At 39.5% G+C, this 57,671-nt stretch carries 50 protein-coding genes and 1 pseudogene (1 of these 51 running past the window's edge); 29 read left to right on the top strand and 22 right to left on the bottom strand.

The window, feature by feature from the left end; all coding sequences use genetic code 11:
- Positions 1–741: the 3' end of a pyridoxal-dependent aspartate 1-decarboxylase PanP gene (gene panP / locus GQR45_RS16605; RefSeq protein WP_024594075.1), read on the top strand. It extends 885 nt beyond the left edge of the window; only the last 741 of its 1,626 coding nucleotides appear in the window; its start codon lies off the left edge, out of view; it ends in the stop codon at positions 739–741.
- Positions 742–794: 53 nt separating this feature from the next.
- Here the strand turns inward: panP and serA are convergent, their stop codons facing one another.
- From serA to metK, 5 genes are all read right to left on the bottom strand, one after another.
- Positions 795–2,024: a phosphoglycerate dehydrogenase gene (serA, locus tag GQR45_RS16600; RefSeq protein WP_024594074.1), complete on the bottom strand. Its 1,230-nt coding sequence runs from the start codon at positions 2,022–2,024 to the stop codon at positions 795–797.
- Positions 2,025–2,033: 9 nt separating this feature from the next.
- The gene (gene rpiA, locus GQR45_RS16595; RefSeq protein ID WP_024591469.1) at positions 2,034–2,687 is read right to left on the bottom strand and encodes a ribose-5-phosphate isomerase RpiA; all 654 of its coding nucleotides are present in this window, start codon (positions 2,685–2,687) and stop codon (positions 2,034–2,036) included.
- Positions 2,688–2,740: 53 nt separating this feature from the next.
- Positions 2,741–3,337 (bottom strand): 5-formyltetrahydrofolate cyclo-ligase, encoded by a 597-nt coding sequence (locus GQR45_RS16590; protein WP_165726528.1) that lies wholly within the window; start codon positions 3,335–3,337, stop codon positions 2,741–2,743.
- A gap of 18 nt (positions 3,338–3,355) precedes the next feature.
- Positions 3,356–3,904, bottom strand: coding sequence for a hypothetical protein (locus GQR45_RS16585; protein WP_165726527.1), 549 nt, complete (start codon positions 3,902–3,904; stop codon positions 3,356–3,358).
- 175 nt (positions 3,905–4,079) lie between these two features.
- On the bottom strand, positions 4,080–5,231 hold the full coding sequence (metK, locus tag GQR45_RS16580) for a methionine adenosyltransferase (protein ID WP_101164183.1): 1,152 nt from the start codon (positions 5,229–5,231) through the stop codon (positions 4,080–4,082).
- A gap of 304 nt (positions 5,232–5,535) precedes the next feature.
- Between metK and tkt the strand changes: the two genes are divergently transcribed.
- From tkt to GQR45_RS16545, 7 genes are all read left to right on the top strand, one after another.
- Entirely contained in the window at positions 5,536–7,527 is a 1,992-nt protein-coding gene (tkt, locus tag GQR45_RS16575; RefSeq protein ID WP_165726526.1) for a transketolase, read from the top strand.
- A 184-nt stretch (positions 7,528–7,711) separates the two neighbouring features.
- Entirely contained in the window at positions 7,712–8,026 is a 315-nt protein-coding gene (locus tag GQR45_RS16570; protein ID WP_002958974.1) for a pyrimidine/purine nucleoside phosphorylase, read from the top strand.
- 177 nt (positions 8,027–8,203) lie between these two features.
- Positions 8,204–8,560: a ribosome-associated translation inhibitor RaiA gene (gene raiA, locus GQR45_RS16565; RefSeq protein WP_007584763.1), complete on the top strand. Its 357-nt coding sequence runs from the start codon at positions 8,204–8,206 to the stop codon at positions 8,558–8,560.
- Between the two features lie 468 nt (positions 8,561–9,028).
- The gene (locus tag GQR45_RS16560; protein WP_121954520.1) at positions 9,029–10,204 is read left to right on the top strand and encodes a divalent metal cation transporter; all 1,176 of its coding nucleotides are present in this window, start codon (positions 9,029–9,031) and stop codon (positions 10,202–10,204) included.
- Between the two features lie 71 nt (positions 10,205–10,275).
- Positions 10,276–10,731: a GNAT family N-acetyltransferase gene (locus GQR45_RS16555; protein WP_165726525.1), complete on the top strand. Its 456-nt coding sequence runs from the start codon at positions 10,276–10,278 to the stop codon at positions 10,729–10,731.
- A gap of 78 nt (positions 10,732–10,809) precedes the next feature.
- A complete protein-coding gene (locus GQR45_RS16550) occupies positions 10,810–11,142 on the top strand; it encodes a type II toxin-antitoxin system RelE/ParE family toxin (protein ID WP_039486712.1) in 333 nt (110 codons plus the stop codon).
- Positions 11,129–11,443, top strand: a complete 315-nt coding sequence (locus GQR45_RS16545) for a type II toxin-antitoxin system MqsA family antitoxin (RefSeq protein ID WP_165726524.1) — start codon at positions 11,129–11,131, stop codon at positions 11,441–11,443. Before GQR45_RS16550 ends, GQR45_RS16545 begins: the two co-directional genes overlap by 14 nt.
- A gap of 30 nt (positions 11,444–11,473) precedes the next feature.
- Here the strand turns inward: GQR45_RS16545 and GQR45_RS16540 are convergent, their stop codons facing one another.
- The 4 genes from GQR45_RS16540 to GQR45_RS16525 all read right to left on the bottom strand — a co-directional run bounded on the left by GQR45_RS16540 (position 11,474) and on the right by GQR45_RS16525 (position 14,839).
- Positions 11,474–12,235 (bottom strand): hypothetical protein, encoded by a 762-nt coding sequence (locus GQR45_RS16540; RefSeq protein ID WP_165726523.1) that lies wholly within the window; start codon positions 12,233–12,235, stop codon positions 11,474–11,476.
- Between the two features lie 9 nt (positions 12,236–12,244).
- Positions 12,245–13,432, bottom strand: coding sequence for a VWA domain-containing protein (locus GQR45_RS16535; RefSeq protein ID WP_165726522.1), 1,188 nt, complete (start codon positions 13,430–13,432; stop codon positions 12,245–12,247).
- 266 nt (positions 13,433–13,698) lie between these two features.
- On the bottom strand, positions 13,699–14,547 hold the full coding sequence (locus GQR45_RS16530) for a MoxR family ATPase (RefSeq protein WP_010554437.1): 849 nt from the start codon (positions 14,545–14,547) through the stop codon (positions 13,699–13,701).
- 52 nt (positions 14,548–14,599) lie between these two features.
- A complete protein-coding gene (locus GQR45_RS16525) occupies positions 14,600–14,839 on the bottom strand; it encodes a DUF1653 domain-containing protein (protein ID WP_024594065.1) in 240 nt (79 codons plus the stop codon).
- A gap of 60 nt (positions 14,840–14,899) precedes the next feature.
- Here GQR45_RS16525 and GQR45_RS16520 point away from each other — a divergent pair, with 60 nt between their 5' ends.
- The 11 genes from GQR45_RS16520 to rpoS all read left to right on the top strand — a co-directional run bounded on the left by GQR45_RS16520 (position 14,900) and on the right by rpoS (position 22,485).
- The gene (locus GQR45_RS16520; protein WP_010554439.1) at positions 14,900–15,379 is read left to right on the top strand and encodes a DUF2947 domain-containing protein; all 480 of its coding nucleotides are present in this window, start codon (positions 14,900–14,902) and stop codon (positions 15,377–15,379) included.
- Between the two features lie 74 nt (positions 15,380–15,453).
- A complete protein-coding gene (locus GQR45_RS16515) occupies positions 15,454–16,089 on the top strand; it encodes a hypothetical protein (protein WP_002958964.1) in 636 nt (211 codons plus the stop codon).
- A 37-nt stretch (positions 16,090–16,126) separates the two neighbouring features.
- The gene (gene ftsB / locus GQR45_RS16510; protein WP_007584772.1) at positions 16,127–16,414 is read left to right on the top strand and encodes a cell division protein FtsB; all 288 of its coding nucleotides are present in this window, start codon (positions 16,127–16,129) and stop codon (positions 16,412–16,414) included.
- Positions 16,404–17,105 carry a 2-C-methyl-D-erythritol 4-phosphate cytidylyltransferase gene (gene ispD, locus GQR45_RS16505; RefSeq protein ID WP_165726521.1) on the top strand — a complete coding sequence of 234 codons (702 nt, stop codon included), beginning with the start codon at positions 16,404–16,406 and terminating at the stop codon, positions 17,103–17,105. Before ftsB ends, ispD begins: the two co-directional genes overlap by 11 nt.
- Complete coding sequence (gene ispF / locus GQR45_RS16500) at positions 17,102–17,599, top strand: 2-C-methyl-D-erythritol 2,4-cyclodiphosphate synthase (protein WP_165726520.1); 498 nt, start codon at positions 17,102–17,104, stop codon at positions 17,597–17,599. Before ispD ends, ispF begins: the two co-directional genes overlap by 4 nt.
- A complete protein-coding gene (locus tag GQR45_RS16495; RefSeq protein WP_165726519.1) occupies positions 17,596–18,648 on the top strand; it encodes a tRNA pseudouridine(13) synthase TruD in 1,053 nt (350 codons plus the stop codon). Before ispF ends, GQR45_RS16495 begins: the two co-directional genes overlap by 4 nt.
- The gene (gene surE, locus GQR45_RS16490) at positions 18,629–19,393 is read left to right on the top strand and encodes a 5'/3'-nucleotidase SurE (protein ID WP_165726518.1); all 765 of its coding nucleotides are present in this window, start codon (positions 18,629–18,631) and stop codon (positions 19,391–19,393) included. Before GQR45_RS16495 ends, surE begins: the two co-directional genes overlap by 20 nt.
- Complete coding sequence (locus GQR45_RS16485) at positions 19,383–20,021, top strand: protein-L-isoaspartate(D-aspartate) O-methyltransferase (RefSeq protein WP_007584780.1); 639 nt, start codon at positions 19,383–19,385, stop codon at positions 20,019–20,021. Before surE ends, GQR45_RS16485 begins: the two co-directional genes overlap by 11 nt.
- 9 nt (positions 20,022–20,030) lie before the next feature.
- Positions 20,031–20,609, top strand: coding sequence for a YqaA family protein (locus tag GQR45_RS16480; protein ID WP_165726517.1), 579 nt, complete (start codon positions 20,031–20,033; stop codon positions 20,607–20,609).
- Positions 20,610–20,650: 41 nt separating this feature from the next.
- Complete coding sequence (locus GQR45_RS16475) at positions 20,651–21,475, top strand: peptidoglycan DD-metalloendopeptidase family protein (protein ID WP_165726516.1); 825 nt, start codon at positions 20,651–20,653, stop codon at positions 21,473–21,475.
- Positions 21,476–21,510: 35 nt separating this feature from the next.
- A complete protein-coding gene (gene rpoS, locus GQR45_RS16470; RefSeq protein WP_007584786.1) occupies positions 21,511–22,485 on the top strand; it encodes an RNA polymerase sigma factor RpoS in 975 nt (324 codons plus the stop codon).
- 90 nt (positions 22,486–22,575) lie between these two features.
- Here the strand turns inward: rpoS and mutS are convergent, their stop codons facing one another.
- The gene (mutS, locus tag GQR45_RS16465; protein ID WP_165726515.1) at positions 22,576–25,161 is read right to left on the bottom strand and encodes a DNA mismatch repair protein MutS; all 2,586 of its coding nucleotides are present in this window, start codon (positions 25,159–25,161) and stop codon (positions 22,576–22,578) included.
- A 21-nt stretch (positions 25,162–25,182) separates the two neighbouring features.
- Between mutS and GQR45_RS16460 the strand changes: the two genes are divergently transcribed.
- Together GQR45_RS16460 and recA are read left to right on the top strand one after the other, a co-directional pair.
- Entirely contained in the window at positions 25,183–25,671 is a 489-nt protein-coding gene (locus GQR45_RS16460; RefSeq protein WP_010554445.1) for a nicotinamide-nucleotide amidohydrolase family protein, read from the top strand.
- Positions 25,672–25,739: 68 nt separating this feature from the next.
- The gene (gene recA, locus GQR45_RS16455; protein WP_007584792.1) at positions 25,740–26,783 is read left to right on the top strand and encodes a recombinase RecA; all 1,044 of its coding nucleotides are present in this window, start codon (positions 25,740–25,742) and stop codon (positions 26,781–26,783) included.
- Positions 26,784–27,070: 287 nt separating this feature from the next.
- Here recA and GQR45_RS16450 read toward each other — a convergent pair whose 3' ends face one another.
- Together GQR45_RS16450 and GQR45_RS16445 are read right to left on the bottom strand one after the other, a co-directional pair.
- Positions 27,071–29,179 carry a TonB-dependent siderophore receptor gene (locus GQR45_RS16450; protein WP_165726514.1) on the bottom strand — a complete coding sequence of 703 codons (2,109 nt, stop codon included), beginning with the start codon at positions 29,177–29,179 and terminating at the stop codon, positions 27,071–27,073.
- Positions 29,180–29,448: 269 nt separating this feature from the next.
- Positions 29,449–30,615, bottom strand: coding sequence for a DcaP family trimeric outer membrane transporter (locus GQR45_RS16445; RefSeq protein ID WP_165726513.1), 1,167 nt, complete (start codon positions 30,613–30,615; stop codon positions 29,449–29,451).
- A 440-nt stretch (positions 30,616–31,055) separates the two neighbouring features.
- Here GQR45_RS16445 and acs point away from each other — a divergent pair, with 440 nt between their 5' ends.
- Both acs and GQR45_RS16435 read left to right on the top strand, forming a co-directional pair.
- Positions 31,056–32,996, top strand: coding sequence for an acetate--CoA ligase (acs, locus tag GQR45_RS16440; protein ID WP_010554448.1), 1,941 nt, complete (start codon positions 31,056–31,058; stop codon positions 32,994–32,996).
- Positions 32,997–33,100: 104 nt separating this feature from the next.
- Positions 33,101–33,751: a response regulator transcription factor gene (locus tag GQR45_RS16435; protein WP_007584799.1), complete on the top strand. Its 651-nt coding sequence runs from the start codon at positions 33,101–33,103 to the stop codon at positions 33,749–33,751.
- 181 nt (positions 33,752–33,932) lie between these two features.
- On the opposite strand, the gene purU is transcribed toward GQR45_RS16435, so the two are convergent.
- The gene (gene purU / locus GQR45_RS16430; RefSeq protein ID WP_165726512.1) at positions 33,933–34,763 is read right to left on the bottom strand and encodes a formyltetrahydrofolate deformylase; all 831 of its coding nucleotides are present in this window, start codon (positions 34,761–34,763) and stop codon (positions 33,933–33,935) included.
- A gap of 213 nt (positions 34,764–34,976) precedes the next feature.
- Complete coding sequence (locus GQR45_RS16425; RefSeq protein ID WP_165726511.1) at positions 34,977–36,863, bottom strand: hypothetical protein; 1,887 nt, start codon at positions 36,861–36,863, stop codon at positions 34,977–34,979.
- A 217-nt stretch (positions 36,864–37,080) separates the two neighbouring features.
- Between GQR45_RS16425 and GQR45_RS16420 the strand changes: the two are divergent.
- Positions 37,081–38,054: pseudogene (locus GQR45_RS16420) on the top strand (DNA topoisomerase IB).
- Positions 38,055–38,102: 48 nt separating this feature from the next.
- Here GQR45_RS16420 and pelG read toward each other — a convergent pair.
- From pelG to GQR45_RS16385, 7 genes are read right to left on the bottom strand one after another with little or no spacing between them, the layout of a single operon-like run.
- Complete coding sequence (gene pelG, locus GQR45_RS16415) at positions 38,103–39,467, bottom strand: exopolysaccharide Pel transporter PelG (RefSeq protein WP_165726510.1); 1,365 nt, start codon at positions 39,465–39,467, stop codon at positions 38,103–38,105.
- Positions 39,455–40,972 (bottom strand): GT4 family glycosyltransferase PelF, encoded by a 1,518-nt coding sequence (gene pelF, locus GQR45_RS16410; RefSeq protein WP_165722858.1) that lies wholly within the window; start codon positions 40,970–40,972, stop codon positions 39,455–39,457. Before pelF ends, pelG begins: the two co-directional genes overlap by 13 nt.
- Positions 40,965–41,948 (bottom strand): HEAT repeat domain-containing protein, encoded by a 984-nt coding sequence (locus tag GQR45_RS16405; protein ID WP_165726509.1) that lies wholly within the window; start codon positions 41,946–41,948, stop codon positions 40,965–40,967. Before GQR45_RS16405 ends, pelF begins: the two co-directional genes overlap by 8 nt.
- Complete coding sequence (locus tag GQR45_RS21585; RefSeq protein WP_007584806.1) at positions 41,945–43,243, bottom strand: PelD GGDEF domain-containing protein; 1,299 nt, start codon at positions 43,241–43,243, stop codon at positions 41,945–41,947. Before GQR45_RS21585 ends, GQR45_RS16405 begins: the two co-directional genes overlap by 4 nt.
- Positions 43,240–43,755: a protein PelC gene (locus tag GQR45_RS16395; RefSeq protein WP_165726508.1), complete on the bottom strand. Its 516-nt coding sequence runs from the start codon at positions 43,753–43,755 to the stop codon at positions 43,240–43,242. The genes GQR45_RS21585 and GQR45_RS16395 overlap by 4 nt, the downstream gene beginning before the upstream one ends.
- 14 nt (positions 43,756–43,769) lie before the next feature.
- A complete protein-coding gene (locus tag GQR45_RS16390; RefSeq protein WP_165726507.1) occupies positions 43,770–47,054 on the bottom strand; it encodes a tetratricopeptide repeat protein in 3,285 nt (1,094 codons plus the stop codon).
- Positions 47,054–49,774, bottom strand: coding sequence for an endo alpha-1,4 polygalactosaminidase (locus GQR45_RS16385; RefSeq protein ID WP_165726506.1), 2,721 nt, complete (start codon positions 49,772–49,774; stop codon positions 47,054–47,056). The genes GQR45_RS16390 and GQR45_RS16385 overlap by 1 nt, the downstream gene beginning before the upstream one ends.
- A gap of 487 nt (positions 49,775–50,261) precedes the next feature.
- Here GQR45_RS16385 and GQR45_RS16380 point away from each other — a divergent pair, with 487 nt between their 5' ends.
- From GQR45_RS16380 to GQR45_RS16360, 5 genes are all read left to right on the top strand, one after another.
- Complete coding sequence (locus tag GQR45_RS16380) at positions 50,262–51,929, top strand: methyl-accepting chemotaxis protein (RefSeq protein ID WP_010554456.1); 1,668 nt, start codon at positions 50,262–50,264, stop codon at positions 51,927–51,929.
- 120 nt (positions 51,930–52,049) lie between these two features.
- Complete coding sequence (locus GQR45_RS16375) at positions 52,050–52,568, top strand: MarR family transcriptional regulator (protein WP_231616919.1); 519 nt, start codon at positions 52,050–52,052, stop codon at positions 52,566–52,568.
- A gap of 133 nt (positions 52,569–52,701) precedes the next feature.
- On the top strand, positions 52,702–53,451 hold the full coding sequence (locus GQR45_RS16370; protein ID WP_007584826.1) for a hypothetical protein: 750 nt from the start codon (positions 52,702–52,704) through the stop codon (positions 53,449–53,451).
- 314 nt (positions 53,452–53,765) lie between these two features.
- Positions 53,766–55,118, top strand: coding sequence for a magnesium transporter (locus GQR45_RS16365; RefSeq protein ID WP_007584828.1), 1,353 nt, complete (start codon positions 53,766–53,768; stop codon positions 55,116–55,118).
- 55 nt (positions 55,119–55,173) lie between these two features.
- On the top strand, positions 55,174–56,235 hold the full coding sequence (locus GQR45_RS16360) for a CNNM domain-containing protein (RefSeq protein ID WP_165722853.1): 1,062 nt from the start codon (positions 55,174–55,176) through the stop codon (positions 56,233–56,235).
- Between the two features lie 16 nt (positions 56,236–56,251).
- Here the strand turns inward: GQR45_RS16360 and GQR45_RS16355 are convergent, their stop codons facing one another.
- A complete protein-coding gene (locus GQR45_RS16355; protein WP_165725782.1) occupies positions 56,252–57,577 on the bottom strand; it encodes an IS4 family transposase in 1,326 nt (441 codons plus the stop codon).
- Between the last annotated feature and the right edge of the window lie 94 nt (positions 57,578–57,671).

Genomic DNA, 57,671 nt, shown 5'->3' with positions numbered 1-57,671 from the left:
CAAGACATTAACTGCCATTTTCATGTAGATGCTGCATGGGGAGGAGCAACCCTTTTATCGAACACGCATCGCCCTTTACTAAAAGGGATTGAGCGAGCAGATTCAATTACCATCGATGCACATAAACAAATGTATGTACCAATGGGAGCGGGCTTAGTTTTATTTAAAGATCCCGCTGCAACTGATGCAATAGAGCATCACGCTGAGTACATATTACGTAAAGGTTCAAAGGACTTAGGTAGCCACACGCTAGAAGGCAGCCGACCTGGTATGGCAATGTTAGTACATGCTTGCTTACGTGTTATTGGTCGTAAAGGTTATGAAATGCTGATTGATCGAAGCATCAAAAAAGCACATTACTTTGCTGATTTAATTAAAGCTGATGAAGACTTTGAGCTTATTTCAGAACCTGAATTGTGCTTATTAACGTATCGTTATGTACCTAAGCAAATTAAACAAGCAATAGCCGATGCAGATGCTGCAACTCGGTTAGATATTTTTGCCTCTCTGAATCGTTTTACTGCCAGTATGCAAAAACGTCAGCGAGAGTCTGGTCGCTCATTTGTATCACGTACTCGTTTAACGCCTTCTAAATACGACAATCAACCTACAGTTGTATTTAGAGTGGTACTTGCAAACCCGCTTACTTCAGGTGCTATTTTAAAAGAGATATTAGCTGAGCAAAAAGAGTTGGCAGCAACAGATCCGGTATTCAAAAAATACTTAAGAAAGTATATGTAATCTAAATACAAAAAAGGGTCCATAAGGACCCTTCTTAATATCAAAAGTACTTATTAATGTAAAATACGTGCTCTAATTGTACCCTCAACAGCGCTTAGTTCTTTAAGTGCTACTTCAGATTGATCTGTATCTACATCAATAACTACATAACCAATAGATGCGTCTGTTTGTAGGTATTGCGCAGCAATGTTAATACCGTGCTGTGCAAACGCTTGGTTAATTTGCGTTAGTACACCAGGGCGGTTGTGGTGCACGTGTAATAAACGGCTGCGATTAGCAAGTTCAGGCAGCGATACTTCAGGGAAGTTAACGGCAGTAATAGTTGAGCCATTATCTGAGTATTTAGCCAGTTTGCCCGCTACTTCAATACCAATGTTTTCTTGTGCTTCTTGTGTAGAACCACCAATGTGCGGCGTTAAAATAACATTGTCGAATTGGCGCAGTGGCGATACAAATTCTTCATCGTTAGATTTTGGCTCAGTAGGGAACACATCGATTGCTGCACCACTTAGTTTTTTCTCTGTTAGTGCTTCTGCAAGTGCATCAATATCAACAACAGTTCCGCGTGAAGCGTTGATCAAAATAGATCCCTGCTTCATAACAGCAAGTTCTGCACTACCAATAAGGTTTTTAGTTTGCGGTGTTTCTGGTACGTGTAAACTAATAATATCAGAGCGTTGTAATAGCTGAGTTAGGTTGTGAACTTGCTTTGCATTACCCAGTGATAACTTATCTTCGATATCGTAATATTCAACGTTCATACCGATATTTTCAGCCATAATACCTAGCTGAGTACCAATGTGACCGTAGCCAATAATACCTAATGTTTTACCACGTGCTTCAAACGAACCATTTGCTGTTTTTAACCAGCCACCACGATGAGCCGCTGCATTACGCTCTGGAATACCGCGTAATAAAAGTAGGATTTCACCAAGTACAAGTTCAGCAACTGAACGAGTATTAGAAAATGGTGCGTTAAATACAGCAATACCGCGTTCGCGTGCTGCATCTAAATCAACTTGGTTTGTACCAATACAAAAACACCCAACAGCAACTAGCTTGTCAGCTGAGTCTAATACGGCTTGGTTAATATGAGTACGAGAACGAAGTCCTACAAAGTGAACATCTTTAATGCGCTCTTTTAATTCGTCCTCAGGTAAGGATGTTTTAACGTAGTCGATATTGCTGTAACCGTTACGTTTTAGCGTTTCAACAGCGCTTTGGTGAACACCTTCAAGCAAGAGAATTTTAATTTTGTCTTTTGCTAACGATACCTTACTCATAACCTCATCCTATTTAATTTGTGGCCCATTTTTAGTACCGATAATCACTTTATCAGCACCACGCATTGCAAATAGGCCGTTGGTAACTACGCCAACAATTGAATTTATTTGTGCTTCAAGTTGTTTAGCATTGGTAATTTTTAAGTTAAATACATCTAATATAACGTTACCGTTATCGGTAACTACGCCTTGGCGATAAACAGGGTCACCACCAAGCTTTAATAATTCTCGTGCAACGTAGCTGCGAGCCATTGGAATAACTTCTACCGGAAGCGGGAAGTCGCCTAATGTTTTTACTAATTTGGTGTCATCTACAATGCACACAAATTGTTTAGCTACAGCGGCTACTATTTTTTCGCGAGTAAGGGCTGCACCGCCACCTTTAATCATTTCGTTTTGATCGTTTATTTCGTCAGCGCCGTCAACGTATACATCTAAAGCAGCAACGTTATTAAGCTCAAATACTTCAATACCTAACGCTTGTAAGCGCGCGGTTGAGGCTTCTGAGCTTGATACAGCGCCTACAATAGTGTCCTTTACTGAACCAAGGGCATCAATAAAGTGATTAACAGTAGAGCCTGTACCCACACCTACAATAGTGTTTTCTTTTACAAACTCGAGTGCTGCCCAAGCAGCTGCTTTTTTTAATTCGTCTTGTGTCATTGCTTTGTGCTCATGTATGTCAGAAATATGCGGTTAGTAATCAAATTTAATTGTTACCAACAGTATGTTTTATCTGGGGTGATAATGGTTTTAAGTGGTACATCCCACGACTCGATTGGTAGAGCCTCAACTTTTTGGCATTCATGTGCAAGGCCAATTAGTTGTGGTTTTTGCCAATTTTGTTCGTGTAAACGTGCCAATGTCCGGTCGTAAAACCCACCTCCCATTCCTAGGCGATTACCTTGTTTATCAAATGCAACTAATGGCATAAGGAGGTAATCAAGCACTGGTAATGGGCATATTTGAGAGCAGTTCAGCTTAGGCTCCAAGATACCATAGCGATTTGCTCTCATGGGTGAGTTTTTCTCATGGCGCTGAAATAGTAAATTAGCGCCATTGAATGGGTGTATTATAGGTAGGTAAACGGTATGGTTTAAACTCCATAATTCTTTAATTAACAATGAAGTGTCTAGCTCTCCATCGTTACTTAAGTAAATGGCAATATGCTTTGAATTCGTTGTTTTTTCGCTTTTTAAATGTTGAATAAAATTCATTTTTAGCGATTGCGCAGCAATTATTTGCTGATTATTTGACAAGTTTTTACGGGTGTTACGAATTTTCGCTCTTATTTTTGCGCGTTTATTGCTCATTAAATTAATTAACCATTCTTAAAAAGAGAATAAATCGGGAAAAATTAAAAAAACAGCCAGTACGACTAGTAAAATGGTGGCAGTTGCAATCAATGAATATAAAAGTAAGTTACTGCGTTTTTTAGGAGGCGCTAAATCATCACCTAGCATTAGATCGTCACCTTGCCATTCGTCAATACTTTCGTCTGGTGCTTTTAATTGAGCTTCAGGAAGGCGTTGCTCTAACTCGTCTAACTTTTCTTCAAGGCGAATTAAGCTGCTAGTGATGTAATCGAGTGCATCAAAAATACGTTCGTCACGTTGGTTGTTATTTGCAGCAGGGGTTGAGCCATTTTGAATGATGTTTGAAACAGCTTGAAGCTTACTTTTAATGCCTAAGCCTGCTAGTAACTTAGCCTGTTTTAACGCTTTGTCTTTATCGCTTGGTGCAAACAGCGGCTTACCTTTAAAAAAAAGAGCTACTTTTTCATCTGACGTTTTTAATTTTGCAGCTAAATTTGTACATGCTGTTTTTATGTCAACGTTATCGGCAAGTCCTGCAAATATAACGCGAAAGTTATCGGCCATTTAACTGTCCCTAAAGCTTTTATAATGAAATGAGTATATACCTAAAGTACAAAAGAATTCGAGGTCGATTTAATAGTTATTTTGTAGACGCGCTACAAACAATATAGCGAATAAGTTTTAGATGCAAAAACGGCCCTTAAAAGGGCCGTTTTTAATTTACTACAACAATTTTGGCTTAAAGGCCGGCAGCTGCGCGAAGTGCGTCTGCTTTATCTGTACGTTCCCAAGGGAATTCGTCACGACCAAAGTGGCCGTAAGCCGCTGTAGGAAGGTAGATAGGGCGCTCTAAATCAAGCATTTGAATTAAGCCGTAAGGGCGCAGGTCAAAATGTTCACGAATAAGCTCGATTAAACGGCTTTCTTCTAGCTTGCTTGTACCAAACGTTTCAACGCTGATAGAAGTAGGCTCTGCAACACCAATTGCGTAAGAGACTTGTAGCTCACACTTGTCAGCAAGACCAGCAGCAACAATGTTTTTAGCAACGTAACGTGCAGCGTATGCTGCTGAACGGTCAACTTTTGATGGATCTTTACCAGAGAATGCACCACCACCGTGACGAGCCATACCACCGTATGTATCTACAATGATTTTACGACCAGTTAAACCACAGTCACCCATTGGTCCGCCAATTACAAAGCGACCTGTTGGGTTAATGAAAAACTTAGTTGCACTTGTGATAAGTTCTGCAGGAAGTACCGGCTTAATGATTGTTTCCATCACAGCTTCTACTAAATCTTTTTGCGAAATGTCTTCGCTGTGCTGAGTAGAAAGCACTACAGCATCAATACCTACAGGTTTGCCATTTTCGTATGCAAAAGTAACTTGAGATTTTGCATCTGGACGTAACCAGTTAAGCTCGCCGCTTTTACGAACCTCAGCTTGGCGCTGTACTAAACGGTGTGAGTAAGTAATTGGAGCAGGCATTAGTACTTCTGTTTCGTTACATGCGTAACCAAACATTAAGCCTTGGTCGCCAGCGCCTTGCTCTTCTGGGCTAGTACGGTCAACACCTTGGTTAATGTCAGGAGACTGTTTACCAATAGTGTTTAAAATTGCACATGAATCGGCATCAAAGCCCATGTCTGAATTTGTGTAGCCAATGTCACGAATTGTTTTACGTGTAATTTCTTCGATATCAACCCATGCGCTAGTAGTGATTTCACCACCAACCATAACCATACCGGTTTTTACGTAAGTTTCGCATGCAACACGGGCATGAGAGTCTTGCTCTAGGATAGCATCAAGTACCGCATCAGAGATTTGATCGGCGATTTTATCCGGATGACCTTCAGAAACTGATTCAGAAGTAAATAAATGTTTTGCCATTGTAATTCTGCTCACAAATATTGCGCTTCACAAACGTCGGTATTAGCGCTAAAAAATTAAGGGGCGTATTTTATCGAAAACAAAACACCTTGCATAGTGTTTTTACGCCTAGACGTCTAAATAAAATTACTAATAACTTTTTGGTCTTAAAAAATATTCATAATGCCTCACTTTTATAGGGTTTTTAATTGCACACAGCCCCCACAATAAGTAAGAATGGTCGGTATAAACGAACCCAAGTTACTTGGGTGCATAAACAAACACATAAATACCCGCGCAAATACACATAAAGGTAGGAGAATTCATGCCATCTCGCAAAGAACTTGCAAATGCTATTCGCGTCTTGTCAATGGACGCAGTACAAAAGGCCAAATCTGGTCACCCTGGAGCCCCTATGGGCATGGCTGATATCGCAGAAGTATTATGGCGCGATTATCTAAAACATAACCCAACGAATCCAGAGTGGGCTGACCGTGACAGATTTATTCTTTCAAACGGCCACGGTTCAATGCTTATCTATTCTCTATTGCACCTAAGTGGTTACGACTTACCACTGGACGAAATTAAAAACTTCCGTCAAATGCATTCTAAAACACCAGGTCACCCTGAATATGGCTATGCACCAGGAATCGAGACTACTACGGGTCCATTAGGTCAAGGGATCACAAATGCCGTAGGTATGGCAATTGCTGAAAAAGCGCTAGCTGCACAGTTTAACCGTGAAGGTCACGATATTGTTGATCACTTTACCTATGCATTTATGGGCGATGGCTGCCTTATGGAAGGTATTTCTCATGAAGCAGGTTCACTTGCAGGCACATTAGGTCTGGGTAAACTTGTTGCATTTTGGGATGACAACGGCATCTCAATCGATGGCGAAGTAGAAGGTTGGTTTACAGATGATACACCGGCTCGCTTTAAAGCATACGGTTGGCATGTAATTAGTGGTGTTGATGGCCACGACAGCGATGCTGTAAGTGCTGCAATCGCAGAAGCAAAAAGCGTTACCGATAAACCTTCACTAATTTGTTGTAAAACAATTATTGGTTACGGCTCACCTAATAAATCAGGCAGCCATGATTGTCACGGTGCACCACTGGGTGATGACGAAATTAAAGCATCTCGCGAATTTTTAGGTTGGACTGGCGATGCTTTCGAAATTCCTGATGATATTTACGCACAGTGGGATGGCAAAGAAAAAGGCAAGCAGCTTGAATCAAGCTGGGACGAAAAATTTGCAGCATACGCAAAAGCATACCCAGAGCTTGCAACTGAATACAAACGTCGTATTAATAACGAACTGCCTGGCGATTGGGCTGCAAAATCTCAAGCGTACATTGAGCAATTACAAGCAAACCCTGCAAACCCAGCGTCTCGTAAAGCATCTCAAAATGCATTAAACGCATTTGGTCCGTTATTACCAGAATTTATGGGTGGCTCAGCCGATTTAGCTGGCTCAAACTTAACAATTTGGGATGGCTCTAAAGGTTTAACACGCGATGATGCAAGCGGTAACTACATTTATTACGGTGTGCGTGAGTTTGGTATGTCGGCAATTATGAATGGTATTGCCCTTCATAAAGGCTTTATTCCTTACGGTGCTACGTTCTTAATGTTTGTTGAATATGCAAAAAATGCTGTACGTATGGCTGCATTAATGAAGCAACCAAGCATTTTTGTATACACGCACGATTCAATCGGCCTAGGTGAAGATGGCCCAACTCACCAACCAGTAGAGCAAATTGCAAGCATGCGTTTAACGCCTAACTTATACAACTGGCGTCCATGTGACCAAGTTGAGTCGGCAATTGCATGGCAACAAGCTATTGAGCGTAAAGACGGCCCTACATCGCTTATCTTTACTCGCCAAGGTCTTGAGCAACAAGCACGTGACGCACAGCAATTAAGTGACGTTAAAAAGGGTGGTTACATCCTTAGCTGTGACGGCAATCCAGAGATTATCTTTATTGCGACGGGTTCTGAAGTACAACTAGCACAAGATTCAGCTAAAGAGCTACGCAGCCAAGGTAAAAAGGTACGTGTTGTATCTATGCCATGTACTGATGCCTTTGAAGATCAAAGCGCAGCATACAAAGAAAGCGTATTACCGGCATCTGTTTCACGCCGCGTAGCAGTAGAAGCAGGTATTGCTGACTACTGGTACAAGTACGTAGGCCTAAACGGCGCAGTAGTAGGTATGACTACCTTTGGTGAGTCAGCACCTGCAGGCGAGCTGTTTGAGCACTTTGGTTTTACAGTGGCAAACATTGTAAGCAAAGCAAACGAGCTTTTTTAATCGCTTTGATTAAATAAAGTAAGTAATTGAAAAACCCGCACATGTTGCGGGTTTTTTTATGCCCTTACATGAAGCAACTTCACCTTGATCAATGCAGCTTTCCTTGCAAGAAAGTAAGCTATCAGGCAAGGTAGTGCGATAAAATTTATAAATAAAAATCTTAAATTAATAGCAGGAGCTAAAAATGCCAAAGTTCGATAACGTGAGTGTAGTAAAAAAAGCCAATGTATATTTTGACGGAAAAGTGTCAAGTCGTACCGTTATTTTAGGTGATGGCGAAGCGAAAACGTTAGGCTTTATGCAACCAGGTGAGTTTGTTTTTGATACAAACCAAAAAGAGTGCATGGAGCTTTTAGCTGGCCAATGGGATATTTTATTACCAGGCGCAAGTGAGTGGAAAACATTTAACGCGGGTGAATCGTTTAATGTTGATGCAAATGTAAGCTTTAAAGTAAAAGTATCTGATTTTGCTGACTACTGTTGTTCGTACACAGATTAATCAGTACAGCTAGACGTCTGAAAGCCCATGCACTATGGGCTTTGCATAAACTTTGCGCAACGCATGATTTAAATCACCAAAAACCGCAAATAAACCTCAAATATCTCTCTTTTTTCCTTGTGTTAATCTAAATAGCCCCCAATACTATTTATGAGGTAACAAATAAAAGGATACCCTATGAAAATTAATCTTTCTGGTCACCATGTTGAAGTTACTGACTCTATTAGAGAGCACATCAACGAAAAATTTTCAAAAATCGAGAGCCATTTCCCATCGCTTATTGCACTCGAAATTATTTTGTCTAAAGAACATCATAAAATCCAAGCTGAAATTAGCACTAATTATGAAGGCACGCGCATATCGGTAAAAGGGGAAAACGAAGTTATGTACCCTGCCATTGCAAGTGCGGCTAAAAAACTCGATGCAGCACTAAAACATCGAAAAGGGCAGATAAAAGCAAACTTACACGAAAAGCCTGTTAGCACTACACCTGAAATCGCACACGAGATCATCCAAGAGATGGATCTTAAATAAAATTTAGTCACAAAGTATTGTAAAAAAGAGCCGTATGGCTCTTTTTTATTGCCTGTAATTTAGGTAAGTTATGCGTTCTTGCAGTTTATTAATTATAAAGGTTAGGGTCTGTTTATCTTTCGAGGTTGAATTTACAGCTGTATGTTGGGCTTTAAGGCAAGGCAGAGCCTATGTAGTGTGGTTCTTCCCCATAAATAGGCGATAACGCAGCATAAAAGCCCAACATACGCTGCCCAAAGGGTTCTGCCTAGGGACGATTAACTCTTTATTGCTCGATTTTTACTTAGCCCACTAGGTTACAAACCTCGCGCTGCGATTAAATCGCCCCTAGGTTGAATAAATTTCAATCCTGAAAGGTCAACAGACCCTGATAAAAAGAACACACAACACACATATTTTGAGAAATTAATGCACACAATAAAAGCAGTATGGAAGTCTCGACTAGGTGCGCTTGGGCCTGGAATACTCATGGCAACAGCCGCTATTGGCGGATCTCACCTAGTTGCCTCTACGCAAGCTGGGGCAATATTTGGCTGGCAATTATTTTGGCTTATCCTCGTTGTTAATGTTTTAAAGTACCCATTTTTTCGCTTTGGTATGGAATACACACTCGCCACTAAAAATAGCCTAGTGGAGGGCTATAAAAGCAAAGGTCCGTTTTACTTCTACAGTTTTATTGGCTTAAACATTGTTGCCGCTGTTGTTAATACCGCCGGCGTATTACTGCTTACCGCAAGCTTACTGCATTACGCCTTACCCGTGGTTATTGAAGTAACCTTGCTTTGCTGGATGCTGCTGGGTGTATGTTTAGTTATATTGCTACTTGGACACTTTAAAGCGCTAGATAACGTTGCCAAAGGTATTATGGGGCTGCTTACGCTCGCTACTTTGATTGCCCTTGCCATTGCATTTAGTAACGGCCCAATGGCACCTGCTGATTATGTGGGACCTTCACCGTATGAACTTGCCATGCTTAGCTTTATGGTGGCTTTAATGGGCTGGATGCCAGCCCCTATCGAAATATCTGCATTAAGTTCTTTATGGCTAAAAGAAAAACAAGCGCAGCAAACAGTTTCTAAAAGCCAAGGCTTGTTCGATTTTAACGTAGGTTACTGGCTTACAGCTGGCTTAGCCTTGGTATTTTTTAGCTTAGGTGTATTAGTGCAGTACGGGCAAACCAGTAGTATAGAACTCGGCGGTGTCGCGTTTGCCAAGCAGCTTATTGATATGTACGCATTAACAATAGGCGAGTGGGCAAGGCCGCTTGTATCAGCAATCGCCTTTTTATGTATGTTTGGCACTACACTCACCGTGCTAGATGGCTACGCCCGCACGCTTAACGAATCTCATAAACTACTTGGCTTTAAGCAATCAAAACACAGCTTAAATATTTGGTTAATACTACAAGCACTTGCCGGTATGGCCGTTATTTTATTTTTTAAATCAGCCCTTGGCCCCATGCTTACGTTTGCTATGACACTTTCATTTGTTACAACGCCTGTATTTGCATGGCTCAACTTTAGCCTTGTGCGATCAGAGCCTGCTATTAAGCATAGCGTTTTACTACGTAGTTTAACGTGGTTAGGTTTGGTGTACTTAGTTGGGTTTGCTGTCGCTTTTGTAGTGTGGAAACTAGCATTCTAAATACAGCCACTTACTTTAGGGTTTTAATTAAAGCCCTCAAGCATTAAATTCTAGGATTAAACGAGGTATAAATGGATATTAGAATAGGTGAGCTTTCAAACCCACACGTTATAAAGTTACTACAAGCGCATCATAACGATATGTTAAAACACTCACCCGTTGAGAGCGTACATGCACTAGATGTGAGTAAACTCACTCAGCCCGATATAACTTTTTATAGCTTATGGATTGATAATAATTTAGCGGGTGTTGGCGCTTTAAAAGCACTAAATACAACGCATGGCGAAATTAAATCAATGCGCACATCAAGCAGCTATTTACGCCAAGGCATAGCCGCTAAGTTACTCACGCATCTTGTTGAGCAAGCGACCTTGCGAGGTTATAAAAAGTTAAGCTTAGAAACCGGCACTGCAAAGACATTTTTGCCCGCACAAAAGCTTTACGCTCAATTTGGTTTTAAAGAGTGCGAACCCTTTGGTGATTATGAGTTAGATCCTTACAGCTTGTTTATGAGTAAAGCGCTTTAGCTAAAGCAAGAGATACCTGCCGCTACTCGTTTAAAATCTTCAATTGAATTTATACGCTAACTGCGTATACTTTAATGTATGAAAAGCCTATTTGTTGAATCAAACATATTCGAAAAGTACCGAGAGTTGTACTTGAGTGATGACGAGTATCGTTTATTTCAAGCAGATCTAATGGTTAACCCAAAACAGGGCGATGTTATTCAAGGAACAGGCGGCTTACGTAAAATACGAGTTGCGAGCAAAGGAAAGGGTAAGCGTGGTGGTTCAAGAGTTATATATTATTACTTGGACGACAAAAGACGTTTTTATCTACTCACTATTTACAGTAAAAACGAAGTAACCGATTTAACAGCAGATCAGAAAAAGCAATTAAAAGAATTCTTAGAGGTGTGGCGCAATGAGCAAACGTGATTTATTTTCAGAATTAACTACAGCACTTGTGGACGCTAAAGCGCATTCACAAGGAAAGCTTACGTTACGTTCTCATGCAGTAAAGGATATCAACGATCTTGCTATCTCACCCAATGAAATAGTAAATATTCGAGAAACATTTAATATGTCGCGTGGGGTATTTGCAAACATTCTACATACATCAGCAAGAACGCTCGAAAACTGGGAACAAGGACGCAGCGCACCGAATGGGCAAGCGATAACTTTGCTAAAGCTTGTACAGCGTCATCCTGAGACGCTAAATCATATAGCTGAGTTATAGAGTTTTAATAAGGTAGTACGGGCTGAATGCTTACTCGTCACAATAAACGTCGCTGAATTTATATTTACCTTCGTATTTTTTAAAAAGTTTCGATTCATCTAGTTTAGGTAAGTCTAAAATATCTTCATCATTTTCAGCCACTGTTTTTGATAGAAGCTTATACCTGGGTGAAATAGTTTCGTAAAACTCTGCGGTATTTATCTCTATGCTTTTTATAAGCCCTAAAGCTTCGCTGCCCCAGTTAACTAAAGATGAGTTGACTAATGCTGTGTTTTTATATTTTAGTTGCTCTTTTTTTAAGGTGTCATGAGCGCGATATTTATCTTCATAATCCCGAACACTCGCCTCCTTAGTTGCCTTTATTCTAGAAAGCTCAGCTTGCAAAAATGCATCTGATAAACCTTTTTCATCAGCAATTTTAAAAGCTTCAGCATCATCATACTCTGAAAGTCTCAAATGTTCATATAGATCGAAAATTTGAACTTGAGATTCTCTAAGCTCGAAAGAGATACAGTAAAAATGTGATATATCATTTAGCAAAACAATACTTAAATTGTACTTTTTTTCATTAACCCAAGTGTTTCTTACTTTCCAAGCTATACAGGCTAAAGCGATAGTTGCTAACATTATTACAAAGGTACTGGTAGAAGTTATCCAGTTAGCAAGGCTATCTTGTTTAAATTTGCTTAGTAGTATATCCATAATTGAATTCGTAGAAATACCTACGATGAATCCAATTAATATGAGGAGAGTACAAATAAGCCATTCATTTGAATAAATACTTTTTTTCATGTTATTCCTTTAACTCAGCTCTTTTATCGCTCTACTTATCCCATCTAAACTCAGCGCATACATGCGGTTGTTCATTAACTCTTTTATAAAGCCAATTGATTGATAGTACGGCCAGTGTTCAACGGGTTGTGGGTTGAGCCAGGCGACTTTATCAAAGTGGTTTGTTATACGTTGTAACCATGCACTGCCGGGCTCTTCATTGTAGTGTTCTACAGAGCCGCCAGCATAAGCTATTTCGTATGGGCCCATAGTAGCATCGCCAACAAATATTACTTTATAGTCGCTGGTAAATTTATTAATCAGCGTCATGGTGTCTATTACGTTTGAATGGCGGCGCGCGTTATCTTGCCATACATGCTCGTATAAACAGTTGTGAAAGTAGTAAAATTCTAGGTGTTTAAATTCGCTGTGGGCGGCGCTAAATAATTCTTCGCAGGTGTGAATGTAGTCATCCATTGAGCCGCCAATATCAAACAGCATGAGTACTTTTACTGCATTGTGGCGCTCGGGCGCCATTTTTACATCAAGCATGCCGCCTTGTTTTGCAGTAGCGCGAATAGTCTCGTTTAAATCAAACGTGTCGCTTGCGCCAGTGCGGGCAAACTTTCGTAACTTTTTAAGGGCGAGTTTAACTGTGCGCGAACTAATTTCTCTGTCGGTGTCGAGGTTTTTGTATTCTCGTTTATCCCACACTTTTACCGCTTGGCGGTTACGATTGCCGTCTTGACCTATGCGCACGCCTTCTGGGTTATAGCCGTATGCACCAAAAGGTGATGTGCCGCCAGTGCCTACCCATTTATTGCCACCTGCGTGGCGTTTTTGTTGCTCTTCTAAACGCTCTTTTAGGGTTTTCATAAGCTCATCGAGCCCGCCCATGGCTTTAAGTTGGGCTTTTTCTTCATCGCTTAGGTTTTTTTCGAATTCTTTACGTAGCCAGTCTTCAGGTAAGTTGTGCTGTTGCTTTAAGCTCTCGAGCAAATCGAGGTCAGCAATACCACTAAAATAGTCGCTAAAGGCTTTGTCAAATCGGTCAAAGTGCGTTTCGTCTTTTACCATTATAGTGCGTGCTAAATGGTAAAAGGCGTCTACGTCGGCAAATATAACGCCTTTTTTTAAGGCGTTAATTAAGTCGAGTAACTCGCGCAGGCTCACCGGTAAACGGTATTTACGTAGCGTGAAAAAAAACTGTACTAACATATTAGGGCCTGTTTATCTTTCGAGGTTAAATTTGCAGCAGTGTGTTTGGTATTTAGGCAAGGCAGAGCCTATGTAGTGTGGTTATTCCCCATAAATAGGCGATAACACAGCATAAATACCAAACACGCGCTGCCTGAAGGTTCGTCCTAGGGACGATTAACTCTTTGTTGCTCGGCTTTTACTTAGCCCACTAGGTTACAAACCTCGCGCCACGATTAAATCGTCCCTAGTTAGAACAAATTTTAATCCTAAAAGGTCAACAGGCCCTAGCGACGGCTCATAAAGGCGAGTTTTTCGATTAGGCTTATATCTTGCTCATTTTTAAGTAATGCGCCAAACATGGGCATTAATCCGCCTTTTTTAGCTTTGTCGTGCAGTGTTTTAGCGTCTATGTCTTCTGCCATAAGCAGTTTAAGCCAGTCGAGTAATTCGCTAGTGGATGGCTTCTTTTTAAGGCCGTTAGCTTCGCGCAGGTTAAAAAACACCTCGAGTGCTTGGCGTACTAAATCCTGTTTAACGTTAGGGTAGTGCACGTCAATAATTTGCTGCATTTCGTCGCTGCTCGGAAAATCAATATAGTGAAAAAAGCAGCGGCGTAAAAATGCGTCCGGTAATTCTTTTTCATTATTGGAAGTGATGATCACAATAGGGCGCTCTTTTGCGACAATACGCTCGTTAGTTTCATAAACATGAAACTCCATTTTATCAAGCTCAAGTAGTAAGTCGTTTGGGAACTCTATGTCGGCTTTGTCTATTTCATCAATTAATAGTACTGGGCGTTTGCCGTTAAGCTCTGCATACGTAAATGCCTGCCAAAGCTTACCTTTAACGATGTAGTTGCCAATATTGTGTACACGCTCGTCACCTAATTGGCTGTCGCGCAGGCGCGAAACCGCGTCGTACTCGTATAAACCCTGCTGCGCTTTAGTGGTCGATTTTATATGCCACTGAATAAGCGTGGTATCTAAGCTTTTAGCCAACTCCTCAGCCAGCATGGTTTTACCTGTGCCTGGTTCGCCTTTAATTAAAAGTGGTTTTTCAAGCATAATGGCAGCATTTACAGCTTGTTTAAGCGCGCTACTCGCTATGTAATTATCAGTTGAATTAAATTGCACGGTGTACCCTTGTCTGGTCTGAGGAGTAAGTTATTTTGTTATAATGCCATAGTTAAACGGCAGGTCCAAGGTAGGCAAAACGCTGTATGACCTCACCTTCTTTTTCAACAGTTTCTAAAAACATACTAAGTGGGCGCGCCCACATACCAAATTCACCATATAGCGCTTGATAAATCACAAGCTGCTCCTCGGTTTCGCTATGGGTGGCAACATGAACAACTTTGTATTGCGGCCCTTTGTAGTGTTGGTATATGCCTGGTTTGAGTGAAAGTGGTTTTATTGCTGTAGTCATGTTTTGATCTCTTGTATAATTTGGCTTTGCACTTTTAATGTTAACTAATTTGCCAATACTATGAACTATATTTCGCTAGATGATTACAAAAAAGCATGGGTTTTTCGTCATAAAGACTTACCTGTATCAGATGAAGACGCAGTAAAAATAAAGCCTATGGGCGATGAGCGCGCAGCCGTACTTTGGACAACCATGGTAAGCCGTGAGTTTGATCACCCAGATTTTTTTGAAGACACCGATTGGTGTGGCCAAGAAAAAAGCTTTAGCCAAGAAGTAGATTGGCAAGATGCGTGGGAAAATGGTGATGCGCAACCACCAGAAGCAATCTTAACGTTTTTAGATTGGGAAGCTAACACCACTGTTTATTTTTGTATGGCACGCGATAATATTATCGAAACAACATTTGATGTATTTAAACGCAATTGGCAAAACTTTATGTTTTTAGCTGATGGCAGTTTGCTGATTGGTAAAAAGCGTAATACGGTTGTGCAATTTTTAGAATCAGGTAAAGCAAAATTAGGTGAAAAGCCAAGCGCTTAATTAGTGCGCTGCGCTTAAAAAACATTCAATACTGTGTTATAAAACATTTACCTGAATATTTTTGAGTACAGCTTTTGGTCGCTAAAAATCAGTCACTTGGTGCTCAGCAGCAAGTTGAAATTTGGCAAACTGATGCACAAAAAGTGTTGTATGCACAATTGTGCAATGCGTTTTATCAGCGTGAGGTTCAGCGATTAGTTGCAGAGCCTAATGCCGATAAACTGCGCCGTCAGTTAAAAAGCCTACCTTATTATATTGAGCGAGCTGCAACGTTAGTTGCCAATGGTGACACGCCTTTTACGCTTGATGCACAAAATGGTACGTGGCTTGAAAAGCAAAAACCGACCCCACCCGATGTGAATGTTCAAGCTAATGAACTTTTTTATCAAACGTATGCCAAAGTGGGGCTTATAGTGCCCGTTATATTACATGGCTACGATCAGGTGCGTCTTAGAATAGACAGTATCGATCAGTTAGGCGAAAATAAGCTGCATTGTAACGAGCTTGGTTGGTTTGATTTTTTAGGAAATGGGCTAGAGCAGCAAAATGCTCAGTTAATAAAGCCAAGTAAAGTGAGTTTAACCGCGGCATGTTGCGGGCATCAGTGGCAATTTTCGAAGCGTTGTATGCCACGGGTTTTATCACTACGCGAAATGCTTTTAGCGGGTAGTATTAATTGGCGCAATTTAAAGCGCCCCTTAGCGTATTAAAGTTAAGGTATTTGGAATTTAAAATAAGGAGTGTTAAATGCGTATTTTTCAAGTTGGCTTACTGTGCTTAGCACTGTTTGTACAATACAGATTATGGTTTGGTCATAATGGTTTACAAGACTACACACGGCTAAAAGGTGCTGTAGCGTCGCATCAAGAAACCAACGAAAAGCTCATTAAACGTAATAAAGTACTTAAAGCAGATATTGAAGACTTAAAGCTTGGCCAAGAAGGCATTGAAGAGCGTGCACGCAACGAATTGGGAATGATTAAACCGGACGAAACATTTATTCGTGTTTTACCGGGCAAACAATATGACAAATAAACAGACTATTGCAGCAATTGTACCTGCTGCGGGCGTTGGCAGTAGAATGCAGCACAATGCGCCTAAGCAATATATACAATTAGCCGGTAAAACCATTTTAGAACACACCTTAGCTAAACTTTCTCAATTATCTCAATTACGTACTATTGTTGTTGCCCTTAGCGACAGCGACCCCTATTTTGACGAACTCCCAATACTTGATAAGCGCATTGTTCGCGCCAGTGGCGGAAAAGAGCGTGCAGATTCAGTACTCAATAGCTTACTTTTTTTAGCGCCTAACCCCCCAACATGGGTGTTGGTGCACGACGCTGCCCGTCCGCTAGTTAATATCAGTGATATAGAACGTTTAATTAGTGAGTGTATAAGCGCTGATGAAGGGGGTATTTTAGCTACCAAAGTAAAAGACACTATAAAACGTGGCCACACTCATGCATTGCAAACTGTGCCGCGAGATGATTTATGGCAAGCACTTACCCCCCAACTTTTTAAATATGACGAGCTTAAAAATGCACTTCAAAACGCATTAGCAAGTGGGGCAACTATTACCGATGAAGCAAGCGCAATTGAATGGGCGGGTAAACCGGTAAAGCTTGTTGCAGGTCGCAGCGATAATATTAAAATAACCACGCCAGAGGATTTAGATTTGGCTGGATTTTTACTACACAAACAACAAAACGAGAGTGCATTATGATACGAATTGGCCATGGTTTTGACGTACATAAATTTGGCGGCGAAGGCCCGTTAACTATTTGTGGTGAAAAAATTGATTACCCACAGGGCTTTTTAGCGCACTCAGATGGTGATGTTGCTATTCATGCATTATGCGATGCTATTTTAGGCTCGCTTGCAATGGGTGATATTGGTAAGCACTTCCCAGATACGGCAAGCGAGTATGAAAATATCGATAGCCGTATTTTACTTCGCCATGTGGTGAGCTTAGTTAAAGAGCAAGGTTATGTAATTGGCAATGGCGATGTGACTATTGTTGCACAGGCGCCAAAAATGCTGCCACACATTCAAGCTATGCGTGCTAATTTAGCCAGCGATTTAAATTGTGACCTTAGCCAAATTAACGTTAAAGCCACTACTACCGAAAAGCTAGGCTTTGAAGGACGCAGGGAAGGTATTTCGAGCCATGCAGTGGTTATTATGAGTAAAGAGTCTATGAGTACAAAAAACGCATGAGCGATCTAAATTATTTATACGGTGCGCCGCTTTCTAAAGCTGATTTTAAAACCACTGCTGAAGACTTTATGGTTGATGAAGACTTAGGTATAGAGTTTACCGGTAGTGGCGAACACGTGTGTTTGCAGGTGGTTAAAAAAGGCGAAAATACGCAATATGTTGCCAAGCTAATTGCGCAGCGTGCGGGTGTTTCACCGCGAGACGTAAGTTACGCCGGCATGAAAGATCGCCACGGTGTGTGCTCACAGTGGTTTAGTGTAAAAGTACCGATTAAAAAGCCTATCGATTTTAGCGATTTAAATAACGAGAGTATTTTTATTGTGTCGCAACAGCGCCACGACCGTAAATTACGCACGGGCTGCCACAAAGGTAATAAATTTACTATTACGCTTCGTAACGTAACCAAGCCCCTTGATATTTTATGCCGCATTAACGCAGTACGCGCAGGTGTGCCTAATTACTTTGGCGAACAACGATTTGGGCATGGCGGTCATAACTTAGTTATGGCTGAAAAAATGTTTGCCGGTGAGCGCATTCGCGATAAAAAACTGCGCGGTATTATTATTTCAGCAGCGCGCTCTCATGTGTTTAATCAAATAGTAAATTTACGTGTTAAAGAGCATGGTTTAGCTAAAACAATGCACCGTGAAGTATTTATGCTCAGCGGCAGTAATGCATTTTTTGAAGATGCAATTAACGACGAAAACATAGAGCGATTAGCTACTGGCGATATTATGATGTCGGCACCTATGGTGGGGAAAAGCGAAAAAGGTTTAACTGAACAAGAAAAAATATGGCTTGAACCTTTCCAAACATGGTGTGATGGCTTGGGTGAGTTAGGCCTTAAAAATGAGCGCAGAATGCTGCGTTTAATTCCGCAAAACTTAACGGTTGAGACCATAGATGAAACCAGTTTAAAGCTGAGTTTTGGTTTGCCAAAAGGGTGTTTTGCAACCGCATTATTACGCGAGCTGGTGGATTACACAGATGCAAGCCCACGAGAGCGCAAAGAAAAGGATAATGACATAAATGAAGATACTGTTAAGTAACGATGATGGTGTAAATGCTAAAGGTATTGCGGTTTTATATCAGGCGCTTATACAAATTGCAGACGTAACCCTTGTTGCACCAGATCGCAACTGTAGTGGCGCAAGTAATTCTTTAACATTAATGAACCCGCTACGAGCGACTACACTCGAAAATGGTTTTATGTCGGTAAATGGCACACCTACTGATTGTGTGCATTTAGGTGTCAATCAGTTAGCTAATGAAAAACCAGACCTTGTTGTTGCTGGCATTAACCATGGTGCCAATTTAGGCGACGATACGCTTTATTCTGGCACCGTTGCAGCTGCAACTGAAGGTCGCCATTTGGGCTTACCTGCAATTGCAGTATCGCTTTGCTCACATAAGGGCGAGCATTTTGAAACAGCCGCTGCTGTTACCGTTAATATTATTAAAGGTTTGGCTTCGCATCCGCTTCCTAAAGATCAAATCATAAATATAAATGTGCCAGATATTCCATTAAGTGAATTAAAAGGGGTGCAAGTAACACGTTTAGGCGCTCGTCATAAAGCAGAAACCATGACCAAACAAACCGATCCTTGGGGTCGAGATATTTATTGGTATGGATCGCTGGGCATAGAAAGTGATGCAGGTGAGGGTACCGACTTTTACGCAATCAATAACGGTTATGCCTCAGTTACGCCATTAAGTGTTGATATGACAGCCAAAGACAGCCTAAAAGCAGTAGGAGACTGGTTAGCCGATTTGGAGATTAATCGTGCTCGCTAATTATACCCGCAGTGCAAAAGCGCTATCTGACTTACTAAAGCGCGAAGGCGTTGAAGATACACAAGTACTGAGTGCTATAGCTGATATTCCGCGACATATATTCGTAGACGATGTGCTAAAACACAAAGCTTATGAAAATACGGCGCTACCTATTGGGCAAGGGCAAACTATTTCCCAGCCTTATATAGTAGCGCGCATGACAGAGCTACTTCGCTTAGCTGGTGTACGCAATAAAGTGCTGGAAATTGGTACTGGCTCTGGATATCAAACTGCAATATTAGCCAAAACGTTTACAAAAGTTTATTCGGTAGAGCGTATTAAAACGCTTCAGTGGCAGGCAAAGCGTCGATTGCAACAACTCGATTTATATAATGTAACCATGAAGCATGGTGATGGTTGGCAAGGCTGGCAATCACAAGCACCTTTTGATGGTATTATAGTGACTGCTGCGGCCTCTAAAGTTCCGCAAGACTTACTTGCTCAGTTAGCCGATGGAGGCGTGTTATTAGCGCCCATTGGTGAGAGCGATCAAAAATTAGTAATGGTTATTCGCGAAGGCGATAATTATAAAGAGCATGTTATTGCTCCCGTTAGATTTGTGCCGTTAGTACCTGGCGATATTGAATAGGAATTCATTTTGAAGTTGTTTACCAAGTTATACGATATGGCCCTAGTGTGGGCAAAGCACCGCCATGCGGAATGTTATTTAGCTGCAATGAGCTTTGCAGAGTCAGTTTTTTTTCCAATACCGCCCGATGTAATGCTTGCACCTATGTCGCTTGCGCAACCCAAAAAAGCATGGCGTTTTGCAAGTTTTGCCACAATAGCATCGGTTGTTGGTGGAGTAGTTGGTTACTTGCTTGGGTTTTGGCTATTTGAACCCGTTGTTGAGCCATTGATTGCACAAATGCACTGGCAAGAAAAGTTTGATATCGCATTAAATTGGTTTAAAGATTACGGTGTTTGGGTTGTGTTTTTAGCTGGTTTTTCGCCTATACCATATAAAGTATTTACCATTGGCGCAGGTGTTTTACAAATGGCATTTTTGCCATTTTTACTCGCATCGGCGATTGGACGTGGTGCGCGATTCTTTTTAGTTTCAGCCTTAATGAAGTGGGGCGGGGCTAAAATGGAAGCAAAATTACGTCAATATATTGAAATACTTGGTTGGGGATTAGTGGTATTAATTGCGCTAGCGTACTTTTTATTGCGTTAAGCGTTAAAAATATCAATTGTCTAATTTGGGAGAAAAATACAATGAATAAACAGTTTTTACTGTATGTGACTATATTTATTGGTGTTTTTCTTTCTGGTTGCTCTTCTCGCCATGTTCCTGCGCCTGTTAGCAGTCTAAATAATAATGTTAACGATTTAGGTCATACTATTAACATTAATGGAAGCAACTATAAAGTACAAAGAGGAGATACCCTTTACTCTATCGCCTTTAGTGCTGGGCAAGATGTTAGATTACTTGCAAAAAACAATTCAATTCCATCACCTTACACTATTTTTCCTGGACAAAATATCTCCTTAATCCCTAAGCCTAAAAAAATAAAAAGGGACGAAAAATATACGAATTCGAGTAAAAAGTCTACAAAAAAAACACAAAAAAATAACATAATATTAAAGAAAGAGCTTGATCCCCCAAAACAACGAGAGTATGTTCAGAAACAAGCCAGTAACAAAGTTAGTAATACTAAACGTTTGTCGAGCAGTAAAGTTAAGTGGTTTTGGCCTGCAAAGGGCAAAATTACCAAACGCTTTTCTAATAAGGAAAACGGTTATAAAGGTTTACAGATTACTAATCGCAAAGGGGCTTCAGTCTTAGCTGCGGCACAAGGAACAGTGGTATACGCGGGTAACGCTCTACGAGGTTACGGTAGTTTAATCATATTGAAACATAACGATGATTACCTAAGTGCTTATGCACATAACTCGAAATTACTTGTTAAAGAAAAGCAGAAGGTTAAGGCAGGACAAAAAATAGCAGAAATTGGTAATTCAGAATCTCCGGTCACCGCGCTTCGTTTTGAAATTCGCTACCGAGGGCAAGCTGTCAATCCTGCTAAATACCTACCCTAATTTTCAGGTATTGATAATTGCTCGGGAGAAGGCTTATGGCTAGCGCAGCAAAACTTGACAAACACACTACGACTGACGAAAAATTCGATGACATCGCTGCTGATGAAAGCACAACTTTACTAGATAAAGTAGAAGACGATGAAATCTTTGCAAAAGAAGAAGTAACTAAAAATCTTGATGCAACCCAACTTTATTTAGGCGAAATTGGTTTTTCTCCTTTGCTTAGCGCAGAAGAAGAAGTGTTTTTTTCTCGCAAATCACTTCGAGGTTGTGAAGCCTCACGCAAACGTATGATTGAAAGTAACTTACGTTTAGTTGTTAAAATAGCACGCCGTTACAATAACCGTGGCCTTGCTCTACTCGATTTAATTGAAGAAGGTAACTTAGGCTTAATTCGCGCTGTTGAAAAATTTGACCCTGAACGTGGCTTTAGATTTTCTACTTACGCTACATGGTGGATACGTCAAACAATTGAACGTGCCATTATGAATCAAACTCGCACCATCCGCCTACCAATACATGTTGTTAAAGAGCTTAATGTTTACTTACGTACAGCGCGTGAATTAACTCAAAAACTTGACCATGAACCAACAGCTGACGAAATTGCAGCTTGCCTAGACAGACCCGTTGAAGACGTAACTAAAATGCTACGTTTAAACGAGAGAATAGCATCGGTTGATATGCCGATTGGTGGTGAAAACGACAGTGTACTGCTTGATATCATCCCAGATGAAAAAAGTGCAGGCCCTGAAGGCGAAGTACAAAATAATGATATTAATAAACACATTGTAGATTGGTTAGGTGAATTGAACCCTAAACAACGCGAAGTGTTAGCACGTCGATTTGGATTACTTGGCTACGAGCCATCTACACTTGAAGATGTAGGTCGTGAAATAGGCTTAACACGTGAGCGTGTAAGACAAATCCAGGTAGAAGCATTACGTCGCTTAAAAGACATTTTGCAACAAGAAGGTTTAAGTACAGATAGCTTGTTTAATCAGTTTTCGTAACTAGTTAAATAGTATAAGAGACTATGTGTGTTAAAAAGCCGAAGAATTTATTCTTCGGCTTTTTTATGCTTGTAAATTAGATGATATAAATTACAACAATGCTTTTAGTTTATATAACAAATCGTGCGCTTGGCGTGGCGATAAATTATCAGGGTCAATTGCGCTTAACTGCTCTTCCACTTCAGAAGGTGTACTTTGTGCAATTTCGTTATTAAAAGTAAATGCTTGTTGCTCAGTATTTGGTGCAGTAACGCTTTGATGATTTTCAAGTAACTTAAGTTTTTGCTTTGCTTGTGCAATAACAGCTTTTGGCACACCCGCAAGAGCAGCTACCTGTAAACCAAAGCTTTTGCTTGCTGCGCCATCAAGTACTGTATGCATAAAGGCGATTGTATCGTTATGCTCTATTGCATCAAGATGCACATTTACAAGGCCCGTGGTTTGCTCAGCAAGTTCTGTTAATTCAAAGTAGTGCGTAGCAAACAATGTTTTAGCAGATATTTTTGATGCTAAATGATCGGCTGTTGCATACGCAAGCGAGAGACCATCATAGGTACTTGTACCGCGACCAATTTCATCCATTAATACTAAAGACTGCGCTGTCGCGTTATTTAAAATAGTGGCTGTTTCGGTCATTTCTACCATGAAGGTCGAGCGACCTGATGCTAAATCATCGCTTGCACCAATACGTGTAAATATGCGATCGATATTGCCAATTTTAGCGCTGTCTGCAGGTACGTAACTGCCAATGTGAGCCATTAATACAATAAGTGCTGTTTGGCGCATATAGGTTGATTTACCGCCCATGTTTGGACCTGTAATAATCAACATTTTACGTTGGCTGTTTAATTCAACAGGGTTGGCAATAAATGGTTCTTTCATCACTTGTTCAACAACAGGGTGACGACCTTGCTTAATGCTTATATTGTCGTTATCACACAGTTCTGGTTTTGCATAATTGAGTGAAAGTGCACGTTCGGCCAAGTTATTTAATACGTCTAAATCGGCCAGTGCTGCTGCCATCATTTGCAGCTGTTCAATATGTGGAGCGATAAATCTGAACAGCTCTTCGTATAGTTGCTTTTCAAGCGCTAAGGCTTTTGATTGGCTACCAAGTACTTTATCTTCGTGCTCTTTAAGCTCAGGAATAATATAGCGTTCGTTATTTTTGAGCGTTTGGCGACGAATGTAGTCGGCTGGCACTAAGTGGGCATTGGCGCGGCTTACTTCAATAAAAAAGCCATGTACGCGGTTATAGCCAATTTTAAGCGTACTAATACCCGTGCGTTCGCGTTCACGTAACTCTAGTTGATCAAGTACGTCGGTTGCACCTTTACTTAAGTTACGCCACTCATCTAGTTCGCTGTTGTAACCTGGGGCAATAACGCCACCGTCACGAATAAGTACCGGTGGGTTTTCTATCACTGCACGTTCTAATAACTCTTGTAAATCAGGGAGCTCAGGCGAGTGCTTGATAATACCCGCTATACGAGGATCGTTAGCATCACCTAGCAAAGTGTGTAGTGGCGCAAGTGCTTGTAATGCGCTGCGAAGACGAGTTAAATCGCGCGGGCGAGCTGTGCATAAAGCTAGGCGTGCAATAACACGCTCTACATCACCAATCTCTTTTAATGATTCGTGTAATTCACCGCACAGTTGTACATCTAAAATAGCGCTAATTGCATTTAAGCGTGAATTTAGCTCGTCTTTATTACGTACAGGTGTATGAATACGGCGCTTAAGTAAACGAGAGCCCATAGGTGTTGCTGTTTTATCAAGTACCTGGGCAAGTGTATTTTCAAACCCACCTGATAAATTAACGGTAAGTTCTAAGTTTTTACGAGTAGCGGCATCTAAAATAACAGCGTGTTCGTTGTGCTCAAGTGTAATTGCACGAATATGTGGCAGTGCAATACGTTGTGTATCTTTTACGTATTGCATTAAACAACCGGCAGCAACAAGCGCGCTGTGGGCTTTATCAACACCAAAACCAACTAAATCTTTAGTACCAAACTGATCGCATAATAAGTGCTCGGCCGTATCTAAGTCGAACTCCCACTCTGGGCGGCGGCGGGCACCTTTTATATGCTCAATTAAATGAAAGTTTTCAAAGCTTTCGCTATACAGAAGTTCTGCCGGAGCTAAGCGCTGAATAGTTGAGCTAAAGGCTTCGTCGGTGTTAACCTCTACAACGTTAAAGCGACCAGAGTTAATATCAAGGTACGCGATACCGTACAGACCTTTTTTACTTTGCCAAACGCTAGTAAGGAGGTTGTCTTGTCGTTCTTGTAAAAGCGCTTCATCAGAAATTGTACCAGGTGTAACTATACGAACAACTTTACGATCGACAGGGCCTTTACTGGTTGCAGGGTCACCCACTTGTTCACAAATAGCGACTGATTCACCCATTTGTACTAGGCGTGCTAGGTAGTTTTCTACTGCATGATAAGGTACGCCCGCCATAGGGATAGGATCGCCACCGGCTTTACCGCGATGAGTTTGCGAAATATCGAGTAATTGAGCGGCGCGTTTAGCGTCATCAAAAAAGAGTTCGTAAAAATCGCCCATACGATAAAACAATAAAATATCGCGATGCTCTGATTTTATTTTTAGATACTGCTGCATCATAGGGGTTTGTTGTTTTATAGTGTGTGGTGCATAAAGATCAAACGACATGTATTTACCCAAAGGCTGAATATGGAATTACATCAAGAGATTAAAACACTTGCTGCGCAATTAGGCGCTATTTTAACGGATAAATGCTTATGGATCACTAGTGCTGAGTCATGTACTGGTGGCGGAGTGAGTTATGCCCTTACAGATACGCCCGGAAGCTCTGCTTATATTGACCGCGCATTTGTGACTTATAGCAACCAAGCAAAGCAAGACTTACTAAATGTAAGTGCCAGTACATTAGCGCAATTTGGTGCTGTGAGCGAGCAGACAGTACGTGAAATGGCACTAGGTGCAATAAAGGCAACAAATGCAAATATATCTATAGCTGTATCGGGTATTGCAGGACCTGGCGGGGCAACAGAAGGTAAACCCGTGGGACTTGTGTGGTTTGGCATACAAATTAATGACAAAGTACTGACCTTTAAACAAGTATTCTCTGGCGATAGGGCTCAAGTTAGACTGCAAGCTATTGTATTTGCATTGAAAAGTGTAATAGATGAGATAAAATAAAAAAATTAGCTTGATACTGTGATTTCATACAGTATACTTGATTCCATTAGCTGGATTTGGAGAATAAAATGAACGATAACAAACAAAAAGCGTTGGACGCTGCACTATCACAAATTGAACGTCAATTTGGTAAAGGCTCAATTATGAAATTGGGTGATAACAAAGCGTTAAACATTGAATCTGTATCTACAGGCTCATTAGGTATTGATATTGCTTTAGGCATAGGTGGTTTACCTATGGGACGTATTGTTGAAGTATACGGACCTGAGTCATCTGGTAAAACAACGCTTACTTTACAAGTTATCGCTGAAGCGCAAAAAGAAGGCAAAACATGTGCCTTTATTGATGCTGAGCATGCTCTAGATCCAGTTTATGCACAAAAGCTTGGTGTTAACATTGATGAGCTTTTTGTATCGCAACCAGATACCGGTGAGCAAGCATTAGAAATTTGTGACATGTTAGTGCGCTCAAGCGCGGTAGACGTTGTTATTATTGACTCGGTTGCTGCACTTACACCAAAAGCTGAAATTGAAGGCGACATGGGCGACTCGCACATGGGCTTACAAGCACGTTTAATGTCACAAGCATTACGTAAGCTTACTGGTAACATTAAACGCTCTAACACGTTATGTATTTTCATTAACCAAATCCGTATGAAAATTGGTGTTATGTTTGGTAACCCAGAAACAACAACAGGTGGTAATGCACTTAAGTTTTATGCATCTGTTCGTATTGATATTCGTCGTATTGGTTCTGTTAAAGAAGGCGATGAAGTTGTTGGTAACGAAACACGCGTTAAAATTGTTAAAAATAAAGTTGCGCCGCCGTTTAAACAAGCTGAATTTATCATCATGTATGGTGAAGGTATTTCTAAGCAAGGCGAGTTAATTGACTTAGGTGTTAAGCACAAAATTGTTGAAAAAGCAGGTGCTTGGTATAGCTACTGTGGCAACAAAGTTGGCCAAGGTAAATCTAACTCAATTAAGTTTTTGAAAGAAAACCCAGAAATTGCAGATGAGATTGAAGGCAAGTTACGCGAAATGCTTTTACTAAAAGCAACTATTGAACCAGAAGATGGTGAAGATAAGTTAGGCGATGACGCTGACCTTTAACAGCCTAAAATGAGTTTTTAAGCTTGATTTGACCCGAGCATTAAAAAGCGCTAATCAGTAATGATTAGCGCTTTTTTGTTGTTAAAAACTTAAAGTAGATAAAATAAAAACGACACATTAAAAATGTGTCGTTTTTTAATTTAATCTATAAAAAACATGCGGTTACATCGCGCATGAGTAGGCACTGCACTAGTAATTACTATACTAAATGAAGAGCAGAACGATCATACGCTATACATTTTAATCAGGAGAAGAGTTAAAGAATGCGACCTAATTAAAATAGAATTTTAAAAGCGATAAGTTAAGCTAACTTTTCCGCTAATAGGAGAGCCATAAAAACCAACATTGGCTAAGCTAGTAATATGTTTTTCATCTGTGATGTTATCAATGTTAGCTTGAATTGATAAGTCTTCGCTAGCATCCCATCGAGCAAATACGTTCATAAGTAAATAAGAATCCTGCTTAACATTACTGGCTATATTTTCTGTTTTTGATTGCCATTTACCGGCTAAACCAAATTTAAATTCAGGTAGTTGAGGCAGCGTATAATCTAATGAAAAATTAACAACATTTTCAGGTTCCCATTCATGAGAACTATCGCCTGCGTCATCATTTATATCTAAGTATGTATATGCAAATACAGCATTTAGATCATCAGTTATATTTCCGGTTAATTCTAATTCAAAGCCTTGGGTATCTTGATCAGCTCCTTTATAGTAATTAAATCCAGCTGCGTTTAGCCCTGCATAAGTTGCAATATTGTCTTGTTTTGCACTAAATACGGCAAAGGTTGCAAGTAGTTGATCATCAAACCATTGAGTTTTCACTCCAACTTCGTAATTAACACCTTTACTTGGATCTAAGAAGTTACCATCGTAATCGTATTGCTCTTGTGGCTGATAAATATCGGAATAGCTTACATATACATTAACATCATCATTAATTGCATACGTTGTTGCAAGGTAAGGGCTTACCTCACTTTCATCATTATCTATATCAACGCCTTGGCTAAAGCCTGTGCGCTCATAATCGATAGCGTTAAAGCCCGCAATAACAAATAAGTCACTTGTTAGGTTTAATTTAGTAGAACCAAAAAAACGCTTTAAAGTAACATCAATATCAGCATACTTAGTTCGTTCACCCCAAATAGGTTCAGCAATCGCATCTAATGCGTATGGAAAAGCAGGCGCTAAACCATAAGCTTCAGTTGTTGCTGCATCGTAAGAGTTAGTAAAAGAGTAAGATGTACTTTGTGAAATACTACCACCAAGCATTAACTCATGCTCTTGACCAAACAAGCTGTACTCACCTTTAGCTGTTATATCAAATAAATCAGCTGAGAATTCTGTATCATATCGTCCAGGAATACTGACTAAACCTAAATTAGTTTCACTATCAAACATTCCATAAGCGTCATAAAGGTAAAGTAATTTACTTTGATCTTCTGAGTCTTGGTAATTATAAGTTGTTTTAATTTCCCAGTTATTATCGAATACATAAGTATATTCAATAAAAGCTGTGGTATTAAGAGTATCCCATTTAGTCCACTCTTGGGTTGTGCTTGTACTTACATCCCACTGCGCTTGTGTGCCATCGGCATATGAAAGTGGTAATCCTCCCCACATGGTTCCATCTGTATTCGCATCTTGATGTGAAGCACCAAATGAAAGTGTTGAATTACCAGTAAGTTGTCCATCAACTACAGCAGAGAAGTAAGTACGATCGTTTTCTAAACCATCAAGGTATGAATCAGAGCTTTCTGCAGCCCCAACAACACGTGCAGCCCAGCTACCAGAATCTGTTAATAAAAATGAATAATCAGCTTGTAAGCGCTTTAAACCATAAGTACCTACAGAAATACCTACTTCACCTTCATTCTCATTTGTTGGGCGTTTTCGAACATAATTAATAGTACCAGCTGCATTACCAACGCCTGTTAATTGCCCATTAGCACCACGAATAACTTCTATTTTTTCATAACCGTAGCTTTCCATAGCGCCAGTAACAAGGCCCCAGTTATTAGGTAGACCAACACCATCAACTTGAGTGCTTTTAATATCAAAACCACGAGACGTGTATCGTGTGCGGTTAGTTTCACCTTGTTCTACAGTAATACCCGTAGCCATTTTCAATGCGTCATTAATACTATTTGCTGCAAAGTTTTGAAGTTGCTCTGCGCCAATTACACTAATAGATTGTGGTGTTTCGTTAAGCTCCATAGTTAAACCGGTAGCACCTTGGCTAACTCGATCTTGGCGTACACCTACTATTAATATTTCTTCCATTTGTTCATTGTTATTTTCAACTGTATTCTTAGTTGGTGTTTCTTGCGCTTGAGCTGAAAAACCCATAGCTAAAACTAATGAAGAAAGTGCAAAAGTGCGATTGAGTTTCATGTTTTCCCTTAATTAATATTTAATATTATTTGAGATTATTTAAATAATTGGGACATTCTACTATTTAGAATTAACAAACTCAAACAAAAACTATTATCATTTGTAAACGCGTTTACGCTGTTTTAGGGAAAACTACTTAGTCTGTAAATAATATTATGATTAGGGTAAGCGATATGACTTATAAAAATATGGTTGTTTTTTTTAACTTAAATTGAATTATAAAAAAAGCGGCCTAGGCCGCTTATTTAAAGTAGTTAGCTTTTTAGTTATTAAAAAGAGTATTTAACAGAGAATTGTAAACGATCTAAATCGCCATCTACGCCACTTTCAGTTTCACGCTCAGCATGTTTTAGCTCAGCTCCAAATGTTAGGCGTTTAACAGGGGAATATAAAATGTTAGCGCTATAGCTTTGGCTTGATTCAGTCGGATCACCAGAAATAGCTAATAAATCAGTGTTGTTATCAGCAGAGAAGAAAGAGTATAAGAATGTTGAACGCCATTGGCTTGTCCACTTGTGCTGGTAAGCAACAAAACCAGAAGTCGAATCAATGGCATCTAGTTCATCGCCATTAAGTACTGCGCCGTGAGCAACGTTTAAGCCTACGTAACGGCCTAAGCCTTTACCTTGAGTAAGCATAAATTTAAGGTTGTCTTCACCAAGGTTTATTTTACCCGACGCACTAATACCAAAAGATGTTTCATCTGCATCAACACTGCCTACTTTATAAGTTAGTTGGCGAGCAAGCGCTGCAACAACAATGTTACCCCAATCAGCTTTGTGTGTATAACGGGCTGTAAAGTCAGGCAATGATGCATCATCAGTTACTACCATACCGCTAGTAGTAGAAATTGTACTTTCTGGGTTTTCTAATGAGAAAGACCATGCGCCAGTGGTATATTTAATTTGCGATTGGCGAACAAATATAGTGCCTTCAGCTGGGCCTACAAAATCAAGCGTTTCAGCAAGGGCACCCACGTTTTGAAAGTTAGACCATGTTTGACCAAATAACCAACCGTCGTATGTCACAAACGCATGGCGAATACGTGGAGCATAAGAGTTTGATACACGTTCATTGCCGCCAGCAGCTGAGGCTAAAAAATCAATCTCAATTTTAGTGTTAACGGTCTTACCGTTATCCATAACAGTGGCTGTGCCAAAGTTAAAGCGTGACTCGCGAGCATGCATATCAAACACAGCATCTGAGCTGTTATCGTCGCCAACTGTTAGCGTACTTGGTACGTAAAAGTCACGACCTACGTTTGAGCCTGCAGGCGCACCCGCTGAATAATCACTCCACATAGAGTCGAGTTTAATGTATCCACCGTAAGTAAATTCGGTATCACCAATTTTTGCAGCAGTTGCCGCGTATGAAGTACTTGATAGTGCACATAGTACAGCGCTTGCTGCCAATGTTTTTAATGGGGTAAATTTCATTGTGGTGTCCTTTATAGGCTACTTGTTATTTATTACTTTTTTTTCATAGATATTTGTATTACTTGCTACGAGTATTACTTACGAATAAAAAGGGTTGTTAATTTGGCTTTCAATTCACTTTCTATTTTCATTCGTTAAATAAAGCATTTTAGTAAGTACAACAAAATATCTTTATTAGAGTACGAGAACACTGTTGAATATGTGCAATATTTACTCAATTACCTATTGGTCTATAAGACTAAGGTTTGAGAGCAGATTAGTTTGTATTTACTTACATTTAACGCGTTGTATTATTTATGTAAAAAAATTGAAAGCAGAAGGATTATAAACTACAAATGAGGAAATTGAAGGGGTGTACAACTAAGGTCTAATACTTAATGTAGCACTGCTGAGTAATCCTTGATAAAAGCTTAAGGCAAGTAATTTAAATGGAGACTAAGATGTCACAAAGTATCTATCCAGTTCCTGCGCATATTAAAGATGCGACTCTTGTAGATAAAAATAAATATAATACGCTTTACAAGCAATCTATTGATGACCCAGAAAGTTTTTGGCGTGAGCATGGCAAACGTCTTGATTGGTCTACCCCTTATACAAAAGTTAAAAACACATCATTCGACAAAGGCCATATAAATATTAAATGGTATGAGGATGGCTACCTTAATGCTTCGTACAATTGTATCGATCGTCACTTAAAAACCAAAGCAGACAAAACTGCGCTTATTTGGGAAGGTGACAGCCCATCTCAAAGTGAGAATATTACTTATCAACAATTGCATGATGAAGTAGCCAAGTTTGCCAATGGTTTAAAAAAGCTAGGTGTTCAAAAAGGTGATCGTGTAGCGATTTATATGCCTATGACGCCTCAAGCTGTTTATGCAATGCAGGCTTGTGCACGTATTGGTGCTATTCATTCGGTTGTATTTGGTGGCTTTTCACCTTCTGCGATTGCAGATCGTATTCGAGATTCGGGTGCCAAAATTGTTATTACTTCGGATGAAGGGCGCAGAGCAGGTAATTGTGTTCCATTAAAAGCAAATGTAGATGAAGCGGTAGCGCAAGAAACTGTAACCTCAATTGAGCATGTTATTGTGCACCAATTAACCGGCGGTGAAGTTGATTGGAATGAGCACGATATATGGTGGCATGACCTAGTTGCTGATTTACCAGCAAAGTGTGAACCAGAGCCAATGAACGCTGAAGATCCATTGTTTATTTTATATACGTCAGGTTCAACAGGTCAGCCGAAGGGTGTTGTGCATACTACTGGTGGCTACTTAGTTTACTCATCAATGACACATGAATACGTATTTGATTTAAAAGAAGACGATGTGTATTGGTGTAGTGCCGATGTAGGTTGGATCACAGGCCACAGTTACATTGCATACGGGCCATTAGTAAACGGTTGTACACAAGTATTATTTGAAGGTGTACCAACTTATCCAACTGCAGGACGTATGGGCGAAATTGTTGATAAACACGGTGTAACTATTTTATATACTGCGCCTACAGCAATTCGTGCGCTAATGGCGAAAGGTGATGAGCCAACAGCTTCGTCAAATCGCGATAGTTTACGTATTTTAGGCTCGGTTGGTGAGCCAATAAATCCAGAAGCATGGACGTGGTATTACGAGAGTATTGGTAAATCTAATTGTCCGATTGTTGATACGTGGTGGCAAACAGAAACCGGTGGCATAATGATTACGCCTCTACCGGGTGCAACTGATACAAAGCCTGGCTCTGCGACCCATCCATTTTTTGGTATTGCGCCAGCATTATTTGATGCTGAGGGGAATAACCTTGAAGGTGCTGTGGACGGTAATTTAGTTATTTTAGATAGCTGGCCATCACAAGCGCGAACTGTTTATGGCGACCATGAACGTTTTGAACAAACTTATTTTAGCGCTTACCCAGGTGTTTACTTTACAGGTGATGGTTGTCGTCGTGATGAAGACGGTTATTACTGGATCACAGGACGTGTGGACGATGTACTTAACGTATCAGGCCATCGCTTAGGTACTGCCGAAATTGAAAGTGCGTTAGTTGCGCACGAAGCAGTAGCAGAAGCAGCAGTAGTGGGTTACCCGCATGATATTAAAGGCCAAGGTATTTATGTTTATATCACGCCTAACGAAGGTGTAACAGTAAGCGATGAGTTAACCAAAGAGGTACGTAACTGGGTTCGTAAAGAGCTTAGCCCAATAGCATCACCAGATATGATTCAATGGTCTCCAGGTTTACCAAAAACGCGCTCAGGCAAGATTATGCGTCGTATTTTACGTAAAATCGCTGCAAATGAGCACCAACAACTCGGTGATACGTCAACGCTTGCAGATCCATCTGTAGTCGATGAACTAATCGAGAACAGATTAAATCGTTAAATGTGCGTTAAAAACTTGATTACAAGTTGATTCTAAACGTAGTATATCGGCTGTCAGTAAGGGTTTTATACCTAACTGGCAGCCGAATTTATTAGGAGTGAACCATGAGTCAGTTTTTAATAGCGGACGACCATCCGTTATTTCGTGAAGCACTAAAGGGCGCATTGAGCGCAAAATTTGAAGGTTTAGAGGTTTTTGAATCATCCGATTTTGACAGCACACTGCAAGTGTTAAGCGAGCAAGAGGATCTTGATATATTACTGCTAGACCTTCACATGCCAGGTAATGGTGATTTATATGGTCTTATTCGTATTAGAGAAGAATACCCAAGCTTACCTATTGCCGTTGTTTCGGGTAGTGAAGACGCTAATATAGTTTCTAAAGTAATGGGTTACGGCGCTATGGGTTTTATTCCTAAATCGTCATCGTCTGATGATATTGCCAGTGCAATTAACCAAATACTTGAAGGCGATACATGGCTACCAAAAGAGTTAAAAAACAAAGTAGCTGAAATTGAAGGTGAAGACCGAGAAATAGCAGCGCAAGTTGCCTCATTAACACCTCAACAATACCGAGTGCTGCAATATCTGCACGAAGGTTTACTTAATAAGCAAATTGCTTATGAACTGCACATATCAGAAGCAACAGTAAAAGCACACATTACAGCCATATTTAGAAAACTCGGCGTGTACAATCGTACCCAAGCTGTTTTAATTGCCGCTAAATTAAAACTCGAGCCAATAGAGCAGGCATAATTTACATTTAAAAAGTCACTTGCTTATTTATGAGCAAAAAAATGCCAGCAACAATGCTGGCATATTTTTATGTGTAGAATAATCAATTAGAATTCAGGTTAATAACAAAATGCATACCTTGTTATCAACACTGTTTTATTACCTCAAAATAAACTACTTAATTAAGCGAATTGGTACAATGCTAAGAAAACACTACAGTTTTATTACCATTAATAAATAACTTATGCTCTGATGCAAGTTGGAGTGCTTTACAAAACACTGTTTTCTCTACATCTTTACCCACTTTAGCCATCATTTCGGCGGTATTAGCATGTGTAACGCTTGTTACATCCTGCAAAATAATAGGGCCTTCATCAAGCTCGTTGTTCACAAAGTGAGCGGTAGCACCAATGATTTTTACGCCGCGCTCAAATGCTTGATGATAAGGTTTAGCACCAATAAATGCGGGTAAAAATGAATGATGAATATTAATTATTTTGCCTTCGAAGCGACCCACAAATTCAGGGCTTAAAATACGCATGTATTTGGCAAGACCAATAATATCAGGGTTGTAGCTGGCAATTAAATCACCTACTTTTTGATCGTGCTCGCTACGAGTTAGTCCTTCGTGCGATACAACATGAAACGGCACATCAAACCCTTTTGCTAAAGGCTCTAAATCAGCGTAGTTAGCAATAACGGCTAATACTTCAATATTAAGAGTTTGTTCAAATTGCTTTAGCAACATACCACCTAAACAATGGGCTTCTTTAGTTGCAAGTAAAACTACTTTAGTTTTTGCACCGCAATGTAGGGCAAGTTTAGCGCCTTGTGGCAACAGTGCGCGTAGTTGATCTAAAAAGTCGCTTTGTGGCTCGCCTGTAAGCTCTGTGCGCATAAAAAATCGCTGTGCGTCTTTATCTACAAACTCGTTGTTACGCGTAATATTTAAATTGTTTTTATGACAAAGCCCTGTGATTTTAGCTATTAAGCCTACGTCGTCAGCACATTGGGTGGTTAGTATATAGCTCATTGTCCTCATTCTTACCCTGTGATTAATACTTCATTATTTGTGTTTTGGCACATAAAGCAAGGGCTTTGTGGACTAATCCAATATTAATCATGTTGTTGAGTATAAAAGAGGTAGTAAAGTTAAAAGGTATTGAATAGAGGTTAATAAAGGATAAAAAAATGCCACCTAATTTACAAGGTGGCATTAATACTAATAATCCAGAGTTTAAGTTAATTAACCCTTTGGCTCGGGAGATAAGTTTTCTTCTTGTCTTAAATACCCTGCAGCTTCTTCGTCATCTTTAGCTATCGCTTGCTGAGTAGGTATAGCACGCGTTTGCTGATTTAATTGATGTATTTGTGACGCATTACCTAAATCACGCTCACTGGTGATTGAGGCGATAGATTCACGGTCTTTCAAGAACGCGATAACGTCTTTTTTGATTGCTTGTAATTGTCCTTCGTCTTTATGCATTTCCATAATATGGCGAGGATGTTCAAGATTTTTCATACCTGTTGCTGCAAACGTAGTAGAAATAACACGAGAAACAATAATCCAAGGCGTTATGCTACTGCGTACTAACGTATTTTCTGAGCGAGTACTATCGTGAATACCAGTACCTGTTGATATTTTAGACTCAGTAAATGTGCCTTCGCATTTAAAGTACACTAGTAGTGATTCAAACTGCATTTCAGCAAAAAATAGATGAGCTGTATTTGTAAGCAATTGCGCAAATGCTTTAATAAGTATACCTATTAGCAATAAGTGAAAGCTTGTCATTAATAGCTCACTAAATTGAATAACATGTTGGTTATTAAATGCTTGTTTAAAGCTACTAATATTTGCAGCGTCAACGTAATGATAAATATTAATAAACGAATACGCTAAAAACACAGTAAACGCTAAGGCTATAATATAAAGCAAGTTACCACTTACTAAAGCAAGTAACCTTGCTAGCGTAAAGTTTTTACCTAAGTCTATTGAGTGCAGTTTAGGTTGAATCTCTTGGATCATTTCACCTTTAAAACCGCCTTTACCTTCAATTTGTTCTTGAAGCTTAGGATCTAATTCGCGATAAACTCTGTTAGGTACTTCTTTATAACGACGGTTAGCCATTACTAGATTGTCTAGGTTTATAAAAATTTCGTCTGGATGAACAGACTCTTGCCAGTTTTCACGTAGTTCTGATACTTCAGCAGAAGGGGTAACTGCATTTAAACGCGCTTTAATCATAATAAAAGCAATTGCGCAGCTTAGAGTGGCTAATACAATAATCGCAATTAAGTACATGCCAGCATGAAGACTAGGTAGTTGCTCAATCCAGCTATCTATTTCTTGTTTGCTAATGTGTTGTTCTTTCATCAGCCATGACATAGAAAGGCCAATAGCGATTGGTAGAATAAAAGATAAAGAAATAATTTTAGCGAGTGCACCGGTACCAAGTGCTTCAATATTTTTTTCAGCGTTTCTAGAAATAGGTTTACCCGTAGAGCGCCACGAAAAAAGCACGTAGAACATTAATATGGCACTATAAACAGGAAATGCTAATTCGCCTGCTTCACCGGTAAAACCCGATAAAGATACAAATGCCACAAGGCCATAAGCAATAAGTGCAACAAGGGTACTTACCCATGAGCCAAATAAGCGCTGAGCAACATTACGAATAGGATAAGGTAGGAATAATAACTTAGGGATTAAGCTGTGAAGTAAACGTGATAAAAAACCATTAGGCTCTTTAAACGTACTGTTTTTACGACCAACCAGCATTTCTTCGAGTGATTGCGCGGTGTAGGCTACTTCTTTTTGTTCTTCTTGGGCGGTTGATGCTTGTGATTTGCTGTAGTTATAAGCAAGTGAAGTAGGGTGGTTTCTGCCTACAAAATATTTAAGAGTTGCATAAATACCACTTGAAAGTGAGCGAATGCCGAATGCTAAAATAAGCATGCCAAACACCATTAAAATCCATCCAGCGGTTGTATCTTCTTTTACTGAGCCCGCAGCAATAACAAGTAAACTGATACCCGCTATAGACTCAATGAGTCCTCTTACAGCTGTTACTTTACCTTCAAGTTTGAAGGGGTTTTTTAGTCCAAGATCAATCGATCCATAATCAAAAGCCATTGAATGCTCCTTTTAAACAGCATGCCCAATTAAGGGAGAATATAAGCGTAGTTATAATAACCATTATATATATCGTATTTTTGTTTTTGCTCAATTTTTGATTATATATCAATAAAGTCGTTCAGTTTAAGGTTATTTTAAAGTGGTACATTCTATGCTTTGAAATATAAGCTTAAGCGAGTTAACAATATCTCTTTTAAATGCTTGAGGAGGAATGATGGAATTGATTTACGTTGATGATAGTTTGCCCGGAATTACCCGAAAGCAAAAAACAAACATTGGCAGTATTTTGACCCAATAGGAAAAATAATTAAAGAGAAGGCAGTTATTGAGCGCTTAAATTCACTCGCGTTCCCGCCTGCTTATAAAAGTGTATGGTTTTGCCCTGAAGAAAATGGGCATATTTTAGCAACAGGTTACGACAGTAAAGGACGAAAACAGTACCGGTATCATCCACTATTTACACAACAACAAGATGCTAAAAAGTATCAAGCTTGTAGTGTGTTTGGACATAAGCTGCCGTTACTTAGGGCTCAATTAATGGAAGCATTGCAAGGTGATGAGCTCGATTATGAACGTACTTTAGCAGCCATTGTTAGATTAATGGATTTAGGTGCTTTACGGGTGGGGAATGAACGTAATGTAAAACAAAATAAAAGTTTCGGAGCGACAACCCTAAGATCAAGGCATGCAAAATTAACAGGTAAAAATATTAGATTAAAATACCGTGCAAAGTCAGGCAAAGAAAGGGAAGTAAATATAACGGATAAAGCATTGAGTAGTGTTATTAAGGAACTTCAGGACTTACCCGGCCAACACTTGTTTCAATATATAGAAGGGGGGGAGCGCTCTAACGTTACCTCTACTGAAATCAATCAGTATATTCAAAATATAATGGGTGAAGAATTTAGCGCAAAACACTTTAGAACATGGCGAGCAAGTGTGATTGCTTTTAAAGAAGTGTATGAAGCAAAAGGCGCTATTACATTAAAAACAATGCTTGATGAAGTGTCTTCAAAGCTTGGGAATACGCCAACAATAGCGCGTAATTCTTATATTCACCCTGATGTTATTGAGCTTTGTAAGAAAAATGAATCAGAACAAACTCATTGGCGCGACAATTTTAAATTACCCCGTAAAACAAAGTATCTTAGTCGGTTTGAGCGCGGTTTATTAGAGTTTTTAACGTAACGATAAAGGCTGTAGCTTACAGCCTTTATGCTAAGTTTTTATATTATGCTATTGCAGCATAAACGTTTCGTATTCTAAATCTTCAAATTGTTTTGAAAGCCAAAACAACCCTACTACCGAGGTAATAATAGTCGCTAATGCAAAGCCATAGCCATAAAACTGCGGTCCAAAAGCAATTGATAACAAAGTTAGAACAACATTGATTACTAAAAATAACCCCGCTAAAAATAGCACTGTTGAGCGTTTATCTAAATAAAACAAAATATTTAAAATAGATAAAAATATAACTTGTACCCCTACACCGACTACATCAATAAATAAAAGCGTTTTATAGTTTGGATCAATGCCAATAAAGGTAAGTATTTGCTCACCCCATAATAATAAGCAGGCAACGGTAATACCTTGAATTTTAAATATATCGTATAAACCGGCACGTGCAGTTTGGATCATATTGTCTTTTAATATGTAGATCTCTTCAAGAGATGAGCCACCACGAATAGCTGTGTAAAAACGGTCGTATTCTTCTACAAAGTCGGTTTCCATTTTTACTAAAAATACTGCCATACCGGGAATAATAGACAAATAGGCTAAAAATATAGGTAAGTCGTAAATTGGGCTAGCTCTTAACGTGCCAATAATTTGAATTGATGTGCTTGGCGAATACCAAAAAATGATTTTATCAGCCCACACACCAATGTTATAAAACAGACCACAAAAGAATAGGCTGTAATACACTTTTTTATTGCTTAAAAAGTCAAAGCTTATAAGTTTTTCACCAGGATAACGGCGAATAATCATAAACAAAAAGCTAAAAAAGAGCAGAGCTTCGCCTGCAAAAAACGCAAAAAATAAGCCATCTAACTGCCAGTCTCTTAATAAGTATGCAAGTAATACCATAAAGGCGTAACCACTTAGCATGGTTATTAAAATTAACCGGTATTCTTTCATACCCGATAGAAAAATAGCGCCAAGCCACTGATTACATAAGCTTACAAAGGCACCTAAAATTATAATCTTAGTAACAACGGGTATAGGGAGCATAGGCCATACAGCTAAGCCGACTAATAGAGCAGCTATTGTTGTTACAAGCTGTGCACCAAGTAAATTAGGGAGTACTTTTGCCTCTTCTTTTTGAAAAAACAAATCGGCAATAAACCGAGTTAGTAATAACTGCAAGCCACCCGTTAAAATAAGTGAGGCGGCCATCATGAAGGTAACAAGCGTTAAAAATTGAATAATAAGTACTTTAGGTAATACAATTCCTAAACTTAAAATACCAATTAGCATTAACGCTACAATAGAGAGCAGCCAGGGGCCTGAGCCTATTAAACCTGCGTAGCCGTATGCTTCAAAAACTGAGAGCAGGGTATTTTTTTTGAGAATTTTTCGTATCTCAAAACCTATTCCGGCCATGCCATTGTATCCTTATAAAGTTTATCGTAACGGGCAAACATGTGGCTCTCGTCATAAAATTTTTGTACGCGGTCTAAACCACTTTTTTGATACTCAAGCCAAGCTTGCTCATTTGTTAGCATGTTTGATATTTGTTGTGCTGTTTCGCTAGGTGAAGCAATTGAGACAACTTCACCGGCTTTACCTAATGCTTTATCTTCATCGGTTCCGCCTTCGATTATTTCGCGGCACGAGCCAACATCACTAGCAAGTACAGGCACACCGGCCGCCATTGCTTCTAAAAGTACTAAAGGCTGCGCTTCGGAAATCGAGGTTAAAGCAACAATTCCGAGCTTAGGCAAAATTTTGGTAATATCTTGCATACCTAAAAACTTAACACTGTTTTGTAAATCAAGGCTGCCTACAAGTAGTTCACACTCTTTGTAATATTGCGGATCTTCTTCATAAGGGCCGATGATCCAGCCTTCGACCTCTGGTAATATCGATTGCGCTTCTTTAATCGCACGTATAAAGGTTTTAATATCTTTTATAGGCACTACACGTCCAATTAACCCAACAACCGGTGGTATCTGTTTTGGACGCTGATCAAGCGCTTCAATAAAGCGCACTGTTTTAATACCATTAGGTACAACAAATGCTTTTTCTGGCGCTGCACCATCTTTTATTTGGCGCTGCCTATTACCGTCGTATAGCGAAATGATCTTATCTGCTTCTTGGTATGTTGTTCGGCCAATTTGCTCAAAAAAGCTGATCCACATACGGCGAATAAAGCCCATCTCGGTATTTAAGTTTTTACCTAGGCTTTGCTCAGACTCTTTGATCCAACTGGCTTGAATAAGATCTATTTTTCTCTCTTTGGTGTAAATACCATGTTCGGTCAACAAAAAGGGAGTATCGCTTATTACACTGGCACCAGATCCTAAAATACCAGCATACCCGGTAGATATTGAGTGAATAAGTTTAACTTTTGGAAGTCCACGTGCAATTTCGGCTATTTTAAATAGCGGTTTATATAAATTGCGGTATGACCAAAAAAAGTCAATAAAAGAGGATTCATCACAAAAAGTTGAATAGTAATTAGTGAGCACTTGCCACGATGATTCACTATATAAAAAGTCGGCTTCGTTAATACCGTCTTTTTTAGCCAAAGTTTCAAATGCAAATTTTAACAATTCAGTCGGGATAGGCTCGTTACAATCTCTAAAATAATTTTGTAGTTGTTGCCAGAAATCAAAGAGCTCTTTTTTATATTTAACGCCATGCTTAGCTTTTATTTCAGAAGTATCATTTTCCACTAAATAATGAACATGCAGCTTGGTAACGTTTTCAGGTAAAGTATATTGAATCTCGCCATAATGCTCTGGTGCTCCACCTATAAAAACAAGCTCAAAGTTATAATGAGGTAACCCTTCAATTATTTGATGAACCCAACTAGATACACCACCACGTACGTAAGGGTAGGTACCTTCCAAAAGCAGTAAAATGTCTGCATTTTTATTACTCATGCCAATACTCCTGCAAATGACGTAATTCACTGCCTTTAGGTTGTTCTGGGAGTTCTTTTAAATAGCGTTTACAGTCGTCAAACTTGTTCATACAAAAGGCAACTTCGGCTTTATAAGGGAGAACATGACGCCTTGCCATACCAAACTCAGTTGCTTTAAGTAAGTACTCATGGGCTATTTCGTATTTGTCTAAGGCTAAAGATATACGGCCTAAAAATATAAAGGTTGCAGGTGTTTTAACGTGTTCAACACTTTGCAATGCAAGTGCTTCGGCTTTTTCTAAAACGTATTTACGAAGTGCTCCTTGGGCTAAGCCCAAATAACTAAGTTCCCAATAAAGTTCTGCTAGTTGTTTTTGTAAATTACTCAATTTAGGCTGCTTAGTCGTAATGGCTATTTCTTGCTGATACAAACTGATTTTTTCGTTGAGTTTGGTTTCTTTACCATCAAGGGTTGAGTAGGCGAGTAGTCGAATATCATCTTCTAAATCTTTAAGTGCTAGCTTTAAAATAGGAATAGCTTGTGAGTCACTCATGTGACGAGCTGCCATTACAGCACTTAAACGTTTATTTGGTTCACTCGCGTGCTTCAAAATTGCTTTAAGTCCGCCAATAGAATAGGTCGGGTTTGCTGATATTGCTCTGGCTTCAAAAGGAAGTTCAGGTATTTTATGCTCCTCTATTTCTATCTCGTCGTTTTTGAGAGGCTTACAAAGAGCAAACGTAATCGCTACTACAACGCCAATAATTCCAAGTACAGGCAATGTAAATAATAATAAAAACATGAGCAAAAAAGAGCTATAAGGAGTCGTTTTGTATTTTTTAGGTATAAACACATAACTAACAATAGCAAAAAGGATGCTAGCAATAGCATGCAGTAGTATAGCTAAAAACCAATTAGGTGTTTCCAGTACTTCTATTAGTGCAAAGTACTGACAAATACACCCTAATATCGCCGCTACAATAATTATAATCATGAAAGTGAAACCAATCTCTTTATGTCATCTGAGCTTATTGGTAGTGCAAGTTGTTGCTCAATAACAATATCAAGCTCAGCTAAAGTGTTACCAGTGCGCTCTTTACACCAGGTGTTCATTCGGGCGATAAATCCTGCTTTTTCAAGTTCATCAGCTAATGGCATTAATAGCAGTAATACCTGATTTTGATTATCATACAAATAAATGTCTAAACCACGGCGTGCTTCACTTAAATAACTCATAAGTTGAGTCGATTTATCAGTAATATTATTGGCTTTTATTTTTAGCAGCTGCGATGGAATATTGTATCGTTTTGCTTCTTTATTCGCGCGTTTAACTTGGCGAATAAAGTATGGAGACTCTTCATACGTCATTACTGGGTTTGTTATTTCATGGCGCAGTAGGTCGCCAATATGCCCAGCCATAACAGCAAGTAGTGTAAGAGTGGTATTTTTAAGCGCAAAAAATTGTACTCTTTCAACTAAAATAGCGCCATAAATTGTATTATTTACGTCGATAAGTGGGATTGCCATATGGTATTTACTTATACCTAACGCAGTTTTTGCGTCTTTTACTGATACTAATTCTTTTTCTTCAATCATCGCTAATATAAGAGGATCATTTTCAGCTATTTGACCCATTTGGCCAATAGAGGCAAGTGGTGGCTCTAAAACAGTGTCGTTTTCAACTTTATATAAACCCGCTCTTTCTAATAAACCATATTCAACGAATAGGTCGATTATTTTTTGCGCTGCGCTATCAAGTCTTCTTTCTTTTAATAGGCCGATAGAGGTTCTTACTGCTTGTAGCGATTCACGCAAACTTAACGTATGGCCAGCAAGCATTTGCTCTATTCTATCGTGAGATGAATTAATTAAGTGATACTGACGAGTAAATGTTTCAAGGCGATCGGTTACGTACTCAAGCTGAATACTTTGTTGTTGATTAGTACGTTCCCACACATCCCTAAATTCGCCAGTGATCATAATTACAATAATGTAGCCAATCATGGCGTTAATATTGAAGTCGCTTTGTGGTGATAAAATATTTGCTTGAAGTAAAAAAAGTTGACCAACAAGCAAACATAAAATACTAATAAAGCCTTTTGAAAAGCCATAACGTAGAGAAACTAAAAGTGGGCCAAGTACAGGCCACGAAAACCCTCCCTCAGTCCAAAATGGGTCCTCTGCGTTAAATAATACAGGCAGCCCTAAAGCAAGCGCGGTAAATATAAATACCTCAGCCCATATTTGTAGCTCAGGAACGTCTCTTGGTCTAAGGAAATGTGTTTTCACTCACTAACCTCTATATAAGAAATTAAATCGGCAATCACATCTTGTGCTGTTGCTGCAATGCTATCGCGGCCCCAACCACTTTTAGCAATAGTACCCGTCCAAATCGGCGTTGTTTGTCCATTTTCAGTGAGTGATAATGTAAGTGCAATAACGGGTTCGCCGTCAAGCCCAGCTTTGTAGCGCCACTCTTCAATGCTGCCTGTTAGTACATAGTCAGCTTGTTGAGTGCTTAACCACTGCATAGCATTGTCTAAACGGTATTGATCGTCCAGTGGTGGAAGCTCTTTGGTGTTTACGCGAGGTGCGCGTATAAGAGTTGGCAATTTATTTTGTTGCCAAATACTGGCTAAAATATCTTCAGCACGTTCACCAGCAAGCGGTGTTTGAGCATGATTAACAAGCGGCATAAGTGCCACTGTTTTTGAAGGGCTAAGCTCTACATCATCAGCAACTCTGCTGGTGGTACATGCTGATAATAGTAATACCAAACACGGTATAATTAAACGAAACATACTCTCTCCTAACATTAAAAATGTACGTAATAACCTAATTGTAATTGTGTATCTGAGTTACCCACTTTATTACTACTTTGGTAACCCAGCTGTAATTTAAATAAATCATCGCCTAAAATAGACCAGCCAGCACCGCTTGATACCGACACATCAATATCTTCAGTAACTGTTTGATACCCAGTACTTATATCAAATAACCATGACGGGCTTGTACCTAAATATGGCGGTTCTAGCGATCCTGTAGATGCAAAAGAAGACCCTAAAGCAATACGTCTAAATGGCTGAATATCTATAGCCAAAGGGTCAGTGCTTACGGTATTGATAAGTGCATTTACGCGCTCAAAGTCTTGCCATTGGGCACTAAAGTAAGCGTTCCAAATTGGGCGGTCTTTTAAAATGCTGTACTGATAACGCGCGTTATATTCTTGGCCATTGATGAGTGAGCTACCATCGTCTCTTCGAGAAAAAGACATCGCTGCTGCTGAAAGCTGCACATTTTGTCTATTATCAATGTTGTAGTTAACATAGGCTGTAGCTTTATCTAGCTGAGCATAACTAAGTAATGTTTCTGATTGGCGGTTTTCAACATTATATTCAAGTTTTAAACCCACCTGAGTACGAGAATCCCATTGATAACGAGAATCAAGACTAAGACCTTGGCGGCTAACTAAGCTGCCTTGGTGAGAATCTATTTTTGCATCAAAATACCAACGACCAAAGGTCATTTTATCTTCTATCGCAAACAGCAATCCGTTGTTATTAAGGTTTTGCTGATTACTTAAACTTAATTTCCATTGCCCACTAGCGTAAGGGAAATAAACGTTAACATCGTACTGGCTGCTGTTTAAACCAGCCTCTGGCGATAGGTTAATTTCAAGCGCTCTAAAGTAGGATGTTCGTGCATTTCTGAGTAAACTCAATTGTGATTCGTCAAGCTCACCAGTCAGCTCTTCATACCAACGCTGCATTGTTGCGTATGGCTGCTTCAAATAGAGTAGGGCGTTGAGCTCATCTAATTTGCTTAGTGAGCCTTCGGCTATTAGTTGTTTCGCTTTATTGAATTCGCCGTTGGTCATATAAAGTTGTAGTTTTTGCCAAGGTTCTAACTTTTGTGCAGCTCGGCGTGCTAACCACCAGTTTGCTTGAGGCTCACCAATAGTGTCGGGGGCAAGTTCTTCCATTGTGTTTAATTGCATTAAATGAGGAACTGCCATAGCACCTGCCCAGCGGTACATTAGGCCTCTATATGCGTATTTATCTTTAGGTAAATGCTGTAATAAATAGTGATTTAGCTCGGCAGCATTCGCATAATAACCAAGCTGTTTCATTACATCGGCTAAGTTAACCAGTGTTGTTAAGTCACTTGGATCTTCAATAGCTAGTTTACGCAAATAAAAGTAGGCACTGTTATATGACTTTTCGTGAATAGATAGGCTAGCTAAGAGCTGCGTCCACGCATAGGTAGGATCGCTGTCCGAATAGCGAGTTAAAATACGGCTGATCATTACGGTGTCGTGCATTTGCAGCGCTAACCAACCTTGTGCGAGTACAACATCGGGGTCGTATTCACTTAATTTAGCAGCGCGGTTTAGGGTGGTATAAGCCGAATTTAAATCACTTTGATTTTGATACCAATTTGAAAGAATTAACCAAGCAGGGTAGAGGGCTTTATTATAGCGTTGCTTATCAAGTTCAGCGTGAATGCGTGCAACCGATTTAGCGTCATTTACTTGTGTGCTTAATAATGCAATTTGAATCATTTGACGGTCAGTCTGCGATTCACTTTTCCATAAATAATCAAGAAGCTCTTGAGGTCTGTCTTCAAAGCGTAATTGTTGGTAATGCAGCATGTCGCCTACGCTTAAAGGACTTATTTTTTGTAGTTGTTCTAATGAATACAATTCGTGAGCTTTATCCTTAACTCGCATAGCCATGTCTACATTGGCGCTCCAAAACTCATCATCAGCACTTTGTTGCTTACTTTTTAATACTTGCATAGCACTTGTGAAGTCGTCTTCTAGCCAAAAAGCACGTGCTATCCAAAGTAAGTCTTCTTCACTTTTAGGGCCTTTATATGTAGGCCATAAAGCTCTTAATGCTTTTAAATTACCCGTGTCGTGAAGTACTTTCGCTTTCCAATATTGCGATAATGCACTCTTACCATTTATTTGTTCAAAACGGTCAATATTATTAAGTTCTTGTTTTGTATTGCCTATAAATTCGTTTGTGTGCATCCACTTAGCAAAGCCGTTGCCTTTTAATTGTCGGTTTTGTGCTTTGTATGCATATATATCGTTGGCGTCTTGGTATAAATACAATGCCGCAGCGTCATTAACACTGTCAGTAAGCATCGCTGGGGTTACAGCTCTGTTCGACATTAGCCATTTAAACTCTTTAAGCGCTTCTTTAGGCTTGTTCTGCCAGCGCTTTATTTTCCAATTTAGTAAGCGTAGCTCTTTGTCATTTGGAGTTTGTAGTAATAACTTGGCGAGTAATTGCTCAGCCCCTTTTGCATTTCCATTGGCTAAACGCAGGTGCATGGCTTTTGTTAAGTAGTCGGTGTTATTTGGATCGCTCTTTAATAAGTTTTCAATTGCTTGAGCTGCATCCTCTGTGTTGCCAGCTAAGTTAGCTAAATAAAGGGTGCGTTTAACATTGGTTTGATCACCATAGGTTTTCCACCAGGCGTAAGCTTGTATCGGATTATTTGCCCCAAGTGCAGTTTCAATCGCTTTGACTGCAATGCCAGCATTTATGTTTGCTTTATAAATATCGAGTGCTTTATTTGGTTCGCCTGCGCTTAACCAGTAATCGGCTGCAAGGAGTGGCTGTTTGTTTTTTTGATAATACTGAGCAACTATTGCGTTTAACCCAACGGCTTTTGCAATAGTTAGTATTTGTTCGTTCCAGTTTTTATGCGCACCTATTTTTAAAGATAACTCTTCAAAGCGATCGTCAACTTTAGCACCGCTTGCTAGCCATAATGAGTAAAGCAGCTTTATTTCAAGAGTTGCTTTGCGCTCACCTCTAGGTAGTTTTTCAAGCTCGTTAGTTGCTTGCGAATACTCGCTAAGCTCTATATGTAGTTCAACTAATTTTGCGCGTAGCTTTTCGTTGTCAGGCTCTGTGTTAAGCGCTGCATTAAGATACGATTTTTCAAACGTATAATCTTGTGAAAGTGCGTCATCTTCAAAAAATAAGGTGTGAGGAAATAATGCATATAGTGCAAAACAACTTACAGCTAATACCGCTAATATTGTTTTTACAGAAATTAACTGAGGGCGCTTTTTAGCATTCATTATCGAGCGACTCCATTGCAGTTAAGATAACCATAAAATTGGCCCTCTGGCAGATTAAAGTGTGTCACATTAGCGCGTGTTACCCCTTTAAAGTGCTCACCCAAACTAGATACAAACTCGCAAGAACGTGCATTTATTAAATCAAGCGAAGCAGGTACCCACGCTTTAAAGCTAACAGGTCCGTTAACTTGCCAGTTATCAATAACAACATTTGCAGATGCTAAATAAGGTTTTTTACTATTTTGACTGTGATCAAAGCTAAGACGAGCTACGTTATTAATAATGTGTATATAGTCACCTTTTTCAGTAACGCCTGACACACCTCCACTTTGGGCAATGTTTGGCATATCAAAATCAGTAGGAATTCGTAAAGTACGAATGTATTTTGAGCTAAATAACCATTCATTATTACTGTTTTTTGCTAGCGCAGAAAAGTAAAAGTCTTTTGCTACTTTTGCGTAATGGCTCAAATGTACCGGTGTATTTGGCCTAGCTAAAACATAATCTATATTGTGTTTTAGTGCGTCTAATCCTGCAGGAAGTTCACCTGAGTAAAAATGAAAATAAATAGTGTAGGGTTTTAGCCTGTAAGGCTTTTCTGTTATTTCGAATGTTTCAGCTAAACGTCTAAACCCGTAAAATGGGCCATGCCATAAATCTGTGTATACGTTTTCATTTAATATGGGTGTATAAATTTGATACAGCAAATCACGTTCAGGTCGGCCAATGGGTGATATGTGTGTAAGGCTAGGATTATCGGCATTTACATCAGTATTACCGCCATTGACGTTTAATACGCCAGCGTCACGGGCCAGTTCAAGCGCTTTTGGGCCAGGTGTTGCATCACCAGACCATAACATCATTACTGTTTTTTTATTTTTAGGTGTGAGCTTTTCATCAATATATTTTATCGAATCTGTAATTTCTTTTTTAAGGCTAATTTTGTTGTAGCCAGGCACGTCTAAATGAAAACCGTAATCGGTGTCTTCTTCATCTATTTTTTTTTGCCCAGATAATGCAGTCCAGAAATAGGGATGACTATAAGTATGTGAAGCAACTTCTACGTAAGGTAGGTTAAAAATACTACGTGCAATGCCTTCAAGTTTGGCACTTTGTTTAGCGTGAATACCGCCTTCTTCAATGTCAGCTTGAATCACTGATGAAGTTAACGGTAGTTTGTAGCGCTTAATTATTTCATCGCGAATCACTTCTGCAGAATATGGTTTACCTGCGTAATGTGCTGGGCTTGTGAAGCCATCGCCATCTATATGCAGCGTTAGCATGCGCCTACCGCTTTCAGTTGTGGTATCAGGCACTAGAATTGGAGGTAGTCCCATTGCTTTGGTGAGTAGTGTACGTGGGTCAATAACCCATTTACTACCTTCCATCGGGAATGTGTCAATTAGCCAAGGAGCAACTACTACTGCACCATATTTAGTTTTAGCAGCTTGTACAACTATTGTGTCATCCGATGATTTTATTGTAATTAAAGGAGTCGCATCAGTTGCTAATTTGAGTAAATATGGTTTGACAATAGAGGGAGGTGTTGTGGCCTCTCCTTTGAGCCAAGATGCAAAGCTATCTTGTTTATATGGACCTTCAGGTAGTGTGTTTAACGACTCAATACCCAAGCTTAATAATAATTTAGTTGATTGTGGTAACTCGCCTAAAATAAGCTCTGGCACCACACCTAAATTAGCTTCAAGCCAATTGTTTAGTGTTGGTGTGTAAAATGCATCGCTGTTTGTCCATGAAATAATACCAGCATGTAAACTTGGATCTACTAACGGCAAATCTCGTTTAGCTACATCAACATAATCAGGAATATATCCCAAATACTCAATCATAGTCGCAAGCTTTAAATGTACGGTAGTATAAATGAGTGGCTTTACGTTACTGTTGTACGGAATTAGGATGCGCCTTGGTACTGGCGATATGGTTGATGTACCCCATGTTTGTAAGTGCCCATCTGTTACCCAAGGAGTAAAGCCAGCTTGTTTTATTTTTTGTGCCATCGCAAGGCGGTTGTCAGGCTGTGCATAATCAATAACTTGTACTTTAAAACCTAAGTTCTGTGCTGTTTTTAATTGTGCGCTTAGCCAAGCTTGATCGTTCTCTGTGGTTAATTTATAGCTATTATCGGTTGGGTTATAGTGGCTAAATAAGCCCTCAGCAACTAAGTCGTTAGCTAGACCCTTTAACTTTGGTAATAACTCAAAGCCTCGGTTAAGAATAAGCTGCTTATTAAACGTACCAGATAAGTTCTTTATAATTGCAACTAAGCCATCTTGTTGATCTGATTTACTGTGTTTGTCATCTAAAAGTTGATAGCTGTCTAGCGTATCTAAAAATAAACCACTGAAACCACGTGCTTTTAAAGTAGCTGCACTATCTTGCATGTGTTGTTGCCAATGCGTAGATGTTAAATCGGCAATGTGGCTATTCCAATTAGGGTTGACCGAAAGTGAAGACTCACTTTTATTAAACGATTCACCCACACTTAAATAGGCGTAAACAGCAATGTTTCGTTTTTTAAACCAATTAAGTTCGTGCTCGGTGACAAGTTCAGGCTGGACGACAACGCGAGAGTAAAAAGTCATTTCGGCTAATGGCATCGGCGCTGAATAGTAAAAAGCTATACTATTATTTACAGGCGTATTAACAGGCGTTGCGAATACATGAGCAGACACTAAAAGTGCAAGGTATAAAATATATTTCATTAATAATTCATTTTTATTAGATTATAACTGTGGCTCAAAGTGATGCGTTCCGATTTTCTAGTTGTTTGGTATTAGTAATATAGGGTTATTATATGTTAATGGAAGTTTAATATCTACATGTTCATTATTTATATGAACCTAAAATCAATACTAACATGAGTCCTGCGTTAACTCATTACATAGCTGGTGATTAGTCGTCTTAGTACGCTATAAAATTAAGTTTAGATCAATGCAGCTGCTAGAACTTTAAATCTCTAATGAAAGAGTGGCAAATTATATATTAATTAATACGAAGGTCTCAGTGTTTTTAGTGTCCAAATACCTTCCTTGTGACTATAATATCTGCTAATTGAGCATAGTATGAGTTTACTCCCACCAATTTGTTTTTATTTACTATGCTTTTAAACCCAATAAAACAATGTAAACAGCCGTAATTTAATTTTTGGCTATTGTCGCTATATATGCATTTATATACCCCGGAGAAATAATGAGTAATTTAAGCTTGAAAAACAAACTGTTGTTATTAGCTATATTGCCCTTAATGCTACTTTTGATTAGCTTGATGCTGAGTTCTTATTATTTAGAGAATAAAAATCAGCAACAAAATTTTGAAGCATTTCAAACTAAACTAATAAGTGACAAACAAACGTTGCTAAGCACCGAGGTGGAAATTGCCAGTAAAATTGTGCGCTATCAAATAGCAAATGGCTCTGAGCAAGATGCTAAAAACGCTTTAAGAGATTTAACATTTGGTCAAGGTGGTTACTTTTTTATATACGACACAAATGGCGTTAGTGTTTTTCATGCATTATTAGGTGATGCTATTGAAGGGCAAAACAAAATAGGGATGACTGACCCTAACGGTAAAAAAATAATAGTGGGTTTATTAGATCAAGCTAGAAAAGGCGGTGGCGCTTTTAACTATCATTTTCAAAAACCAAATACCACAGGCTTAGTTGAAAAAATGGGCTATGCAGCAATGATCCCAGGTACAAACTGGATGATTGGTACTGGCGCATATATGGATGATATAGACGCAGAACTACTTAAATATCAAACAGCAATGCAAGAGCACATGAATGATAAGGTAGTGACCTTATTGCTAATTGCTTTATTTTGGGTTGTGTTAACTATTATATGTGCGTTAGTTGCCGCAAATACAATGGTAAAACCAATACAGCGTATGGCGCAAAGCCTTGACGACATTGCTAAAGGTGAAGGCGATTTAACCAAACGTTTAGACATTGATACTAACGATGAAATAGGCCAACTTGGCGAAGCATTTAATATGTTTGTAAGTAAGCTACATGGCATTATTGCCAATGTGGTTGATGTAACACACGATGTAAAAACAGCCTCTAGTGATATAAATACACAAACACGATTAATTGAAGACAAACTACTTAATCACAATCATGAAACAGACCTTGTTGCGACGGCTATTACCGAAATGTCGGCTACTTCTCATGAGGTGGCTCAAAATACGAATCAAGTGGCAGAGTCAACCCAAGCGGCAACGCAAGAAGTTGCTAAAGCTCAAGAGTGTGTTGATATTTCACTCAGTGAGGTGTCTAACCTAATGGGCGAGATAAACCTAGCCGCAGAACAAGTTGATTCACTCAGTGATCAATCTAAAAAGATTAATAGTGTACTAAGCGTAATTGGTGGAATTGCCGAGCAAACAAATTTACTTGCACTTAATGCTGCAATAGAAGCTGCACGAGCAGGTGAGCAAGGGCGAGGGTTTGCTGTTGTTGCTGATGAGGTAAGAAGCTTAGCAAGTCGTACTCAAGTTAGCACATTAGAGATTAGTGAAATGTTGAGTGAGTTACATAATTTAGTATCGGATGCTGTAGCCGCAATGCAAGCGAGTCAGAATAGTTGTAATCGCTCAGTAGAATCGTCTCGTGCTATTTCAGAAAGTTTAGGTGCGGTAACAACCTCAGTTAGATCAATTAACGACATGAGTACGCAAATTGCGACAGCGGCGCTGGAGCAAAGTAGCGTTACAGAAGAAATAAACCGTAATGTATTTGCCATTCAAGAAATCGTTAATGAACTAACTATTTCAAGCAAAACTACCTCTTCGGTAGGCCAGCATTTAGCTGCGCGTGGTGAAAACTTAGGCCAGCTTGTTGGCCAGTTTAAAATTTAACAAAGTTTAAAGCTTTACAGTAAAAGCCGCTAATAGCGGCTTTATTTTTGTGGCTTAGTTTTAGCTGCTTAGTTTTTATAAAAATTATTGAATTTTTTGTATGTGTTAAGGTCTATCAGCATGCAAATATACCTATACAGTGGAATAACCATGCAAAACATGCCATCAATTAAACGTTGTACTCGAGAAGAGTTAGCGCCAGAGCAAGACTTGGGGCGTTTAGTGTCTTTTTTACGCTCGAGATTAGCCATTCATGTTGATGCCAAGTTACTTCCTATGGACTTAACTTCTGCGCAATATATTGTGGTTGTACTACTTGCGAGAGAGTCGGTTAATACGCTTGCAGGACTTTGCGAGTATATGGTTTATGATCGTGGCGCTATGAGCCGCTTACTAAACCGACTTGAAGAAAAAGGACTCATTATTAAAACGCAATGTGAGCTTGATAAGCGCTCAACTATTTTGTGTTTAAGTGAAAAAGGTAAAGCTCTTTGTCCTGAAATTATGCCTGTAGTAAACGAAGTCTATGCTCAAGCATTAAATGGTTTTTCAGAGTCAGAAAAAAACCAAATAATAGACTTACTATTTAAAGCTATAAATAATCTAGATACATTACCCGAAATTCCCCCCCACAAATAGATTATCAATAAAATAGCGATACTGTTTCAACAGAAAGTTAGCGTGCTAATTAGTTGATCTGATTGTGCGTAGAATCTAACTTTGATAATATAGTTGCCTAGGCAATTAAAGTTATCATCTTGTTAGGTTTGTTATGATTGAAAATAATTTGTTAGTACAATTACAGCAGCAATATCCAGAACATACTTTTATGCAACATCACTTAAGTGTTGTCCATAAGGGACGTTTTGCTAACGCGATTGTGTATCGATATAAAGATAATGAATTTGATTTAATTGTTAAAGATTTTAGCCAAAGCCCGTTATTTATCCGCAAAACATTTGCGCGACTATCTGTAAACCAAGAATATAAAGGATTGAGCCGTTTAGCTGAGCTTGATGCAGTCGCTAACCGCTTTTGTAGACTATCGCCGATAGCCGTAGCTTATAACTATATTGAAGGCACACCACTGCGCGCTTTAATTCATGAAGATAAAACGCTACCAGTAAGCTTTTTTAGCGAGCTTGAGCGTCAAGTAGCAAAAATGCATCGTAAAGGCATCGTGCATTTAGACTTGCGTAATATGGGTAACATTTTATGTGGCGCAGACGGTAAACCTTATTTTATTGATTTTCAGTCCACTATTAGCTTTTCACGTTTTCCGCGCTGGTTGCAACGCTTTATGCGAGGGTCTGACATGTCAGGTGTATATAAAGCATGGAATAAATTGGGTGAGCAACCTCTACCACAAAAAAAGCAGGACTATTTAGAGCGCTTTAATCACGTGCGTAAACGCTGGATTTTTAAAGGTTACCCAATACAGCGTGGCTATGCGTGGGGCGCTGCACTTATTACTCAATTTGTAGATTCAGACTTAGTACGAAATATTACTGATAGACTTTAATTTAAAGCACAAACCGTAATTTAAAAACACCTAATTCATTGTGTGATTTTGCCCATATTAGCCTAGCTAATATGGGATTTTTTTTATTATAAGTAATCCCTTTGGTTTGCTTACTTGTTGTTTAATCCCTCAAAAACAATTCCTTTTACTGTTTTTTTAATTTTTTAAAATAAATATTAGTACTGCATTTAGTTTGCCCATACAATGCGCAAAAATAGCTTGCGCATGCTTAATAAGTTCACGTTTTTTCTGCAATTTTTTATTGTTCAAGTAGACTATAAATAATGTGCGCTTTTAAATTTTAAGGTTTTAAGATGATTGAGTATCCGGTAGACCAACTTCCACAGCTCATAAATGATTTATTGCAATGCGATACAACAGAACGCAAAAATAAATTATTAGCAGATGCGCAGTTAACGCTTTCAACAGAGCACCTGTCATTACTTTTTGAGGCGATACCAAAAGAACAACGACTTGAAATTTGGCAGTTGCTTGACGAAGACACGCAACACGAAATTTTTGTTAATTTAAGTGAAGATAGTTGCTTGTGGTTGCTGCAAACACTAGAAGACACTGAGGCTTTTAAACTTCTTGATGAAGTTAATGTAGAAGAGCTACTGGAACTTGAAGAAGTTATACCAGAGCGATTTGTTGAGTATGCAAAAAAGCAACTCGATGAAGCGCAAACCAAACAATATGATTTAGCGCAGCAATACCCGCCAGAACAACTTGGTCACTGGTTAGGTTTTGACTTTTTAAAAGTATCAGAGAAGCTAACTGCCGGTGGCGCTAAAAAATTGCTACATAAAGGTTTACCGCAATACAGTGAGGTTATTTATTTGGTAAGCCGTAAGGGCAGCTTAATAGGTGAGGTTGCGGTAAATGATTTAATAAAAGCCAGCGACACCGATAACTTAATGACATTGGCAAATCATGACTTTTCATCGCTCCATGCTGATGATGATTTATATGAAGCGGCAGAAGTGGTGATCCACAGTGAAAAAATGGCACTGCCAGTGGTTAATGCTGATAACAAATTACTTGGGCGATTAACCATTGCCTCTGCTTATGAATTACGACAAGAAATTGCTGATGAAGCAGCCGCTAAAGCCGGTGGTTTACGTGAAGACGAAGACCTGTTCGCAAGTGTGCGAAAAAGTGCTAAAAACCGTGGTATATGGTTAGGTATTAACTTAGCTACTGCCTTTTTAGCGTCTTGGTTCATCGGTTTATTTGGCGCAACTATAGAACAGGTTGTAGCACTAGCTGTATTAATGCCAGTGGTTGCTTCTATGGGCGGGATCGCAGGTAGTCAAACATTAACCGTTATTGTACGTGGTTTAGCGCTCGGACAGGTTACAGATTCAAACCGTAATGCGTTGCTTAAAAAAGAGCTGCGTGTTGGCGCTGTAAATGGCTTGGTATGGGCGTTTGTAATAGGCCTACTTACCTTTTTATGGTTTAACGACTTAATGCTTAGTATTACGATTACGGTAGCCATATTATTGAATTTAGTGGCCGCGTCACTAGCAGGTGTTGTTATTCCGTCTATTTTAGACAAAATGAAAATTGATCCTGCGTTATCTGGTTCGGTAATTTTAACTACCGTTACCGATATTGTTGGGTTTGTTACCTTTTTAGGTTTAGGCAGTTTATTGCTTTTATAAGCCTTATACCAATTCGCTTAATTAAGTGAATTGGTATTACTAACAGGAAAATACAATGACCTTTGAAGTCATGATTTGGTGTGCGATTGCTTTGTGTATTTCACAGTCAGCAATATTTTCGGGCTTAAACTTAGCGTTTTTTTCACTAAGTAGGCTTCAGCTCGAAATGGAAAGTGCAAAAGGGAACGAGGCGGCCATAAAAGTGATGGCCCTTCGAAACGACTCTAACTTTTTATTATCGACTATTTTGTGGGGCAACGTAGGTATTAACGTACTACTTACACTACTTTCTGATTCGGTATTAATGGGCGCAAGTTCGTTTTTATTCTCAACTATCGCAATTACTATTATTGGTGAAATAACACCGCAGGCTTATTTTTCGCGTAATGCGCTAAAAATGGCGAGCCTACTTTCGCCGTTAATTAAGTTTTATCAGATTCTGTTTTATATAGTTGCTAAGCCAACGGCTTTAATTCTCGATGCATGGTTAGGTAAAGAGGGGATTACGTACTTTGCTGAAAGTGAGCTCAGAGGTATTATTCGCAAACACATAGAAGCAGAAGAGGCTGATGTTCAGCACGTTGAGGGAATAGGCGCGCTTAACTTTTTTAGCTTAGATGAAATAAGCGTAACCAAAGAGGGGGAGGTAATTGATCCAGACTCTATTATTGCTTTGCCTACTAAGCTTGATTTGCCTATTTTCCCAGACCTTACATTAACGACTGATAATGAGTTTTTACGAAAACTACATAAGTCAGGTTATAACTGGGTGATCATTACCAATGAAGACGGTTGGCCTTTATTAGTGGTAGATGCTGACGGCTTTTTACGTTCAGCCTTGTTTGAACCAGAGACGTTCGACCCTTATCATTATTGTCACAGACCTATTATTGTTGCTGATGAAGCGATGCGCCTGAGTGAAGTTATTTTAAAAATACGGGCTAGTCATTCTTTAGATAAATCGTTTGATGGGGCCATTGATCACGACGTGGTGTTAGTGTGGAGTGATGTGAAGCGCATTATTACCGGTGCTGATATATTTGGTCGGTTACTCAAAGGTATGAGTGCACCAAAACTCGAACTGCATGAAAATACAGAAAATAAAAAGCCGCTATAAAGCTAACACCATTCAGTTAAGCATGCTTTGACTTAATGGTGTACCGAGTTTTTGAAATTCGAACGGTCCTACTTTTGGGCCGTTTTCTTTTTTCTGGAAGAATATAACGTTTCACTCGTTCTCGCATTGCCCTTAATTTCTTTGGAATTGAACCTGGCGAAGCGATGGCACACCAGAGTATTTCATCCTGTATATCCCGCAAAGCCATGACAAAACTAATTCTCAGCGGGGAGACTTTAGCCTCTTTGGCTATTCGACTTATCTCTACTCGAATTAAATTGTAGGCTAGCAATATACCCCATAGCTCTTGATTGACTCCATCCACAGTCTGACTACGCAAAAGAATACTATCCTCAAGCATCTGGTGTTTTATTTCTCCATAGCTATTTTCAATTTCCCAGCGCTCGAAATAGACATCAAGAATGGCCTGTGCACCAAAAGCCTGTTTATCATCCAAAGAGCACAGCAGACCTTTTATTTTTCCAGGCCCCATTGGCTCAGGATAAAGAACCAGTCTGGCCTGCCAGCACTCAGGAAGCGAAGGGTCTTGTTTTCTGGCATGCGCAGATACACTCATCTCTACTTTGAAGTCATGCTCAGAGTAAGATTCAATGACGGTGTATTGCGTGTTGCTTTTAATCGGGACCATCCAGTGCGACTGTGGGTGTTGCTTACGCCAATTAATCAGTAGCTCAGCGCTGAGATAACATCGGTCAAAAATAGTTAGACTGTTATCACTTACATGACCAAATAACTGCTTTGCGTAGTTCACCTCACCTTGATAACTGGGCCCGAAGGCAACGTGGTGTATCAACCGGCTACGCAAGGAGCTTAAGGCGCATAGGCGTACAATAGGATATTCTGTATGACGGTTTTTACTGTGCTTAATATAGTGAAAGTGCTCAGCAAGAGCTGGTGTATCGGGTGCACGAAATTGCGTTCCATCGACAGAAAATAACCGGAGTCCATACCACGTATCATCAGCATCTTCTTCTTGTGTCCAATGGGCTGCACATAGGTGAAATAAGGCTTGGAGGGGGTCGCTACTCAGGCGCTGTCTCGCTTGAGGAATAGCACTTGGAGCAACCGTATCGCCCAGGGTATCAGTGAGTGTTAAATCTAACTTCTCAACAACGTCACTAATAGAGCGGTCGCGAAAAAGACCCATTGCAATGATAAGCCAGACGACAAGCTCAGCAGGTAACTTACGTTTGCGAATACTTGCTTTATCGGTCTGTTCGAGCACATTAGAAATCCACTCAAGAGGGATATGTTTCTGAAATGTAGATAAAGAGTCAGGAGTGGCGAATATATCCGTATCAAGTAACCAATGACTAAGCATAAAAATACCCTCATAATCAAAAGATGATAAGGGTATTGTGAAGCAACCAAAAGATCGGTCAACCGATCAAAAATACCTTAACTGATCGGTGTTA

The sequence above is a fragment of the Pseudoalteromonas sp. SA25 genome, from assembly GCF_011378705.1.
Classification (GTDB): domain Bacteria; phylum Pseudomonadota; class Gammaproteobacteria; order Enterobacterales; family Alteromonadaceae; genus Pseudoalteromonas; species Pseudoalteromonas arctica.
The sequence above is the reverse complement of the archived record's forward strand: the minus strand, read 5'-3'. Positions and strand labels throughout refer to the sequence as shown.

What these genes read in the sequence shown, in the direction of transcription:
- serA (WP_024594074.1), bottom strand. Translation starts at nt 2,024, where the DNA reads ATGAGTAAGGTATCGTTAGCAAAAGACAAAATTAAAATTCTCTTGCTT.
- rpiA (WP_024591469.1), bottom strand. Translation starts at nt 2,687, where the DNA reads ATGACACAAGACGAATTAAAAAAAGCAGCTGCTTGGGCAGCACTCGAG.
- GQR45_RS16590 (WP_165726528.1), bottom strand. Translation starts at nt 3,337, where the DNA reads ATGAGCAATAAACGCGCAAAAATAAGAGCGAAAATTCGTAACACCCGT.
- GQR45_RS16585 (WP_165726527.1), bottom strand. Translation starts at nt 3,904, where the DNA reads ATGGCCGATAACTTTCGCGTTATATTTGCAGGACTTGCCGATAACGTT.
- metK (WP_101164183.1), bottom strand. Translation starts at nt 5,231, where the DNA reads ATGGCAAAACATTTATTTACTTCTGAATCAGTTTCTGAAGGTCATCCG.
- tkt (WP_165726526.1), top strand. Translation starts at nt 5,536, where the DNA reads ATGCCATCTCGCAAAGAACTTGCAAATGCTATTCGCGTCTTGTCAATG.
- GQR45_RS16570 (WP_002958974.1), top strand. Translation starts at nt 7,712, where the DNA reads ATGCCAAAGTTCGATAACGTGAGTGTAGTAAAAAAAGCCAATGTATAT.
- raiA (WP_007584763.1), top strand. Translation starts at nt 8,204, where the DNA reads ATGAAAATTAATCTTTCTGGTCACCATGTTGAAGTTACTGACTCTATT.
- GQR45_RS16560 (WP_121954520.1), top strand. Translation starts at nt 9,029, where the DNA reads ATGGCAACAGCCGCTATTGGCGGATCTCACCTAGTTGCCTCTACGCAA.
- GQR45_RS16555 (WP_165726525.1), top strand. Translation starts at nt 10,276, where the DNA reads ATGGATATTAGAATAGGTGAGCTTTCAAACCCACACGTTATAAAGTTA.
- GQR45_RS16550 (WP_039486712.1), top strand. Translation starts at nt 10,810, where the DNA reads ATGAAAAGCCTATTTGTTGAATCAAACATATTCGAAAAGTACCGAGAG.
- GQR45_RS16545 (WP_165726524.1), top strand. Translation starts at nt 11,129, where the DNA reads ATGAGCAAACGTGATTTATTTTCAGAATTAACTACAGCACTTGTGGAC.
- GQR45_RS16540 (WP_165726523.1), bottom strand. Translation starts at nt 12,235, where the DNA reads ATGAAAAAAAGTATTTATTCAAATGAATGGCTTATTTGTACTCTCCTC.
- GQR45_RS16535 (WP_165726522.1), bottom strand. Translation starts at nt 13,432, where the DNA reads ATGTTAGTACAGTTTTTTTTCACGCTACGTAAATACCGTTTACCGGTG.
- GQR45_RS16525 (WP_024594065.1), bottom strand. Translation starts at nt 14,839, where the DNA reads ATGACTACAGCAATAAAACCACTTTCACTCAAACCAGGCATATACCAA.
- GQR45_RS16520 (WP_010554439.1), top strand. Translation starts at nt 14,900, where the DNA reads ATGAACTATATTTCGCTAGATGATTACAAAAAAGCATGGGTTTTTCGT.
- ftsB (WP_007584772.1), top strand. Translation starts at nt 16,127, where the DNA reads ATGCGTATTTTTCAAGTTGGCTTACTGTGCTTAGCACTGTTTGTACAA.
- ispD (WP_165726521.1), top strand. Translation starts at nt 16,404, where the DNA reads ATGACAAATAAACAGACTATTGCAGCAATTGTACCTGCTGCGGGCGTT.
- ispF (WP_165726520.1), top strand. Translation starts at nt 17,102, where the DNA reads ATGATACGAATTGGCCATGGTTTTGACGTACATAAATTTGGCGGCGAA.
- GQR45_RS16495 (WP_165726519.1), top strand. Translation starts at nt 17,596, where the DNA reads ATGAGCGATCTAAATTATTTATACGGTGCGCCGCTTTCTAAAGCTGAT.
- surE (WP_165726518.1), top strand. Translation starts at nt 18,629, where the DNA reads ATGAAGATACTGTTAAGTAACGATGATGGTGTAAATGCTAAAGGTATT.
- GQR45_RS16475 (WP_165726516.1), top strand. Translation starts at nt 20,651, where the DNA reads ATGAATAAACAGTTTTTACTGTATGTGACTATATTTATTGGTGTTTTT.
- rpoS (WP_007584786.1), top strand. Translation starts at nt 21,511, where the DNA reads ATGGCTAGCGCAGCAAAACTTGACAAACACACTACGACTGACGAAAAA.
- mutS (WP_165726515.1), bottom strand. Translation starts at nt 25,161, where the DNA reads ATGTCGTTTGATCTTTATGCACCACACACTATAAAACAACAAACCCCT.
- GQR45_RS16460 (WP_010554445.1), top strand. Translation starts at nt 25,183, where the DNA reads ATGGAATTACATCAAGAGATTAAAACACTTGCTGCGCAATTAGGCGCT.
- recA (WP_007584792.1), top strand. Translation starts at nt 25,740, where the DNA reads ATGAACGATAACAAACAAAAAGCGTTGGACGCTGCACTATCACAAATT.
- GQR45_RS16450 (WP_165726514.1), bottom strand. Translation starts at nt 29,179, where the DNA reads ATGAAACTCAATCGCACTTTTGCACTTTCTTCATTAGTTTTAGCTATG.
- GQR45_RS16445 (WP_165726513.1), bottom strand. Translation starts at nt 30,615, where the DNA reads ATGAAATTTACCCCATTAAAAACATTGGCAGCAAGCGCTGTACTATGT.
- acs (WP_010554448.1), top strand. Translation starts at nt 31,056, where the DNA reads ATGTCACAAAGTATCTATCCAGTTCCTGCGCATATTAAAGATGCGACT.
- GQR45_RS16435 (WP_007584799.1), top strand. Translation starts at nt 33,101, where the DNA reads ATGAGTCAGTTTTTAATAGCGGACGACCATCCGTTATTTCGTGAAGCA.
- purU (WP_165726512.1), bottom strand. Translation starts at nt 34,763, where the DNA reads ATGAGCTATATACTAACCACCCAATGTGCTGACGACGTAGGCTTAATA.
- GQR45_RS16425 (WP_165726511.1), bottom strand. Translation starts at nt 36,863, where the DNA reads ATGGCTTTTGATTATGGATCGATTGATCTTGGACTAAAAAACCCCTTC.
- pelG (WP_165726510.1), bottom strand. Translation starts at nt 39,467, where the DNA reads ATGGCCGGAATAGGTTTTGAGATACGAAAAATTCTCAAAAAAAATACC.
- pelF (WP_165722858.1), bottom strand. Translation starts at nt 40,972, where the DNA reads ATGAGTAATAAAAATGCAGACATTTTACTGCTTTTGGAAGGTACCTAC.
- GQR45_RS16405 (WP_165726509.1), bottom strand. Translation starts at nt 41,948, where the DNA reads ATGATTATAATTATTGTAGCGGCGATATTAGGGTGTATTTGTCAGTAC.
- GQR45_RS16395 (WP_165726508.1), bottom strand. Translation starts at nt 43,755, where the DNA reads ATGTTTCGTTTAATTATACCGTGTTTGGTATTACTATTATCAGCATGT.
- GQR45_RS16390 (WP_165726507.1), bottom strand. Translation starts at nt 47,054, where the DNA reads ATGAATGCTAAAAAGCGCCCTCAGTTAATTTCTGTAAAAACAATATTA.
- GQR45_RS16385 (WP_165726506.1), bottom strand. Translation starts at nt 49,774, where the DNA reads ATGAAATATATTTTATACCTTGCACTTTTAGTGTCTGCTCATGTATTC.
- GQR45_RS16380 (WP_010554456.1), top strand. Translation starts at nt 50,262, where the DNA reads ATGAGTAATTTAAGCTTGAAAAACAAACTGTTGTTATTAGCTATATTG.
- GQR45_RS16375 (WP_231616919.1), top strand. Translation starts at nt 52,050, where the DNA reads ATGCAAATATACCTATACAGTGGAATAACCATGCAAAACATGCCATCA.
- GQR45_RS16370 (WP_007584826.1), top strand. Translation starts at nt 52,702, where the DNA reads ATGATTGAAAATAATTTGTTAGTACAATTACAGCAGCAATATCCAGAA.
- GQR45_RS16365 (WP_007584828.1), top strand. Translation starts at nt 53,766, where the DNA reads ATGATTGAGTATCCGGTAGACCAACTTCCACAGCTCATAAATGATTTA.
- GQR45_RS16360 (WP_165722853.1), top strand. Translation starts at nt 55,174, where the DNA reads ATGACCTTTGAAGTCATGATTTGGTGTGCGATTGCTTTGTGTATTTCA.
- GQR45_RS16355 (WP_165725782.1), bottom strand. Translation starts at nt 57,577, where the DNA reads ATGCTTAGTCATTGGTTACTTGATACGGATATATTCGCCACTCCTGAC.